Raw genomic sequence first — 57671 nt, 5'->3', positions numbered from 1 at the left:
AGCTTCTTCGCTGGTTTCGCGCAGATCGGTGACAGCACTCAAATAGAAACGAATGTGGCGCTCTTCATTGCCCGGAAGAACAGTATCGACCGGCGAAATGCTGGCCTGCCCCGCAAATGCTGCGGCCAGTGCCTTATTGAAGGTTTCGCGGTCACGTTCATGAACGACCTTTTCAAGCTTCACACGATTATCGACCGCATCACGATCAACAACGGGTGCAAAAATGTCGAGGAAGCGCGCATTGGTGCGCAATGTGTGCCCTTCGGCATCCACAGCGGCAATTGCCATCGGTGCTGAATTGAAGAAGCGCGTGAATCGCACTTCAGCAGAACGCAATGCTGCCGATGAATCATCCCCCTCTGCGCGATCCAGCACGATTGTGCGACTTGTGCCGCGTGTTCCGTCGCGTGCGGCCTGAACCCGGTGATAGAAACGAACAGCGAGGCTCTGGCCGTTGCGCTTGATCAGATCAAGGTCGATGACTGTATTACGGCTGGTGCCCGGTTCTGCCTTGACGGCCTTAATGAGCGCCATTCCGCTGCCTGCAACAATATCGTTGAGTGTAAGCGAACCCGGTGTGAATTGGGTGAGATCGACGCCAAGCCATTCCGCGAGCGTTGCGTTTAAATAGATGATGCGCCCGGCCGGATCAGCAGAGAAAAAACCGGCTGGTGCGTGATCGAGATGATTGATCGCTTCCTGCAGTTCCTGAAAGAAGCGCTCCTGTTCGGCACGCTCATCGGAAATGTCGGCAATCTGCCAGGCGACCAGTTGCCCCTTGAAGTCCTGTCCGCCATCGACTGGACGCGCTTTGATGCGATACCAGACTGGTGCGGCAGAGCCATGGCCATCACGTGAAAGACCGCCGGAAATGCGCACTTCTTCCTGCCCTGAGAGGCCATCGCGGACAGCATTTGTCAGGCGATAGATCGCATCCGAGGCAGCGGGTTCATTCGTGAGGATATTGTCGAGCGAGCGTACGCCGTCGGCAGTGGCTACTCCGGTCATCCCGGCATAGGAATTATTGGCGTAAACGATCTGGCCACGGGAATCCGAAATTACGGTTCCTTCTGGCAGCGTATCCATGAAGGTATGAGCCAGATCCTGCCCGCCATGACGCTGGCTGAACTGGATTAGACCTGTGGCAGCGCCAAATAGATAGAACACGCCAATCATGGACAATATGCCCATCAGGACGATAGCAAAACCGTCACCGAGCTTGTCGCGAAACAGGAAATAGACAAGGGCTGCTACTGTCAGCACAATGCCGATAATCAGGAGCCTTAGAGCTGAGCTTGAGCCACGCTTCGGCATGACGAGCGGTTTCGGATAATTATCGTCCGTCTGTCGCGACATCAGGCCCACTGCCCTTTCATGCTGTTTGGCTGAACTGCATGGACGACAAATCGTCCGTTCGCTGTTACTTCCAGCTCAAGCGCTATCTTATTCATCAAGCAAAACCAATCACGTTCCCTGCATCGTTTTCCAGCTTCATGTCTTGTGCCAGATTTTGACGCATATTGCAGGGTATATACGATTCGCAGAATGCGTTAATTGCCCGACAGCACAAGCTTGCCGACCTCAAAACAGCATCTACTAAGGTGTTTTGCACTGTTTTGGCTGGGGATCATATGTTTCTAGCAAATTGATGGAACATTCCCAAGCAGGGTAAATTGAACTAGTGTTCTATAGACATGAGTTGTCACGTTGATTTGAAGCGCGGGGAATTTGTGGTTTCCGTCAACCGGACATTATTCGTTTTAGTATGAGAGGGTTACCCGCATGAAGGAATGGCTCAGCGGTCTTGTTGGAGAAAGCGCGGCAAATATTGTCGGCTTCATCCTTATTTTTGCGATCATTTTAGGCGGAATTTTCGTTGTTCTGAGTATTATTCGTCGCTTCAGCGGTGGAACTTTTGCCACGAACGGTCGAACAGGACGTCAGCCAAGACTTTCGGTTATGGATGCAGCAGCGGTGGATAGCCGCCGCAAGCTGGTTCTGATCCGCCGTGATGATGTTGAACATCTTCTGCTTATCGGTGGTCCTACTGACGTGGTCGTCGAACAGAATATCGTCATGGAATCGCGGGCCAATTCTCGTGCGCAAAGCGTGCGTATCGAAGCGGAACATATCGAACGTTTTCGTCAGCATGAGGCAAGCATCACTTCCGAGGTGACAGAGCGACCGGCTCTCACCCAGCAAGCGGTGGAAAAAGGCGAAGCCATTCAACTGAATTCCCCGATCGAAACGCCGGTGCAGCGCAAATCAGAACCAGTTCGGGAAACACCATCTCAGCAGGTGAATCCTGAAACGCCACAGTTTCGCGCTCCTCCACGCCCGCCCGTCACGCCAGTTGCTCCTCAGGCACCCAAAACTGTTGAGGCACCCGCCATTCAGGCGCGTCCACAGCCGCCACGCCCAGCTCCCAACTATCCGCCACAACCACGCACGGTACTGCCAGCTGAGCGTCCGGCGGAACAGCCACAGTCACCACGCTTGCATCCTGCCTACCCTCTCAGCCAGGTTTCGCGTGGGGTTCTCAGCTCAACGTCCGGCCTGGGTGCCAGTGCCGCTGCAGCTGCAGCGGCAACTGTTGCAGCCTCTGATCTTGGTGGTGTTACGCCAGAGCGTGAAGTGACGGCGAGTGCAAAGGCAACAGCTCCTGAAATCGGTGACATTTTACAAAGCCCGGCGGTGACGACCTCATCAGCACCAGATTTCACGCCGCCTGCCCTCAAGACAGAGCAAGTTTCTGCTCCTTCAAATCCGGTGCCGGAAGCCCCGGAAGCGGTTGATGATGATCTTGGCGATCTTGGCGGCGCTTTTCACGATGCCATCATGGCTGATCTTGAAACAGAAAGCCCTACTGGTTCTGCCGACAATGAACCTGAAATGCTGGAAGTGGATATTTTCGAAGAAGAGCTTCTGGGGTCGCTCGATATCTCTCCGAATGGTGGCAAGCCGGATGACAGCATCGAGGATGAAATGGAAAAACTTCTCGGTGAACTTACCAAGAATGAGACCCGCAACTTTTAAGTAATCCTCATTGCTTGAAAGTGATGAGCTTGAAAGCAATGGCTAAAATCAAGGGTATCAGTCGAACAGGCTGATACCCTTACTTTTTGACTGATTAGAGCACAAAGAAAAAAGGCTGCGTGAGACGCAGCCTTTAAAGAATTTTCTACTCAACCTGATGAAGATCAATCGTCGCGATAGACCTTTTCGCGGCGCTCATGGCGCTCTTGTGCTTCAATAGAAAGCGTTGCGATTGGTCGTGCATCAAGTCGTTTCAAACTGATTGGATCGCCGGTTTCTTCACAGAAACCATAGGTCCCTTCGTCAATACGGCTTAAAGCTGCATCGATTTTGGAAATCAGTTTGCGCTGCCTGTCACGAGCGCGAAGTTCAATTGCCCGGTCCGTTTCGGAGGATGCCCTATCCGCCAGGTCCGGGTGATTTGCATTTTCCTGCTGCAGCGCTTCGAGAGTTTCGCGCGCTTCGCGCAGAATATCATTCCTCCATGCAACAAGTTTTGCACGAAAGTAAGACTTCTGCCGTTCATTCATGAACGGCTCGTCTTCAGTGGGCCTATAGTCAAGGTCGATCAATTCACTCATTCTGAATCACCCCACATCTAGGAGACGCGAGCGGTTATATAAGTCCATAGCAACAAGGACACAACATCAAACACACACGTCTCACTACTTTTTAATTCATCAAAATTGTGTGATTTTGATGAAAAAATATGCATCTGAATTTTAAAAAGTAATTTATTCGATTTTGTTTTTATAAAAGACTTCAAACTATTAGGTAGTCGCCTGCTTAAGAAACATAATTACAAATGAAGAACAATCGATCCTTCAGATTATGCCCAATTATGTAGCAAAACTATCTGTGAATATTCACACGTCATACCAGAAAGTTGCCCGAAACTGCATGTAGACGGAGCAATCTTGCAGAAAATGTGGCATGAATTGAGCCGCAAGCGCGTCAAAATGCACTCTGGAGCCCTCAATGAGTCGTCTTTTTCTCCTCCGCCATGCCAAAGCAATATGGGCAAAGCCTGCAATGAAAGACTTTGACAGGCCGCTGGACGAAGAAGGTATCTCCTCATTGAACCTGTTGGCTGAAGCTATGAAGACGTCGAAGCTTTTTCCGGACAAGGTTTTGCTTTCTGCTTCATGCCGCACGCGCGAAACTGCGTCCGGTTTGATTGAACGGCTCGGAATAGATGCAGAAATGATCATCGATGAGACGATCTATAGTGGCGGTGCCGGCGAATATATGCAGGCGATAAAGAAAAATGCAGATTCAGACCAATTGATGCTGGTCGGGCACAACCCAAGTATGGAAGACCTTGCATTGGCTCTTTGCGGCGATGGTGAACCCTCAAGCCTTTCAAGGCTCGAAGCTGGCTTCCCGACGGCAGCACTCGCTACAATCAACTTTGATGGGCCGCTATCGGAGATTGCTCGTGGGCAAGGTTTCCTGGATAGTTTTCCTCTGCCTAATTAAGGACTTATCGATTGAATCCAACGCTTCCTTGTTGATACGCCTCACGAGTTCCTATGTATGGCTGTGACAAGATGTAATTCTCACGAGGGAACAATTGGCAAAACTGACCAGTTTCGGCGATGAAGCAAGGATTGCGCTCGATACGCTGACAGATCGAGCAACGGGTTTGATGTCTCCATCGTTGAGACTTGGTGTCACTGGTCTTTCTCGCGCTGGTAAGACGGTTTTCATAACCGCACTGGTGCACAATATGGTGCATGGCGGGCGCCTGCCCCTGTTTGAAGCCTACAAGTCGGGTCGCATTTCACGTTCCATGCTCGAACCGCAGCCAGATGATGCCGTTCCGCGTTTTCAGTATGAAGAACATCTTTCGGCTTTGCTCGACGAACGTATCTGGCCGGATTCGACGCGTGCTATCTCGCAACTTCGTCTCACGATTGAATATGAGACCGCATCCGCGTGGGGTCGCTGGCTTTCGCCGGGGCGACTGTCGGTCGATATTGTCGATTATCCCGGTGAGTGGTTGCTCGACCTCCCCCTGCTCGGAAAGACCTATAGCGAATTCAGTGCGGATTCCTTTGCTCTGGCCAGTGAGCCAACGCATATTGATCTTGCACAGATGTGGCTGCACGACGCGCAAACCGTTTCGCCGTCCGACAATGCAGACGAATTGACCGCTCAACGACTGGCCAGAAGCTTCACGGCTTATCTGCGTGCTGGCAAAGCAGACGAACGTGCTCTGTCAACACTGCCGCCGGGGCGTTTTCTGATGCCAGGTGATCTTGAAGGTTCACCCGCGCTTACTTTTGCTCCCTTACCCGGACTGAAGCCGGAAGATTTCAAAACCGGCAGTCTGGCCGCAATGATGGAGCGTCGCTATGAGGCCTACAAAACGCATGTGATAAAACCGTTCTTCCGTGAACACATCGCCCGGCTTGATCGCCAGATTATCCTGATTGATGCCATGCAAGCCATGAATGCAGGTGGTGCCGTGGTGGCCGACCTTGAACGCGCACTGACCGACATTCTTTCTTGCTTTCGTCCCGGTCGCGCCAATCTACTGACTGGCCTTATCCAGCGTCGCATTGGCCGTATTCTGGTTGCAGCTACCAAAGCTGATCATCTTCACCACGAGAGCCATGACAGGTTGCAGGCGATTGTTCGCCGTCTTGTTGAACGCGCAATAGAACGCGCTGATTTTTCAGGTGCTGATATTGACGTGCTGGCTATGGCGGCTGTTCGAGCCACGCGTGAAGCAACTGTGAAAGAAGGCAAGGACACACTGCCAGTCATCATCGGGACACCGCTTAGAGGCGAACGAATTGATGCAGAAGTGTTCGATGGCGAAACAGAAACTGCTATATTTCCCGGTGATTTACCAAAAAATCCTAATGTAATATTCGAGCCTTCACTTTCGAGCCACGAATCAGCCATTCGCTTCGTGCGTTTCAGACCTCCACGTCTGGAGAAAACAGCCGAAGGTTTAACTCTTTCATTGCCCCATATCAGGCTTGATCGTGCACTCCAGTTTCTAATCGGGGATCGTCTGGCATGAGTGAGCAGCCTCCACGCAAACCCGCAGCGTTTACCGTTAAGAAGCCAACAGAAACAGTTTCGGCATCTGAGGCGAAGCAAGAAGCACCGCGTCGTCCGCGTGCTGTCACAGACCTGGATAAGGTCGTTCCAGAAACTGACGTCTTTGCCTTGAGCGACGAGGAAGCGGCTGAACTGGAAGTTTTGGACCCGTCATTTGAAGCGCCGCCCCGGCGGCGCTGGTCTTTGAGCAAGGTCTTGTTGGGGGCTCTCGGCATATTGGTTTCATTTGCCATTGGCATTTGGACCGAAGACCTCATTCGGGCGCTTTTCACGCGTGCTGACTGGCTTGGCTGGACGGCGCTTGGCGTGGCCTTGATTGCGCTTGCTTCATTCGTTGCAATTATCGTGCGAGAATTATGGGCTTTACGGCGGCTGGCATCGGTGCAGCACTTGCGCAAAGATGCCGCCGATGCGGCGGAGCGTGATGATATGGCAGCGGCACGCAAGGCTGTTGACGCGCTTCGCACAATAGCGGCAGGCCTGCCTGAAACCGCACGTGGACGACAAATGCTCGACGGGCTGGCTGATGATATTATCGATGGCCGCAATCTGATCCGCCTTGCTGAGACTGAAATATTGCGCCCGCTTGATCGTGAAGCGCGTGCATTAATCCTGAATGCTTCAAAGCGAGTTTCCATCGTAACCGCGATCAGCCCGCGCGCGCTTGTCGATATCGGCTATGTGATTTTTGAATCCGCCCGCCTGATCCGGCGGCTATCACAGCTTTACGGTGGACGTCCGGGGACATTGGGTTTTCTCAAACTTGCACGTCGGGTCGTGGCGCATCTTGCCGTGACTGGAACTATTGCCATGGGTGACAGTGTCATTCAGCAGCTCATCGGCCATGGACTGGCATCGCGCCTTTCTGCGAAACTCGGTGAAGGTGTAGTCAATGGATTGATGACTGCCCGCATCGGAATCGCAGCTATGGATGTTGTGCGCCCCTTTCCGTTTAATTCGGAAAAACGTCCCGGCGTTGGTGACTTTATTGGCGATATCGCGCGCATAAGCGGCGAGAAAGGCACGAAACCGACATCTCGCAGCTAGAGCGCATCCCGAAAAGTGTGAAACGGTTTTCGGACAAAGATGCGCGTTAAAATAAATATTTAGAGCGCCGATCTGATCCAATCAGATCGAAACGCGCTCTAGAGTACATTCATATTCTGGTAATAACGTTGACTTTAATGGCTATGACAACGAAGCATTAACCATTCGCAACGAATATGAGATAGACGTATCGGGTGCTCGAATCTGTGATCCTTGCGCCAAAGAAACGCACTGACGCCCGATGGTTGGGCATTCGGTTGCGAAGTCTTTACAGATAAATTATTGGAATGGTGCCTTAGGGTCGAGATTCCGGGACAGAGCTGAATATGAAAAACTACATCGCTGCATGCCTCACGCTACTGCCCGCATCGCTTTTTGCTGCGCCAGCTCTGGCCGCAGATAAGGATGAACAGTTTTTCCAGACAATTGAGGGCCAATGGTCCGGTCCGGGTGAAATTGTCGCCGGGAAATATAAGGGCACCAAGTTTGTTTGCTCGCTGGCAGGCACAACGCCCAACGACGCAGTCGGCATGACACTGGATGGCTCTTGCCGGGTCGGTGTTTTCTCTCAACCAATGAAGGCAACTGTCACGCGCGTTGGTTCCAGCTATGCCGGCAAGTTCAATGACGGTGCAGAGGGCAAGGGGCTGAATGTAACGTCAGGTTCGGTGACTGGAAACAAAGTGGTTCTCGGCCTGAACCGCAAGGAACTTAATGGCGCGATGCTTGCGCGCGTTGCCGATAAAAACACCATGAATGTCACAGTGTCTGTCCGCGTTGACAAGGAACTCGTTCCAGTCATCGGGATGAGCTTGAAGCGCATCGACAACATGGCGGTGGGTAGCATCGCCAAAAATTAAACGCTGAAAGTCAGCGCGTTTATTCAAGCCACCAGCCCGCATCAGTGCGGGCTTTTTCTATTTCAGAGCTGGCGCACGCCATTTCCCACTCAGAAACGCTTTTGCCTGCAATCTTAAGTGTCGGAGCAATGTCATTGAGTGGGACGAGCACGAATGCGCGTTCCTGAATGCGTGGATGTGGAAGCTCAAGCGCCGGTTCATTCATGACGATCGCCTCGCCTGATTTTTCCATCGCAAGAATATCGATGTCGATAATGCGTGGTCCCCAACGCTCTAACCGCACCCGTTTAAGCGAACGTTCCACGTCGAGACATGTCTCAATAAGCTTAAGTGGTTCAAGTGCAGTTTCGATTTCCGCACAGGCATTGTGAAACCAGGCCTGATCCGTTTTACCCCAGGGCGGTGTGCGATAGACATTTGAAACAGCGACGATCTTTGTGTCGCCACGTGCATCAAGCAGCTTTAACGCTTTGGCCATGGATGCGACGGGATCGTCGATATTACCGCCGAGCCCCAGCCATGCACGATAGATAGCAGTGTTGCTCATCAGCGCGGATAAACCACTGTTACTTCGACATGATCCAGAACGCCCGGAACTGGCGCATTCGGCTTACGAATGGTGATTTCAGCGCGTTTGATCTGCGGGAAGCGAGCAACCAGTGCTTTACCGACATCAAGTGCAAGTGTCTCGATGAGATAACGCTGACGGCCGGTGATGATGTCCTGAATGACAGTAAAAGCGATTCCGTAATGAACTGTGCCTTCAATGTCGTCATTGTCCAGCGAGTCGCCGGGATCGACGTCCAGTATCGCATCGACATAGAAACGCTGACCGAGTTTGTGTTCCTCGTCAAAGACGCCGTGGTGCGCGAAGAATGCGCAATTCATGATACGGATTGTGTACACGGCCATGGTTCCTATTTTGAATTTGCTTTGCTTTGCAGGATAGCATCGGCAACTGCAAGTGCGTCCCTATTAAAAGCGACATTGTGAACACGGAAGATGTCGGCTCCCGCCAAACGCATTGCAACTGATGTTGCAGCAGTTCCCACATCGCGCTTCAAAGGATCCACCTGTTCAGTAATCGCACCGATGAAGCGCTTGCGCGAGGTTCCGACGAGTAAAGGATAACCGAACCGCTGCAATTCCTCCATGCGCGCCATCAGCGCAAGGTCTTCGTCCTTGTCTTTGCCAAAACCAAAACCCGGATCAAGAACGATGCGGGAGGTTTCAATACCTGCCCTGCCCGCGATCTCCAGCGATACATCTACAAATGCAAATTGATCGGCAATTACGTCAGGATCGGTGCTTCTATCGCGGCTGGTGTGCATGATGACCAGTCCTGCGCCTGTATCTTTTGCAACTTGCGCGATCTCAGGTTCCCGTTGCAGCCCCCATACGTCGTTGACGATATGCGCACCGGCTTCCACCGCAAGCCGCGCGGTTGAGGCGCGATAGGTATCGATTGAAACGATGCAGCCTAAACGCTGTGTAATCGCTTGAATAACTGGCACAACGCGTGCTGCTTCAGTTTCGGCATCAACGGCAGCACTGCCTGGGCGTGTGGACTCTCCCCCAACATCGATAATTGTTGCCCCATCCGCGAGCATTGTTTCGGCAACGTCGAGGGCTTTATCGAGATCGTTGTGGCGACCGCCATCGGAAAAGGAATCCGGTGTGACGTTGAGAATGCCCATAATGACAGATTTTGCACCCAATTGGAGGTTACGACCGTGGGCAAGTTGCCATTGTTTCATCATTGACGAATATTCCAATTGTCTTTTTTCGAACCGAATGCAGCCAAACAGGCACTATGTCGTTTTATGAAGGTCGTTATAGTTCTCTTGACGATTGCATGCCATGTTGCTCATCAATGAATTTACGAGTTTCTTTCTGGTTTTATGAAGAGGTGCCGGAACATGTCTTTGAAAAAACGGGTTCTGGCTCTGGGGTTGGCGCTTGCTGTTGTTGCACCGCACGCTGAAGCCGCATCCATTTTCCGGACGTTCAGCTATTACAATGTCAACGGAAAGACTGCTGAAGATCTCGACAAGGCATTGTCGCGCAGCGGTCCTTTTCTCAAGAAAACCGGTCAGCATCATCCGGGTGCAGCTGAAATCCGCTTCGACGCTAAAGTCCGTTATGGCCGCGCTGCCGGTGATCGCGCCTGCAAAGTTCAGGACGTTTATGTGAATGTCCATGCAAAGGTCATGTTGCCACGCTGGAAGCAGCGCCGCAAAGCCTCTCCCGAGCTCGCGCTGATCTGGGATACTTTGTATCAGGATATTCGACGCCACGAAGAAAGCCATATTGTGATTGCCCGCAGCCATGCCAGCGAAATGGAGCGAGAGATACGCTCCTTGCGGAGCCGTACCGATTGCGTGACCCTGCGCACTGACATTGATAAAGTGACGGAACGCCTGATGGCTGCGCATGATAAGGCGCAGGAACGGTTCGACCGGGTCGAGACGATCAATTTTGAACGCCGCTTTGAACGCCTGCTGACTTATAAACTCGAAAAAATGGTTCAGTAGAATCTGAATCTTATCTGGCTTGCTGTAGTTCGCGCCTGATGGCCTGGGTCATCAGGGCAGCCTCGTGGAAACCGGAAACTATGAGTTTCAGCTTTCCCGGATAATGGCAAACGTCACCAATAGCGTATATTTTCGGCTGCGATGTGCGAAACGTCTCGGAGCTGACTACAATTGCGTTTCCGAACCGCTCAACAGCAGCCATAGCGCCAGTCGTAGCCAATGGATCGGGACGCACGATTTGACCAGCAGAGATCAAAGCACCAAGCCCTGAAGCAATCACCAGAGCTTTGGCATTGAAGGTGACGGCAGCGGCAGTTGTAAGCTGGACGCCCTGCTCATCAACGGTGATACCTGAGATCAGCTGATTAAATTCAAAGTCAGGACGATAAGGCTCAATCTGCTTAAGCAGACGATCGACCAACTCGTCACTCATAATTTCCGGAAAAGCCGGAATATCGAAGATGGGTTTGTCAGTATAAAGTGCTGTGCACTGTCCGCCTGCGCGGTCCATCGAGTCAAACAACCGGCATTTGAAACCGAACAATCCGAGCTGGAAGACAGAGAAAAGGGCGACAGGCCCGGCACCAATGATTGCGATGTCAGAATGACGTTCGGCTACCATCGACGCTCCTTATATGTCGCCACTCTGCTTTGAAATATTAGTTCTGACGTTCCGGAACCTGGACCACGAGGCCGTCAATCTCATCCGTCACGCGGATCTGGCACGAAAGGCGCGAGTTGGGCTGCGGTTCGTAAGCGAAATCCAGCATGTCCTCTTCCATCGCATCTGGACCGCCGACGATCTCAGTCCAGTCTTCATCGACATAGACATGGCAGGTCGCGCAGGCGCACGCGCCGCCGCATTCAGCATCAATGCCAGGAATGCCGTTGCGGATTGCAGCTTCCATTACGCTCGATCCGTTGTCAGCTTCAACTTCGGTGCGCGAAGCGCCATCAGCGGATACGAATACAATTTTTGTCATTTTAAGTTCCTGCACACGCCTTCCCGGCGCGATTGATATCTCGCAGAGGCAAATACGGCCTTATGCGTGGAGTTTCAACCACCGGAGCATATTCGGCAGATAACTGCGCCAATATGCCATTGCTTCAAAGCCGTTTTGAGCCGTAAATATAAGAATTTGCTGATGTACCCTTGTGGTGCAGGCGCAATAAGCATTATTGTGATGGTGAAACAGCTAGTTTGAACGCAGTGCAGATTTCTGGCCTTATGAATCAAACCATCGGTAGAATAATAATAACAGCTCTCCTTTAACGCGTATTTTTGTTAACGATTTAGCGGAGATGAGCTAAGGTGTTCTATCGCATCGGTTTGATTTCCACAGAATGATCGTTAATGTCAAAACGCCAGAAATCCGGCATTTTTTGCAAGTCCCCTCATTTTTGTTAACCTTGTATTTAAAGTTTTAGACATCAGGCGCGGGTGCCTATTTCCTTAACAAGCCCGAGCCGATACGATAAAAAATGGCGGAATAAGTTTTGTAACGGCTCTATAATGATCCGGCCGTCGCAGTAATGAGTACGAGGTAGGCAAGACTATGGCTTCTAAATCCAAGGCGCAAAAGCTCGACCACGAGGTCGAACAGGCACTTGAACAGGCACTCGATATCGATTTCGGCGACGATTTCGACATTGATATGGACCTGAGTGCGATTGGCGAAGAATTTTCAGTCGATGACCTGGAAGAGCAGATTTCGCGTGCGGCCGAAGAGTTGGTTGCAGAGCAGAACACGAAAGTGGTCGATGCTGCGAAAGTCTCTCCCGTAGACATTACGACGGAAGGAACGGCAAAGGCCGAAACGATTGCTACCGTTTCCGTCATTGCAAGCCCAGCTGCGCCGCCTGTGCCTCCAGTCGTCAATGCTGTGTTCCCATCCGCCTCGCCTGAAGCTGCTAATGTTGCGCCGAAGCCCGCCAACAAAACCAAGCCCGCAGTTCAGGAAGCTGCACCAAAGCCTGCAAACTCATCTCCAGCACAATCGTCAGTATCGGCGCCAGTATCGGCGGTTGTTGCTGCCACGTCTGCTGCCGCCCTCACGCCTGCCAACGATGATTCTCGCAATGGCAGAGCCATTGCTGCTGCGCCTCGCCGTGTAACCGAACGTTCTTCCAAGCTCTATTGGACAACGACAGCTATGAGCGTGCTCTGGGCTGCCGGTGGCATTGCGATCAGCAAGGCAATCAGCCCTGATGTCTTTTCGAACCTTCAGGCGACCAAAGGTTTCTTTACGTCCCCCGCCGGCATTGGCGTAATCGCTGGTACAGTATTGCCGGTGGTCATGTTCTGGGGCTTCGCACATCTCGTCCGTCGTGCCCAGGAAATGCATGTCGCAGCGCGCAGCATGTCGGAAGCTGCTCTCAAGCTCTTGCAGCCTGAAGCCGCCGCTGGTGATCGTGTATCCACACTGAGCCAGGCTGTTCGTCGCGAAGTTGCTGCGATGAACGAAGGCATTGAGCGTACGCTCGCACGCGCTGTTGAGCTTGAGACGCTTGTTCAGTCTGAGGTCAATCAGCTTGAACGCGCTTATAGCGACAACGAAGTCCGTATCCGTTCGCTCGTCAGCGATCTTGGCAATGAGCGCGAAGCCGTGGTCAGCCATGCTGAGCGCGTCCGCTCCTCAATTACCGGCGCTCATGAGCAGCTGAAAGAAGAATTGTCGAGCGCTGCCAATATCATACGCGACAATGTTGTCTCCGCATCTGAACAGCTTAGCTCGCTTCTTGGTGATTCTGGTGAACGCCTCATCGGCAGCATCAATGAAAGCGGTGGCGCAATTGCTGAGGCGATTGAAAAGCGTACCGGCGATATCGCAACGCGCATCACCACTTCTGGTGAAGCATTTGCAAATGAACTCGACACCCGCATTGCCACGCTTGATCAGCAATCGCGTGACATTTCGGAACGCGTGAGCTCTGCGCTTGATGAACGCACCGCTGGGATCGCCACCTTGCTGGGCGGAGCCACGCAGTCAATGGTCAGCGAATTCGATGCGCGTCTGACGCAGCTTGACACAACGCTCAACGAACGTGGTCGTTCGCTCCTCACCGAGTTCGAAACACGCGCCCATGCACTCGACAGCAGCACAGAAAAGCTCAATGCGGCTCTCGAAACCCGTTCGCGCCAGATCAATGAAAATCTCATTGCTCGCACCCGTGAGATTGCAGAAACCTTCTCCGGTGGCCGTACTGCATTCAGCACCATGATCGATGAAACGAAGACGAAGATCAGCGATGATCTGACTTCGATCAGCGAAACCGTGGGTGGCATTCTCAACGAGAAGGCGTCGTCCTTCGCGGGTAAGCTTGCTGAAAGCCGCGATATCCTGGCATCGTCACTTGAAGGTGAAACCGAGCGCGTTTCTGCGGTCATTCGCGGTCATGCCGATACACTTGCTGCACGCACGAGCGATATCGAGAGCGCCATCAACAACAGCGCTTCGGCTCTTAATTCAGCTGCAGAGCAGCATACAGCCATTCTTGCCGACAGAACCAGTGTTCTGCAGGAAGAGATGGCTAACAACGCCTCGCGCCTTGATGCCACCTTTGCTGATCACGCCCGCTCGCTGGACGAACGCGCTGCAGCCTTGCACAGCGTCATTGCCGGAAATCAGACGATTCTTGCTCAGCTGATGGATGAACGTACGACTGCACTGCGCGATAATTTCAATGAAAATCGTGAAGTTCTGGCACGGACCTTCGATGAACGTGTAAGCTCGTTGACAGCGCTTATCGCTGACAATCAGCAGGAACTGGCACGCGTCTTCGATGAACGTTCACAGGCGATCAGCGAAACGATTGGCGCAAGCCGCAATGCATTCGAAGCGACATTCACGGATCACGTTCAGCGTGTAGAGGAACGCACAAGCGGCCTCCGTTCAGTTCTGAACGATCATAACAGCGCCCTTGCCCACATTCTTGATGGACATGAGCAGACCATTGAAGGTCGTACAGCTGCGATCCGTGAGACGCTGACTGACAGCACCGCTTCGCTTAGCCAGACCCTTCAGGATCACGGCGATATTCTTTCGCAGCGTACTGCAAACCTGCACAATGCGATTGAAAACAGCAGCGATGTCATTACCCGCGCATTCGAAGGCCAGACTGGCATTATCGAAGAACGCACACAAACCATGGAAAAGGCGCTCACCATCGGCGTCGACAACGTTCGCCGCGCGCTTGAACAGAGTGCAGGTGTCGTTGCTGGCTCGTTGCGTGAGAAAATCACAGAAGCTGCAAGCGTTCTGTCCGCAGAAGCTGCCAAGGCTGGTGAATCGCTCGACGGTTTCGGCCAGAGCTTCAGTGCTGATCTCACCACCAACCTCGCTGCTACTGAAGAACGCCTCGGTGAACGCGCAAATGCAATCGCATCGCGTCTTGCACAGATCGAAAGCAGCATTGCAGACACTGCAAGCAAGACAAGCGAAACACTCGCCGGTCAGAGCGAAGCATTTGCAGCAAGCGTTGCTGACAACCTGGCTGGCACAGAGGCCCGCCTGAATGAGCGTGCAAGCGCAATTGCTGGTGGACTTGAAGCCATTGAAAGCCGCCTCACCGGCGAACTGTCGGCAATCGAAGCCCGTATCGCTGATACTGCGACGAAAACCAGCGAGACGCTGGCTGGTCATAGCGAAGCATTCTCTGCCAGCGTTGTTGATAATCTCGCTGGTACTGAAGCGCGTCTTGCAGAACGTGCGAGCGCGATTGCTGGTGGTCTTGAAGTTATCGAAAACCGCCTCACCGGTGAACTGTCGGCAATCGAAGCCCGTATCGCTGATACTGCGACGAAAACCAGCGAGACGCTGGCTGGTCACAGTGAAGCCTTCTCGTCGAGCGTTACAGAGAACCTGTCCGGCACGGAAGCCCGTCTTGCTGAACGTGCAGATGCCATCGCAACGCGCCTTGGTGACATTGGTTCACGCATCACGATGGAACTTGGTTCCGTTGAAGCACGCATCGCTCAGGTGACAGACACGACTGCTGTTACGCTTGAAGAGCGTACGCGTGAACTCAATGCAGTTCTCGCGGCCCGCTCACAGGAAATCACGCAGATTCTCAATGATACTGCCGAACCTCTCGTGCAGCGTCTGGCGGATAGCGGTCGCGGACTTGCAGAACAGCTGGAAGAAGCAACCCACGCAGCCACTGATCGCCTGCGCGCTGAAAATGCAGCGCTCGTCAACGCACTGGCCAACCGTACGGCAGAAACCATTGCAGCGGTTCAGCAGGCAAAGACCGGCCTTTCGGAAAATGTCAGCGAATTGATCGATCGCCTCGCCGCTTCAAACGGCGAACTTGGCAAGCTGATCGATGCTGCTGCGCGCAATCTGACGAATATCGATGGTCGTCTTGTCGAAACAACAAGCAGCTTCGTCGAAAATGCCAACCGTGCAGCGCAGATGTTCCAGGCTTCGACTGGCCTGATCGACACCAATATCGGTACGCTGCGCGCATTGTCCGACGGCACGCTGTCGCAGATCGCAGATATTGCCGAGCGCTTTGAAGAGCACGGCAAAGTTCTCTCGACCGCTTCGGACATGATCAGCTCGGCACAGAATGGCCTCGCAGGCACTCTTGAAGATCGTCATCTGGCGCTCGACAAGCTGGCTTCCGGTCTGGTTGAAAAGTCTGAAGGCATCGAAAAACTGATGCAGTCGTTTGAAACCGTGGTTGCTTCGGCATTCCAGCGCGCTGAAGGCCAGACACGTTCTTCGGCAGAGAAGATGCGTGAGAGCGTTGCCGAGATCGTTGAGCAGGCATCGCAGAGGTTCTCCGCCGCGACTGACGATATTCGTCGCACTGCAACGGAAATCCGTAGCGAGCTCGACACCACACGTGGCGAACTCAAGCGCGGCGTTCTTGATATGCCAGCTGAAGCCAAGGAAACGACGAGCGCAATGCGCAAGGCTGTTGGCGAACAGATCAACGCTCTCAAGGAGCTTGCTGAAATCGTTAACAAGTCGGGTCGTCTGGTCGATGTCGGTGAAAGCCGCGCAGATCGTCCGGTTTCGCGCCCGGTCCAGACTCAGCGTGCAGCACCAGTAGTTGCTCCTGCTCCGGTTCAGGCACCTGTGGCAGCACCGCATCCACAGCAGGCCGAAGTTGCCGTTCGTGCTCGTCCGGCAGAAGCTCCGAAGGCTGTGCAGCCTGCTCAGTCAGCTGAAAAGCCACGTGGATGGGTTTCCGATCTTCTGGCTCGCGCATCACGCGAAGATGAAGTTGCTGCACCTTCGCAGGCACAGCCTACCCAGGCTCCACGTTCGCCAAGCCATGTGGTTGAATCGCTCAACTCGCTCTCGGTCGATATCGCTCGCGCAATCGACCATGAAGCATCGGTTGAACTTTGGGATCGCTATCGCCGCGGTGAACGCAATGTCTTCACACGCCGCCTCTACACGCTGAAGGGTCAGCAGACCTTTGACGACATCAAGCGTAAGTACCAGACTGATGGTGAATTCCGCCGTGCGGTAGACCGTTACATGGATGACTTCCAGCGTCTGCTTGAAGATGTCGCCCGCAATGATCGCGACAACATGGTGACCCAGACTTACCTGACATCGGACACCGGCAAGGTTTACACCATGCTTGCTCACGCAAGTGGACGCCTGCGTTAAGCGTAGTCAGATGAACGAACAAACAAGAACGCGGCTTTCGGGCCGCGTTTTTTATTGTCGCTGCTTTAAGCAGTGCATTATTTTGATGAGATCTATGTTGGTTATCCAGTTGCAAGCCAAATGGCATTGCGTTTGTCCTGGACCGTCGAATCGAGCTCTGTCTAATTGGATTAGATCGGTGCTCTAAACCCTTTTATTTGAACCATAATCTTACCGACCCTCATTTCACTCCGGCCGGATTACGCTCTAAGATCGGAGTAATAACCGCGTGGCGGGAGCGCGGCGCTGATACGTGATAAAAAAAAGCAGTCCGGTTCATCCCGAACTGCCTTCAATGATCTGAAATTTCGACACTTACAGCGAAGATATAGTCCAGCTGACAATGTCGCTTGCAGTGCGTTCGAATGCAGCATCGAGAGCTTTTACGTAACCGCTATTGGTCGTGCCTGAAACGGGAACTGTTGAACGGAAGATGCGTGTTGCGCGTACCTCGCCGTTCTTGTCGTTCATAAGCCTGACGGCTATTTCGATGACGGCTGCCCTCTGTGCGCCATAGGTTTGGATACTGAACACCCGAAGATCAGTCAGTATCTGGTAATTGATAGCGAGGCCATCGCCAGGTCGCCCTACACCGCCAAAGACGCCGGTGTTTTCAAAAGCCTGCACGAGACGCGACTGAACGAGGTTCGGCAGTCTGTCGCCCCATTGCGCGCCCTTGAGATACTCAATCGCACCGGGTGCCGTGTTGACGACAATGTTCTCGCTATCCAGCGCTTTCAACGCGCTTGGTGCAGGAACCAGAATCTGAAGGTTCTTGCGGCTCGCGGATGCAGATTTCGACAATTGCGGCGCTGACAGGCTGAAGGTATCGAGCGGCGTTGTCGTTCCGCATCCTGCCAACAAGGTTGCAAGCAGAAGGGGCGCAGTAACATTCCGGATCAAATTGCGAGGGGATTTTGTCACGACAGAACCTGTAATGGACATTAATGACGCGTCCTTCCGTTATACTGCGGAACACTACCGGGGCCACCAAACAGCAAACGCTGAGGGTTGCGTTCGAGGTCAGTCACAGCCTGTTCTACACGCTGCACAGCGCGGCGGCTATCACCAATCAGTGCCTGAACATCGCTCAGGCCCTGTCCCGAAAAACGCTCAAGGTTGCTGGCGATTGGTGTGATACGCTTATCCAGATTGCTCGACAGCTGGCGAATGGATTCAAGTGTCGCCTTGGCCTGTGCTACCACACCGTCTTTATCATCGCTGGAGAGCAGCTGGTCTGCTTTTGCAATAACGCTTTCAACACGTGAGGAGGCAGCATTGAGGCGCGCCATCATTTGTTGTGCATCAGAAACAATCTTGTTGATGTTTGCGGCGTTCGAACCAAGTTCGTCAATCACGTCAGCATTTTTGGCAAGTGCATCTGTGAAGGTCTTGGTGTTGTTGATCGTATCAGTCAAAGGACCACGTGCGTCCTTGGCAAAGCCTTCCAGCTCACCAAGCACGGAGTTTGCCCGGGCAAAGATATCCTGTGCCGTTGCCAGCAGGTTGTTCACGGCAGAAGGGTCAGCATCTATTCGGGCGACCGTATCTTCTTTCGCTGCTTCGGTAAGAAGATTGGGCTCGTCAAGGCGACCACCTTTCAGCTCAACATAGGCCTGACCTGTCAAACCCTGAAAGCCCAGCGTAGCCTCGGTTGAGCGCGTAATCGGGGTGGTTGCGTTTACGCGCGTTTTAACGATCACCATTCCTGGATTGGTTTCGTCGAGATGCAGATAGCGGACATCGCCGACCTTGATACCATTAAACAAGACCTGACTACCAATACCCAGACCTGTAACTGATCCAGGTATGCGCACGTCGAGCTCAACTGAATCCCGCGCTTCACCGAAACGAGCTATCCAGTACACGAAACCGAAAGCCAGCAGGCTGACGATTAGCGTGAAAACTCCTACCAGTACGTAATTGGCCTTCGTTTCCATATCTTATCCAGTCTGCAAGCGGCTGCCGGGCCGCCGTCTGCTCGGCGCTGATGTGTCAATCTGACGTGCGCGCTTTCCTCGAAAATAGGATTTTACCCATGGATCGTCTACAGTCAGCATGTCTTCAATGGAACCACTAACCAAAACTTTTTTGTTCCCCAGAACAGCGATGCGATCACAAATCGCAAAGAGACTGTCGAGGTCGTGCGTCACCATGTAAACAGTGAGCCCCATCGTATCGCGGAGATTGGCAATCAGTTCATCGAAGTCCGCAGCACCGATTGGATCAAGACCCGATGTCGGCTCATCGAGAAAAACAATATCTGGATCGAGTGCCAGCGCACGCGCCAATGCGGCACGCTTGATCATACCGCCTGAAAGCTCAGACGGGAATTTTTCGGCCGTATCCGGCTTTAATCCGACCAGATCAATTTTCAGACGCGCCAGTTCGTCCATGAGCTTTGGCGACAGGTCGAGATATTCGCGCATTGGAACCTGAATATTCTCAAGCACATTGAGGGCAGAAAACAGCGCACCATGCTGAAACAGCACGCCCATGCGCATATCGATTGCCATCTTCTCGATTTCAGTCAGCTTATCGATATTACGCCCTAATATCTCGATCTCGCCCGACTGCTTTTTATTCAGCCCCAGGATGGTCCGCATCAGCACAGACTTACCTGCGCCTGACGGGCCGATGAAGCCAAGAACTTCACCCTTGTAGATATCGAGCGACAGATTATCGAGCACAGGAGCACGCCCGCCGAAACCAACGGTAACATCCCGCACCGAAATGATCGGCACAGGCGCATCGCTGTTCTCTGCGTCCTGCAATTCCTGCTGAATATCGATGTTATTCTCCATATGTATTCTTTAACCGAGCTTGCGATTCGACTGAACCGCTCGGGACCGCGCTAATTCGGATTTGTTCGCGACTGTGTCCGAAAGACCCCATAAAACTTTGGATCCAAGGGGTTAGAAGTCAATGGCTGCATAGAACATGGCAAACATGCCGTCGACGACGATCACAACGAAGATCGCCTTCACCACCGAAGCAGTCACTCGGCGGCCAAGTGATTCTGCACTACCACCGACTTTCATGCCTTCAACCGAAGCAAGAATGCCGATGATCATTGCCATGAAAGGCGCTTTGATGAGGCCAGCAAAATAGGTGTTGAGCGCCACAGCGTCATGCAGACGGCTGATGAAAGCCTCTGGCGAAATATTCGAATAAAACCAAGCGACGGCTGCAGCGCCAATCAAAGCGGACAAGTCTGCGATGATGGTCAGAAGCGGTAGAATCACGACCAGGGCGACAAGCCGCGGAAAAACAAGAACGCCAACCGGATTAAGCCCGATAACGGTAAGCGCATCAGTTTCCTCGCGCATTTTCATCGAGCCAATTTCAGCCGTGATCGCACTGCCCGATCGACCCGCAATCATAATGGCTGTCAAAAGAACACCGAGTTCGCGCAGAACCAGAATGCCGACCAGATCGACAACAAAAATTTCAGCCCCGAAGTAGCGAAGCTGGAACGCGCCTTGCTGCGCAATAATGGCACCTACGATCGTTGACATGAGGATGATGATCGGGATTGCGCCCACACCCATCCGGTCCATCTGCTTGACGATTGCTGGAATTGGGATCCCGGTTCCGCGCCCCGCTTTCAACTGAGCGCCGCGAATAGTAGCGCCCAGAATGTGCATCGCCATCAGGAAGTCTTCGTAGATCGAGGTCACGCCCCGCCCGATAGCATCCAGCATGGATATGATAAAAAATGGCTTCTTTGTCTGCGGTACATCCAAAGTGCGCACGACAGAATTGCCAACCTCTTCCATAAGAGGAAGCCAGGCCGGTTTAACGCCTTCAAGACGAACATCTATCTCTTGAGACAACAGCTTTTGGCGCAGCCGTTCAATCAGCCATGCACCGGCAGTATCAAGTCCTGCCACGTCCGTCGCATCGATTATGACGGCTTGCGAACCACCGACCTTTTCAAGCTCACGCATCTTCTTATCGACAATGCTGACGCTTTGCGAAATCCAACGTCCACTCAAGCTGATGAGACGTGCGCCATCATGCTCGGCCAAATCAATCTTTGGCGCGACATTGGCGGCAGCACTTGCTTTGTCGGCAGCGTCGGTCAACATGGCCTAACCTCTTATACGAGTCGTTACACGACCGAAATACTGCGTCCTAAAAGGCATAGCCATGCACAATAGCTTGAAAATCATTCATGAACGCTATCCCATCGCTGGGAAATTCACAATCTCTCGTGGTTCCAAGACAGAAGCCGTGGTGGTTGTTTGCGAGATTGGCCGGGACGGCCGGTTGGGGCGTGGTGAATGTGTTCCTTATGCCCGTTACGGCGAATCGATAGAAAGCGTGAGTGAACAGGTTGAATCCGTTCGCAACGCTATTGAAAACGGTGCCACACGTCAGGATATCCAGACAATCATGCCAGCAGGTGCCGCACGCAACGCCGTGGATTGTGCGCTATGGGATCTGGAAGCAAAGCTGTCCGGCAAAAGCGTTGCTGATATGCTAGGGACGCCCACGCGAGCAGTTGAGACAGCAATTACGGTGTCGCTCGGCACGCCTGAGGAAATGGCAGTTTCCACAGCAAAAGTCGCACATTACCCGCTGATCAAGGTAAAGATGGGTGGTGAAAACGATATAGAGCGTATCCATGCCGTTGCGAATGCCGCCCCGAACAGCCGTATTATCATCGATGCAAACGAAGGCTGGACGGATGATAACATCGAAGAAAACATGGCAGCGGCGGCCAAAGCTGGCGTGGTTCTGATCGAGCAGCCCCTGCCCGCTGGAAAAGACGACATTCTAAGCCGCATCACCCGTCCGGTGATTATCTGTGCTGATGAGAGCGTACACACATCGGAGGGTCTCGAAGACCTCGCAAAGCGCTACGATGCCGTGAATATCAAGCTGGATAAGGCTGGAGGGCTGACTGAAGGATTGGTCATGCGAGAGAAAGCGATTTCGCTTGGCTTGCAGGTCATGGTCGGTTGCATGGTTGGCACATCGCTGGGGATGGCGCCTGCCGTGCTGCTCGCACAAAAAGCCAATGTGGTTGACCTTGATGGTCCACTGCTTCTGGCACAGGATCGCGTCCCCGGCCTTCATTATGATGGTGCTCTGGTTTATCCGCCTGAAGCGACCGTCTGGGGCTGATTGTCTGCCCTGTTTATTGACTGTGCGACACTCTTTGTTGACGAGAGTACGTTTTCGAGAATGTCTGCACAGGCTTTCCACGTAAAAGGTTTAAGCACTTCGGCTGGGTCAAAGCTTGGCATCTCGAGTGCTTTCAGACATGCCTGGTGCAGATCATCAGAAAGAATGCCAGCCCCGGTGGCACCTATAACGTCGGCAGAACCTGGTACGGGAAATGCCGCAACCGGCAGGCCTGATGAAATGGCCTCGAGCAGAACCAGACCAAATGTATCCGTTCTGCTTGGAAATACGAAAACATCTGCCGACGCATAGACGCGCGCCAGATCTTTTCCCTCTTTCTTGCCAACAAACACAGTCTTCGGAAAACGCGATTTGAGGTCATCCAAAGCTGGACCGTCCCCGACGATCAGCTTCGTTCCGGGCAGGTCAAGTTCCAGAAACGCTGGCAGGTTCTTTTCGGTTGCCACACGGCCCACACATATAAAGACTGGCTGAGGCAATTCTCTCGCCACATCATCACGCGGATGAAACAGTGTGCGGTCAACGCCTCTCGTCCAGAGTTCCAGCCCGGTAAAGCCGCGACCCTGCAAATCGTCCAAAATCGATTGGGTCGGGACCAGTGTGTGCGACGCTGCATTATGGAAACGACGCAGAAACGCATAGGTCCACTTTGGCGGAATGGGAAAACGATCCTGAAGATATTCAGGAAACCGGGTATGGAAGCTTGTCGTAAAGCTCCACCCCATCTTGATGCAGGCACGTCGCGCCATAAAGCCGAGCGGGCCTTCTGTTGCGATGTGCACATAATCAGGGTTTAACCGCGCCAGCTTTCGCCGAAAGGCGGACGGTGCTGTCAACGCCAGACGAATTTCCGGATAGGTTGGGCATGGAACCGAACGGTAATCCTGTGGCGAGATGACAATAACCTCATAACCGCGTTCGGTCATCAGTTCACAGCATTTCGCCAGCGTTCTTACAACGCCATTCACTTGGGGATGCCAGGCGTCGGTGACGATGACCAGTTTCTTCATCGGCTTCCGTTCACTGCTTTGCGTGCTGCTCGCGGAAGTCTGATTATTCTGCCACTGGAATTGCCTTCCTGCACGACAGGAAGCGATGGCCGCTGACTAAGGCGCTCTGTCCACTCCAGCAACTCCATACGACCATCGAAATGCTCAACAACTGCTGTGCAGCTTTCGACCCAATCGCCCGTATTGATATATTCAACACCATTCATCTTCTCGATGGTTGCGTGATGAATATGACCGCAGATCACACCATCAACACCGATGCGCTGTGCTTCTTCCGAAACAACGTCTTCGAAATTGCCAATGAAATTGACTGCTTTTTTAACGCGAAACTTGGCCCAGGCCGAGAATGACCAATATCGCAATCCGAACATGGCACGGACACGGCTCATCACTGTGTTGATCCAGATTGCCGTATCGTAAGCCCAATCACCGAGATAAGCGATGAAGCGTGCATTGCGCACCACCACGTCAAACTGATCACCGTGGATAACAAGAAACTTACGACCGTCTGCAGTTTCATGGATGGCGCGGTTCATGACTTCAATGCCACCAAAATGCGTGCCTTGAAAGTTTCGCAGGAACTCGTCGTGATTGCCGGCAATATAGATGATAGTTGCGCCTTTGCGGCTTTTGCGCAGAAGCTTCTGAACGACGTCGTTGTGTTCTTGCGGCCAATGCCAGTTGCGTCGCAGACGCCAGCCATCAACGATGTCGCCAACCAGATAAATAGTCTCAGCCTCATGGCAGCGCAGAAAATCCAGCAAAAGTTCGGCTTGAGCTGCTTTAGAGCCGAGGTGCACATCCGAGATAAACAAAGTGCGGAATTGCTTTGGCTCGATCTGTTCTTCGCTCATTTGGTTGTCCTTCTGTTGGCAACCTTGGGAAAACCCGGATTTGAGCGCAGAAAACCCGATTCATGTCACAAACATATGACGACGAAAAAAGAGGCGCGAAACCGGAGGTTCCGCGCCTTTTGGGAAGGTAGAAAGAAACTACGAGCCATCCATATCAATCAGTGACGTTAGCTATTTCCCACCTTTATTTTAACTTACCAGTTCCAGCTTTGGACCGATGTAATTCGACTTCGGTCGAATGAGTTTGTTTTCCTTTATCTGCTCACGGCAATGCGCGGCCCAGCCCATTGCCCGTCCCATAGCAAATACGCAGGTAAAGGCCCCACGCGGGAAATCCAACTGTTCGAGAAGAAGGGCCGTGTAGAATTCGACATTGGTTGTAAGCGAACGATCTGGCTTATGGCTTGCCAATGCAGAAATTGCAGCGGCCTCAACAGCTTCGGCCAACAACAACCGGCTTTCGTCTTTACTCTTATTCTCCAGAACGCGCAAAAGAGCGGCTTTAATAGCGTCGGCACGCGGATCACGGACCTGATAAACGCGATGGCCAAACCCCATCAGCCGTTCGCCTCTGGCTATCGCATCTTCCAGCCATTGCTTAGCGTTTTCCGCATTGCCAATAGCGTCCAGCATATCGAGGACAGGAGCCGGAGCGCCGCCATGCAGTGGCCCTTTCAATGCGCCAATGGCGGCCAGAATTGAAGATGTCATTCCGGCTTGGGTCGACGCTACGACGCGTGCAGCAAAGGTGGACGCATTCAAGCCATGGTCCGAAACTGAGACGAGATAACTATCCAAAGCTTGAACATCGTATTCTTCAGGCATCCGAACATTCGCCATACGCAGAATATCAACGCTATGCGGAAGCGATGGATCAGGCGAAACCATCTGCCTGCCGCGCTTTGCACGCATGATAGCTGGCGTAAAAACCGCAGGCGCAGCCACCATATATAAAGCCGCCGTGAGATCATCACCATCCGGGATTCTCGCTATAAGCGCCCGAACCGCTTCTATTGGCTGTAAATCCAGAAGCTCGTCATCAATTGCGTCCGTATGATGAAAGATTTGAACGCGTGCTTCGCCTAATGCACGCTGAAGTTCAGCCCCCTTGGGAAAATCATCAAAAAAGCCATCCCACAATAATTCGATGCAATCCTCAACACGAGTGTGAGGAACAAGACTATCGAGAGACCGTCCACGAATTATAAGTTTTCCCAAAAGACCATCGACATCTGACAAAATAGTGTCAGCTGCGACCACATCTTCAAGACCGGCGCTCATGGCATATATCCTTAGCCTGTTTACTGAATTTCACTAAGTATAATCCTCAAAAAATTGAGCGAAATAGTTCAATTTAGTTAGCTATTAAAGTATAGCCTTATATAAGAATTCTGATATTAACACTGGCAACCGTGCCTCTTTGGATGTTTAGACACCAGGAATGTTTATCGCAAATAATGCCCGCTACCGTATGGAGGGCGCAAAAACACTCGGAACAGGTGGACATTTCCGCGCGTCAACCAAAATCCGGTTGATTGGTAGGAGCGCTTGGTGGCATGTCTACCGCCATAAAAGAAGCAGTTTCATTTGTAATACCCTGCGACTGCGGAATAACTGCTTCTCGAAATCGAGCCTATAGTGATTTGATAGTTTGAGATAAGAACGATAATGGCTCAAAAGACGCAAATTTGCGTCACTGCGCGGTTCCCTCTCCCGGCTGCGCGTATGAACCGGAAAGCGATGCGATAATGACCAACAAAAAGACCCCCTCCACTTCCACGCGTTCAGATTTTGACGAAGCGGCACTGTTTTTCCACCGCTATCCAAAGCCCGGTAAGCTGGAAATTCAGGCCACCAAGCCGCTCGGCAATCAGCGCGATCTAGCGCTTGCCTACTCGCCTGGCGTCGCGGCCCCTTGCCTGGCAATCCATGAAGATCCTGCCGCTGCTGCCGAATATACGGCGCGCGGCAATCTGGTAGCAGTCGTTTCCAACGGTACGGCCGTTCTCGGTCTCGGCAATATCGGCGCGCTCGCATCCAAGCCCGTAATGGAGGGCAAGGCCGTCCTCTTCAAGAAATTTGCTGATATCGATGTTTTCGATATCGAAATCGACGCTCACGAAATCGGGCGAATTGTGGACGTGGTTTCTGCTCTGGAGCCGACCTTTGGCGGCATCAATCTCGAAGACATCAAGGCACCTGAGTGCTTCGAAGTTGAAGAGCAGCTCCGCGCCAAAATGAATATCCCGGTTTTCCATGACGATCAGCACGGAACGGCGATCATCGTCGCTGCGGCAGTGCTTAATGGTCTGGAACTTGCCGGCAAAAAGATCGAAGACGCGAAGATAGTAACGTCAGGTGCCGGTGCAGCAGCACTCGCCTGTCTTAATCTCCTCGTCAATCTCGGTGCCAAGCGCGAAAATATCTGGGTCTGTGATCTCGAAGGTGTGGTCTATGAAGGCCGTAACACCCTTATGGATCGCTGGAAGGAAATTTACGCGCAGAAGACTGACGCGCGCGTACTCGCCGATGTCATTGGCGGCGCCGACGTCTTCCTTGGACTGTCAGCAGCAGGCGTCCTCAAGCCTGAACTGCTCAAGCAGATGGCAGACAAGCCGCTTATCATGGCGCTTGCAAACCCAAATCCGGAAATCATGCCGGAAGCCGCTCGTGAAGCACGTGCTGATGCCATGATTTGTACCGGACGGTCGGATTATCCGAACCAGGTCAACAATGTTCTCTGCTTCCCATATATTTTCCGTGGCGCGCTTGATGTCGGTGCGACGGCGATCAACGAAGAAATGAAGCTTGCAGCGGTTCGTGCCATTGCAGCACTTGCACGCGAAGAACCTTCAGACGTAGCCGCCCGCGCCTATTCAGGCGACACTCCGACATTCGGACCGGACCACATTATCCCGTCGCCTTTTGATCAGCGTTTGATCCTGCGCATTGCTCCTGCGGTCGCTAAGGCTGCGATGGAAAGCGGTGTTGCGACGCGTCCAATCGACGATTGGGAAGCCTATATGGACAGGCTGAACCGCTTTGTTTTCCGCTCCGGCCTCATTATGAAACCGGTCTTCGCTGCAGCGCGCGCGCAGAGCAAACCAATGCGCGTAATTTATGCTGATGGTGAAGACGAGCGCGTATTGCGTGCCGCACAGGTGGTGATCGAAGAACGCATCGCGCTGCCAATCCTGGTTGGTCGTCCGCATGTTATCGAAACACGTCTTCAGCGCTACGGTTTGAAGATTCGTCCGGGCAAGGATTTTGATCTCATCAATCCGGAGGATGATCCACGCTACCGCGACTATGTTGATCTGTATTTGTCCTACACCGGTCGTCAGGGCGTGACGCCTGAGGCAGCACGCACAATCGTTCGTACCAATTCAACCGCTATTGCAGCGCTTGCTGTCATGCGTGATGAAGCTGAAGCTATGATCTGCGGTCTGGAAGGACGTTTTGAACGCCATATGCGCGTTGTGAAACAAATCATCGGCAAGCTGCCCGGCATCAGTGATTATTCAGCACTTAGCCTGCTTATTTCGCAGCGCGGCGCTCTATTTCTCACTGACACTTATGTCAGCGTTGAACCAGAAGCTGAAGAAATTGCGGAAATGGCAATTTTGGCGGCAAAAGAAATCAGCCGCTTTGGCATCGAGCCTAAAGCAGCCCTCGTTTCGCATTCGAACTTTGGTTCGAAAGAGTCGGCAAGCGCCGAGAAAATGCGCCGGGCGGCAGCAATCCTTGCTGAGAAGGCACCAGAACTGGAATCGGACGGCGAAATGCATGGTGATTCAGCGCTGTCACAAGCTCTGCGTGATCGTGTGTTCCCGAATTCCCGTCTCAAGGGCGAAGCCAATCTTCTGGTTTTCCCTAATCTCGATGCGGCGAATATTACGCTGAACGTCGTCAAGACTGTTACCGATGCACTGCATGTCGGGCCCATCTTGCTTGGTGCGGCGCGCCCTGCCCATATCCTTACACCATCGGTTACATCGCGCGGTGTGGTTAACATGACTGCACTTGCGGTTGTTGAAGCACTTCAGCGCTCCGGCGAAGTAAAAAGACAGAGCTAAATAAGCTATTGCTTTAATATAAATAATACGCTTTAATAAAAAACGCCAAGTATGATTAATCATACTTGGCGTTTATCCTTTTTTAATCGCAATACACGACAATCGACACATACGAACAACAGAACGGGCTTGTTCTATGATGATTGCTTATAAGAATTTTTTTCGTGTATCTTCTTGGGCGGCGCTGATGGCGACCGCAGTGTTGGTTGCTGGCTGCACGACAACACAACCAATACAGCAATGTACTCCAAAAGAAAAAGCACGTTTAACGAGTAATCTCGCTTCTGCAAAATTAAAGCTTGATCGCAATAAAGCAGAACTTTCGCGAACTCGCACCGAGATGGCTAAACTGAGCTGTATTGGAATTTCTGCAAGTAAATCTTCTGGTTGCTCGCGTCTTAAGGCAAGAGCGGACAAGCTTCAATCAGAGATCAGGACACTAGAGAGCCAGCTTTCTGAGCTAAATGCTACAATTGCAGGTAGGTCTCATGCTGGCAGATTTGTGCAGGCATGTTCCGCAAACTGGATGCCAGCTCGGAAGATGCAAAAGGCTGCACCAAAGAAATCATCTGCGAGCAAGGCATCGAAACAAGGTCAAGCCAAAGTCGCGAACGCAGTGAGCGAGCCGGTTGAAGATTTCGTTGTGCCGGCATATGAGGCGCCCGAAACGGGTTATGCGCCCACGGCTCTACCAAAGGTGCAACCAACCGCTTATGTCGCTCCGGCAGCAACTACGCCGCCGACGGAGCGAACTTATACGGAAAGTTCGAAAGTCAGAGTAGTCGGCTCTTCGTTCTATCCGGACCAATCAAAACCAGTAGGTCCGCAAGCTCCGGACCATGCGCCTGCCCCGTAAGCGCTAAGCGCAAGGGCATGAACAGTGTCTTACCCTTGCGTCCCGTTGCTGCTTTGACAGCATCGGTCCAGATCTTCCAAGTCTGTTTGTCCCAAGGCTCAGTCGGCAGCATCGTGGATGATTCACGTACGAAGGCACGATCCTCTTCGGATAGCTCAGGATTTTCAGGTAAATCAGCATTGATGATCTGCCACCAATGAGCAGCATCATTAAATCGTTCAAGATTGCCGCGTACAGTCAACCAGAACTGCTCTGCACTCGCACCATGAATGCCCAGCGCTTCGAGACGACTTGCTGCCTTCTCATAAGGCATCTCGTGCAATAGCGCCCGATTGAGCGTATCAAGCTCAGCCGGATCGAATTTTGCCGATGACTTAGAAATGGAAGCAAGGTCAAAGCGGTCTGCAAGCGCATCCATATCTGTAGCAGCAGAAACCGACTCGGAAGTACCGATAAGCACGGCGAGAGACGCAACAGACATTGGCTCATATCCACTGTCGCGCAGCGAGCCGATCGATAGTGCACCGGAGCGCTTGGAAAGGCCCTCGCCCGAAACCGTTGTCAGAAGATTATGATGCCCAAACACAGGCGATTTAGCGCCGAGTGCGTTGAAGATCGCAATCTGGACACCTGTATTGGTGACGTGATCATCACCACGAATGATATGCGTGACGCCCAGATCAATATCGTCAACAACCGATGGCAGCGTATAGAGATAAGTACCGTCTTCACGAACAAGAACAGGGTCTGACATCGATGCAAGATCGACCGTCTGTGGACCGCGAACCAGATCGTCCCAATGGACTTCTGTGCGCGTTGTTACGAACGGGTCGCTCTCGAAATTAGGCAGAAGAAAACGCCAGTGCGGTTTATGTCCTTCTGCTTCAAAAGATGCCTTTTCTTCATCAGCGAGCTTCAGCGCTTCCCGACCATAAACAGGTGGAAGACGGCGAGCCAATCGCAGCCGGCGACGGCGTTCCAATTCATCTGCTGTTTCATAGCAGGCATAAAGCAATCCCGCCTGCTTCAGCTTCTCGACAGCCTTCGCATAAACGTCAAAACGCTTTGACTGGTATTCAATGCGGTCAGGCTTCACGCCGAGCCATTCGAGGTCAACCGCAATAGCGTCAGCATATTCCTGCTTGGAACGTTCGACGTCGGTATCGTCGTAACGCAGAATAAAACTGCCGTTATTCTTTTTGGCATAAAGCCAGTTCGAGAGTGCGGTACGCGTGTTACCAATATGAATATAGCCCGTCGGAGACGGTGCAAAACGAACGGTTACGGTCATTATAAAATCTTTCAGCGGTCGCGGAAGCGGTTCGTTATTGGATAACGACGATCACGTCCGAAATTCTTCTTGGTAATTTTTACACCTGGCGCAGATTGCCGACGCTTGTATTCGGCCAGATTGAGCAGATGTTCGATGCGTTGCACCGTTTCAAGCGCATGACCGCGTGCGACAATCTCTGCGTTACTCATTTCATTTTCAACGAGGCATTCGAGAATGTCGTCCAGCACCGGATAAGGCGGCAGACTGTCCTGATCGGTCTGATTTTCGCGCAATTCTGCGGATGGTGCCTTCGAAATGATGTTCTGCGGGATCACTTCGCCAGCAGGACCAAAGCTTCCAACCGGAACATGGCTGTTCCGCCACTCAGACAGCGCATAGACCTGCATCTTATAGACGTCCTTGATGGGGTTGAAGCCGCCATTCATGTCGCCATAAAGCGTTGCATAGCCGACAGACATTTCCGACTTGTTGCCCGTGGTCACAACCATTGAGCCAAACTTGTTGGAGATAGCCATAAGAATAGTGCCGCGCGCGCGGCTTTGCAGGTTTTCTTCGGTTACGCCGCTTTCCGTACCTTCAAACAAAGGCTTGAGTGCAGACAAAAAGCCTTCGACAGGTTCCGCAATCGGCACAATGTCGTAACGCACGCCGAGCGCCTTGGCGCAATCAGCCGCATCTTTCAGCGACTCATCCGACGTATAGCGATATGGCAGCATCACGCAGCGCACGCGATCCTTGCCCAATGCATCGACGCCCAGCGCAGCGCAAATTGCCGAGTCAATACCGCCCGACAGGCCTAGAACGACGTCTTTAAAGCCATTTTTGTTCACATAATCGCGCAGGCCCAACATACAGGCTGCGTAATCAGCTTCGAGACCTTCGGGCAGTTTTGCTTTTTCAGTATCTTCACATCGCCATCCGTCGCCATCCCGCTTCCAGACGGTCAGTGCGATTTGCTCTGCAAATTGCGGCATCTGCAGGCAAAGGCTCTTGTCTGCATTGAACGCAAACGAACCACCATCGAAGACCAGCTCGTCCTGTCCACCCATCTGGTTGGCATAGAGGACAGGCAATTCAGTTTCGATAACCTGCTTCAGCACAACCTGATAACGGCGCTCGATCTTGGCGCGATGATAAGGCGAGCCATTAGGCACCAGCAGGAATTCTGCGCCACTTTCGGCCAGCGTTTCCGCCACACCCAGATCACCCCAGATATCCTCGCAGATCGGAATACCGATGCGTACACCGCGGAAGTTCACAGGTCCGGGCATTGGACCGGGCTGGAAAACGCGCTTTTCATCAAACTCGCCGTAGTTCGGCAAGTCGACCTTGAACCGTTCGGCAATGATTTCGCCACCGTCGAGAACGGCGATTGAATTGTGCAAACCGCTATCGCGCTGCAATGGCGTACCGATAATAACGCCGGGGCCGCCATCGACTGTGTCTCTGGCAAGTTCTTTCACTGCCTTTTCACAGGCTGCGACAAAGGCTGTCTTCAGAACCAGATCCTCAGGCGGATAGCCTGCAATGAACAGTTCGGTAAACATTAGAAGGTCGGCATTTAATTCGGCAGCTTCTGCGCGTGCTGCACGTGCCTTGGCAAGATTTCCGGCAATGTCGCCCATAACAGGGTTGAGCTGTGCAACGGCAATACGAAGCATATCGAGATTCTCGCTAGCGCTGATCATGCCCAAGCTTTAACGCGCTTGTGCAATTAATTGCAACGGATGGTGTTGAAGAACAGTCGTTCTTTGTCAGATCATATAGGTCGTGAAGAGGATATAAATCCATATTGCAGCGACAAAAATGATAGAGATCAGCACAGCAAGCGAACCGCAATCCTTGGCGATCTGAATTTCTTTATGAAAATCGCGAGAAACCGCGTCGCAGGTCGCTTCAATGCCGGTGTTGAGCACTTCAACCAGAATGAGAAACAGGATCGCCCCTGTCATCATCAGGAATGTAAGCCAGCTCGGCGCAATGAAAAAAGCAACAGGAAGTGACAACAGAAACAGCACCAGCTCCTGCTGAACTGCCTTTTCGTGTTTGGCCAGATGCCTGAGAGCACGCATGGAGTTGAGAAACGCCAGCAAAATTCGCTTCATCGATGCCCCCTAAGAGTTTTCGTGAAAATCAATAAGCGAGTTCAGCTTAAATGCAACAGGGCGGAGAATGAATTCTCCGCCCTGTTCAATTGAAGTGGCTTTACCCAATCAGGCGTTAACGGCCTGCTTTTCCGAACCCAAATCACGTTCCTTCTTGAGAAGCTCTGCCAGAAGGAAGGCCAGCTCAAGCGCCTGATCTGCATTCAGGCGTGGGTCGCAATGCGTGTGGTAACGGTCGTGCAGGTCTTCCGCCGAAATTGCGCGAGCGCCACCTGTGCATTCGGTGACGTTCTTGCCAGTCATTTCGACATGGATACCGCCCGGATGTGAGCCTTCGGCGCGATGGATTGCGAAGAAGGATTCTACTTCCTTGAGGATACGGTCGAACGGACGCGTCTTGTAACCGCCTGCGGTAATCGTGTTGCCGTGCATCGGATCGCAAGACCAAACAACCTTGCGGCCTTCACGTTCAACAGCGCGGATGAGCTGAGGCAGATGATCGCCAACCTTGTCGTAGCCGAAACGGGCAATAAGCGTCAGGCGCCCTGCTTCGTTTTCAGGGTTGAGAAGGTCGATCAGACGGATGAGATCATCCGGCTGCAAAGATGGACCACATTTCAGACCGAGCGGATTCTTGATGCCACGGCAATATTCGATATGCGCGTGATCAGCCTGGCGTGTGCGATCGCCAATCCAGATCATGTGACCTGAAGTGCCGTACCAGTCGCCCGACGTCGAATCGACGCGTGTGAGCGCTTCTTCATAGCCAAGCAGCAATGCTTCATGGCTGGTGTAGAAATCGGTTTCACGGAGCGAATGATTGCTATCGGACGTGATGCCGATAGCACGCATGAAATTCATCGTCTCGGAGATGCGCTGAGCGAGAGCTGCATAACGCTCTGCCTGCGGGCTCTTGCCAACAAAGCCGAGCATCCACTGATGCACATTCTCCAGGTTAGCGTAGCCACCCTGCGCGAATGCACGCAGCAGGTTCAGCGTCGCAGCAGACTGGCGGTAAGCCATGTCCTGACGCTGCGGATCAGGGATACGCGAAGCTTCATCGAAATCGATGCCGTTGATGATGTCGCCACGGTATGATGGCAGCTCTACACCATTGAGCGTTTCCATGTCGGAAGAACGCGGCTTGGCGAACTGACCAGCAATACGGCCAACCTTAACAACAGGCTTGGAGGCACCAAACGTCAGAACAACGGCCATCTGCAAAAAGACGCGGAAAAAGTCGCGGATATTATCCGCGCCATGTTCTGCGAAACTCTCCGCACAATCGCCGCCCTGAAGCAGAAATGCCTTGCCTTCGGCAACATCCGCGAGCTGGTTCTTCAGCTTGCGGGCTTCACCTGCAAATACGAGCGGTGGATAGGTACGAAGGCGAGCTTCAACATCGGTCAGAGCCTGTGCGTCTGGATAAAACGGCACTTGCTTGATCGGTTTGTCTCTCCAGGAATTCGGGGTCCAGTTCTTCGTCATTTCACACCTGTTTAATTATCCGCGCGATTTCTCTCGGATTGCTTCCTCCTTAACACGAAAGCCGGAATCCACTTCATCAGACAAATCAATGCCTGAACACGGATACCGGCATACGTGACCGCGTTGATATAATGCAGACGCTCGCTTTATACCAGTGAGAATCGTTAACAGGATAAAAGCCCCGAAAGATTAGCTTTCGATCTTTTCTCCGTTCACGACGCGGTAGGTCGGCTTGTACATTGTCACCAGCTCTTCTGCCGCTGTTGGATGGACCGCCATGGTGCGATCAAAGTCACCCTTGGTTGCACCCGCCTTCAGCGAAATGCCGAGCAACTGTGCCATTTCACCTGCATCCGGACCCATTATATGCGCGCCAATAACCCTGCGGCTCTTGGCGTCAACAATGAGTTTCATCAGCATTTTCTCGTTTCGGCCCGAAAGCGTGTTCTTCATTGGGCGGAACAAGGCGCGATAGACTTCCAACTCAGGATATTTCTTCGCAGCTTCATCTTCCGGCAAACCGACTGTGCCGATTTCAGGCTGCGAGAAGACCGCTGTCGCAATCAGTTCGTGATCGGGTTTTGTCGGATTGTTCTTGAAGGCGGTTTCAAGGAAACACATAGCCTCATGGATGGCTACAGGCGTCAATTGAACACGGTTGATGACATCACCAACAGCCCAGATGTTGGAGACGCTGGTGCGTGAATAATCATCAACTTCAATTGCGCCGAGCACATCGGTTTTGACCCCGGCCTTCTCCAACCCAAGGCCTTGCGTATTCGGCTTGCGACCAATGGCCAGCATAGCCTGGCCGGCATGCAGCGTTTCGCCATTGGTCAGCGAAACTTTCAGCTCGCCATCAGCCTGCTTTTCGACTTTCTCGAAAACCGCACCGCAAATAATTCTGATACCCTTTGCTTCCATCGTTTCATGAAGCAGGCGTCGAATATCTGGATCAAAGCGGGAGAGGATTTCTTTACCTCGATATACAATCGTGGTTTCAACTCCGAGGCCATGGAAAATATTGGCAAATTCGACAGCGATATAGCCACCACCTGCAATCACGATTGCTTTCGGCAGTTCTTCGAGATGAAAGGCTTCGTTGGAGCTGATGCAATATTCGTTGCCTGGCAAGGCTTCATGTGCGCTTGGATGTCCGCCTGTCGCGATCAAAATCTGATCAGCAGTTACGCGGCGTCCGTCCGCCTTGAGTTCAATTGTGTGCTCATCGATCAGTTCAGCGCGGCTTGCGAATATCTCAACTTTCGAATTTTCGAGACCTTTGCGATACAGGCCTTCAAGGCGGGTGATCTCTTTGTCCTTGGCTTCGATCAGCTTCTTCCAGTCAAAGCTGCTTTTGCCAACTTCCCAGCCATAACCGGCAGCATCTTCAAAATGCTCGGGAAACTGTGAAGCATAGACAAAAAGCTTCTTGGGAACGCAGCCGCGAATGACGCAGGTGCCGCCCATACGATATTCTTCGGCCAATCCGACCTTTTTGCCCATGGCGCCAGCAAGACGCCCAGCTCGCACGCCACCGGAGCCACCGCCGATAACAAAAAGGTCATAATCGTAGCCGACCATGGTGTTCTCCGTTCAAAATCTGGAGCGCGTTTCAATCAGATTGCATCAGATTGGCGCTCTAATCCTTTGTTTAAACGCGCATCCTTCCCGAAAACCGCTTAACATTTTTCCGGATGCGCTCTCATGTTGAAACCTATGTAAGCAAAGGAAAAAGCCCGGCCAAGTAGCCGGGCTTTTAAAATCTGCGTTACAATAGCAAATTACTGCTGAGCTGGCTGTTCAGGAGCTGGGGCAGCGGTTGCGCCAGCCTGGGCTGCGAGAACTTCTGCAACAGATGTTGCGAGATCGCGTGCAATGCCATTCTGCCAGATATTAGCGGCCTTAACGACTTCACGCGTCACGATTGGGCCTTCTGCAAGAAGCTTCTTGCCAGCGTCCGACGTGTAAAAAGCAGCGATTGCCTTGAGTTCGTCTTCGCTGAAAGCATTTGCGTAAGCGCGGGCAGATTCGGTTTCGAGGTCTGCACGGCGGGCTGCAAGAGCCAGAGCCTTGTCATCAACCGTCTTGGTGATGAGTGCTTCAAGGTTTGGATCTTTCTGGATGAGCTCACCCTTGAGGGCGCGCGCAGCACTCGGCAAGATCTCGTCGAACTGCTCAGTGGCATTGATCGAGGAGATTGCTGCACGTGCAGCTTCCAGATGAGATGCTGAAATCTCCTGAGCAGAGGCCGCATGAACGCCTGACATCAGGACGAGTGCGGAAAACGGTGCAATCAGACGGCGGAAGCCAGTTGCCGGGATCATATGGTCAGTACTCCGTTCAAACAATTCTTGTCGGCGTTTCAAAGCCGGTTCATGGTTCGGATGCCGTCAGCGCCTGCGATAACCGCGGCATTTGCCAGTCCGATGAAAAGTCCATGCTCAACAACACCCGGTATGGCGAAGAGAGCGTCAGATAGAATCTTTGGATCGGGAATGCGGCCAAAAGATGCATCCACGATATAATGTCCACCATCCGTTACAAACGGCGAGCCATCTTTTAACCGCAGGACCAGTGGACCTGCAAGGCCGCATTGCGATGCAGCCATTTCAATAGCGCGTAAAGTTGCGCCAAGGCCAAAGCGATTGACTTCAATTGGCAAAGGAAAACGGCCAAGTGTTTCAACCACTTTCGATCCGTCCGCGATAACAATCACTGAGTCGGAAGCAGCTGCAACGATCTTTTCGCGCAACAAGGCACCACCGCCCCCCTTGATGAGGGTCAGGTTCACATCCAACTCGTCCGCACCGTCAACGGTGAGATCGAGATGTGGAGTTTCTTCGAGGGTTGTCAGAGGAACGCCGAGTTCAGCGCAAAGAGCAGCGGTACGTTCGGAAGTCGGCACGCCGATGATGTTGAAACCGCCACTTACTTTTTCAGCGAGCAACCGTACGAATTCTTCGGCGGTAGAACCGGTCCCAATTCCCAGACGCATTCCGTCCTTGACGTGCGTCAATGCCTCTGCTGCAGCGGCGATCTTCAGCTTGCGTGCTTCATCCATGCCTGAATTCCTGATTTCCTAGTGGATTGAATTTGACGTTTGAATCCCGACCGAGTGAGATGCTGTTTCAAACGTCAAATTCGAAAAATCCACTAGTTTAATACGGTTCCTAGTGGTCCTTTTGATTCCGATATTTGCTCGACGCTTGTTACAAAGGGATACAAATATCGGAATCAGACCACTAGCGGATTCTCATCCGGCTCCGAGAACGCCTCTAGCATGTGCGTGCAGCGCAACAAAGCTCTCAATACAAAATATCGCGATTTTTGCGATAGGCCCTCGTTTCGGCACGAAGTTTAGCCTATTTGAAATAGCGATTAGAAATGCGCTCGCAAGTCTCATTCCTGAAGGAAGTCATATGTCCGCTGCAAATTCCAAGCCTATCATCGTTTTCGACCTCGACGGTACACTGGTCGAAACGGCACCGGACCTTCTGGATAGCTTAAATCATTGTCTCGCAATTTCAGGTCTGCAAACTGCTGACAAGGATTCCCTGCGCCGTTTTGTCGGACAAGGTGGTCGCGTCATGATCGAACGTGCCTTTGCTGCACAACAGAAGCAGATTGACGATGTGAAACTCGATCATCTAGTTGAAGAATTTCGCGAGCATTATGCAGCCCACATGCCGGGGCATTCGACGTTCTATCCCGGCGTTCTGGAAGCAATGGACCGCTTCTCCGCGAACGGATATACGCTCGCCGTATGCACAAACAAGTTTGAAGCCCTTTCCGTCAAGCTGCTCACTTCAATGGGCGAAGCGCATCGCTTTGCCGCTATCTGCGGCGCGGACACATTTGCTTTCCGTAAGCCCGATCCGCGTCATCTGACGGAAACAATTGCCAAAGCCGGTGGAAATCGTGACCGCGCAGTGATGGTTGGAGACAGCCGCACCGATATCGACACGGCCAAGGCCGCAGGTATTCCTGTCGTTGCGGTCGATTTCGGTTATACTGATTTGCCAGTGCAGCACTATGAGCCAAGCCGTGTCATCTCTCACTATGATGAATTTACGCTGGAAATGGCGGAACAGCTTTTGGAAGCAGTCGCAGACAAAGTCTGAGATAAGGCGATATGATTATGAAGCGATTTCTTATGTTTACTGCCGTTTTCTCAATGGCATTGTCAGCAAGCGCTTTTGCAAATGATCCGTCACCTACTGGTCTTCCCGGCGTAGAACCACAGAAGCCGATCGTTTCGGCTCCTCCACCTGCGCCGGAGCCTAACTCTCAGCCTGCTGGAACATGGAAAAACTTCCGTGTGGGCAATACCGACGTTTCGATCTCCGGCAGCATCACGGTCGATGTCGGCACTGGAGGCAGCCGCAGTTCAGGGCGTTAACCCAGACCACACCGCAGGCAACTGGTTTGGCAAGTCTTCCGCGATAAGTCCATGGCCAAAACGTCGAGCGGCATCAGCATGAACCCACACGGCAGCGCTTGCCGCTTCAAAGGCGGACATTCCCTGTGAAAGCAATCCGCAAACAATACCCGATAGTACGTCGCCCGATCCGGCAGTTGCCAGAAAAGGCGTTCCATTTGCGTTGATAACGGCTTGCCCATCAGGTGCTGCAATCACCGTATCTGGACCTTTGTAGATCACCACTGCATTCGCGCGTTTCGCTGCTTTACGTGCCTTATCGGTCTTGGACAGATTGTTCTCAGCCGAAATGTCAGGGAAAAGACGGCGAAATTCGCCTTCATGTGGTGTGAGAACGAGAGCATTGTGCGAGTTACGCTTCGCGTTAAAGAGTTGCTCAGGCTTGCTTTCAAATGCCGTGATGCCATCGGCATCCAGCACCAGTCCTTTTAGGCTTTCTGCGCGCCCATCAGCGGCTGTCAACAGCATCAAGGCATGATCGCGCGCAAATGATGGGCTGCCATAGCCCGGCCCCAGCACACAAGCAGCGACTTTTCGGTCGATCAAAAATGCTTCTATATCTTTGATGCTGCGTGTTTCTCGCACCATAATGCTCGTCAAATGCGCCGCATTGATTGACAGCGCATCCGGTGGAGAAAGCAGCGTTACCGCCCCTGCACCACTTCGCGCCGCTGCCATTGCTGACAGGCGGGCAGCGCCAGTCGAATGTGCAGGTCCAGAGAATACAGCGGCATGGCCACGGCTATATTTATGTGCGTTGGTTGAAAGCGAAGGTAAGCTATCTCGCCAAAGCTCGGGCGCATTTTCAAAAGTACTGGGTTTTATCTTATTGAGCACATTGTCAGAAATACCGATGTCTGCGACATGCAGCACGCCGCAATGAGTTCGGCCAGGCTGCAACAGGTGTCCGGGTTTCTTCCGGAAAAACGTTACGGTCGCCCGTGCATGCATTCCCGTTCCAAGAATCTGTCCACTTTCACCAGAAACCCCGCTCGGCAAATCTACCGCGAGCACAGGAATATCCGACGCATTAACCGCTTCTATCACACGAGCCTCTGCCCCTCCCACGGGACGCGCCAACCCGGCACCATAGATTGCATCAATAACACCGATAAAGTCTGAAGGTATCAAAGCGCTTATGCGCCGCACTTCGCCTTTATAAAAGAGAAGCGCCCGCATGGCGTCGCTTCCCTGACGCGGTTGCGCTGTTCCGAAACAGACGACATCACGTCCAGCTTCGTGGAGGAATTGCGCGGCAACATAGCCATCACCGCCATTGTTTCCCGGCCCGCATAGAATTGCCACCGGCCCTTCGCCGACAAACATGCGCTGAGCGACATCCGCCACAGCGTGACCTGCAGCAAGCATAAGAGAAAAGCCGTCGCGTTGTCCGGCATCAATTGTCAGGCTATCAGCTCGTGCCATTTCTTCCGGTGTCAGCAGTTCGAACATGGCACACTCTTTCCCTCTGATAATGCGGATGATTAATTACGCGGCAGTCGTCCCGACACGAGATTGACTAACTTCTTTGCATTTTGTCTAATTTTTAATCACAGCTAACGAGATCGAAACCCTATTAAAAATCTTTCACACAGACCGTCTTGTCGAGATAACAATAATAATGCCACTCTAGGGCAAAGAAAGTTGCACTTCTGAGATTATTGAAATTACGCTAACCTCGACAATAGCGCTCTTTTCAACAGGAGCCATACGGTAATTGCGGGAAATTTTGCTTGAAAGAGCAACGAACTTAAAAAATCTGGTCAGCACTTACCGAGTTGGCACAGTTCGTGCTTCTATATCAGCGAAACGGGCACGATGCCCATTTCCGAACAAGAGCGGAGACCATTCTCTGATGAAAAAGATCGAAGCCATCATTAAGCCTTTCAAGCTCGATGAAGTGAAGGAAGCCCTTCAGGAAGTTGGTTTGCAGGGAATTACTGTAATTGAAGCCAAGGGCTTCGGCCGACAGAAAGGCCACACTGAGCTTTACCGCGGTGCGGAATATGTTGTCGATTTTCTTCCCAAGGTGAAAGTCGAAGTCATCGTCGCCGACGAAACCGTCGATGGCGCCATTGAAGCTATTCGCAAGGCAGCCCAGACGGGTCGTATTGGCGACGGTAAGATTTTCGTCTCCAATATCGAAGAAGTTATCCGTATTCGTACCGGTGAATCCGGCGTGGATGCTATCTGATAAAACCAGCCTACCCGACCCCAGTCTACCGACCATCGTCGTGCAAACAGGATACTAAAATGACGACTGCCAATGACATTCTGAAACAGATCAAAGACAACGACATCAAGTTTGTTGACCTCCGCTTCACTGACCCAAAGGGTAAGCTGCAGCACGTCACGATGGATATCGGCCTCGTGGACGAAGAAATGTTCGTTGACGGCGTTATGTTCGACGGCTCTTCGATTGCTGGCTGGAAGGCCATCAATGAATCCGACATGGTCCTCATGCCAGATCCGGAAACGGCTCATATTGACCCATTCTTCGCTCAGTCCACGCTGGTTATTCTCTGCGACATTCTTGATCCGATTTCGGGTGAAGCTTATGGCCGCGACCCACGCACGACTGCGAAGAAGGCTGAAGCCTACATGAAGTCGCTCGGCATCGGCGACACTGTTTACGTCGGCCCGGAAGCCGAATTCTTCGTCTTTGATGACGTGAAGTACAAGGTTGATCCGTTCAACACTGGCTTCAAGCTCGACTCGACTGAACTGCCATCGAACGACGACACCGATTACGAAACCGGCAACCTCGGCCACCGTCCGCGCGTCAAGGGTGGTTACTTCCCAGTTCCGCCAATCGACAGTGCACAGGATATGCGTTCGGAAATGCTCACCGTTCTGACGGAAATGGGCGTGACCGTTGAAAAGCATCACCACGAAGTGGCTTCGGCTCAGCACGAACTTGGCGTCAAGTTCGACACGCTCGTTCGCAACGCCGACAAGATGCAGATCTACAAGTATGTTGTGCATCAGGTTGCCAATGCCTACGGCAAGACCGCAACCTTCATGCCGAAGCCAGTTTTTGGCGACAATGGCTCGGGTATGCACGTTCACTTCTCGATCTGGAAAGAAGGCAAGCCAACCTTCGCTGGTAACGAATATGCCGGCCTGTCGGAAAACTGCCTGTTCTTCATCGGCGGCGTCATCAAGCACGCCAAGGCTGTGAACGCATTCACCAACCCGTCGACCAATTCCTATAAGCGTCTGGTCCCAGGTTATGAAGCTCCGGTTCTGCTGGCCTATTCGGCTCGTAACCGTTCCGCTTCCTGCCGTATTCCATTCGGCTCGTCGCCGAAGTCAAAGCGTCTTGAAGTCCGCTTCCCGGATCCAGCAGCGAACCCATATCTCTGCTTCGCAGCCCTGCTGATGGCTGGTCTTGACGGTATCAAGAACAAGATCCACCCAGGTCAGGCTATGGACAAGGATCTGTACGATCTGCCTGCCAAGGAACTCAAGAAGATCCCAACTGTTTGCGGTTCGCTTCGTGAAGCTCTGCAGTCGCTCGACAAGGATCGCGAGTTCCTCAAGGCTGGTGGCGTATTCGAAGACGATCAGATCGATAGCTTCATCGAACTCAAGATGGCTGAAGTGATGCGTTATGAAACAACGCCTCACCCAATCGAGTTCGACATGTACTACTCGGTTTAACCAATATTGCGGGTCGACAATCAATAGATTGGAGACCCGCCCTGGTTATCTCAGTTACCGAGGGGAACGACGTGCTGAAGCACGCGAAAGAAAATCCGGCGAAAGCCGGGTTTTCTATTATTATCAATATATTATGTTTATTAATTGAATAAAGACCAGAGCACATCCCGAAAAGTGGGAACCGGTTTTCGGAACAAGATGTGCGCAAAACAAATATTTAGAGCGCTTGCAGAACCTGTGCGGCAACCATCATTTCGCCTTTACGCGTCTTTCGGCGGGCTTGCGCTTCGGCGTCTTCCCCCCAATGCTCAATGGTCCAGTCTTCATCGAGATGCGCGCGCGACCAACCGTCTTCGACGGATATCTCGCCCTTGGCAATTGCCAGCGCGATAAGTGCCGAACCAGTCAGCGTCGTCATGGTGTGGAGTGATGCCAGCGCTATCGGATTTTTGAATTCTGTAAGATGAATGCCAAAGGCAGCAATCGCTTCACGGGATTGTTCGACATGCATCACACCTTCAGCCAGTGCGAAGCGCGCGCCAAGACCTTCGGCCCAATCAATCAGCGGGTCCCATTGTTCAGTCTGCCGGGCAACCAGTTCCTTGGGACTTGCCGCACGATAGCAGATCATGTCTGTACCAGCGAAACGCAGGATGTCTTCGAAAACCGCCTGTGGGTCTTGCGCGATGCCATCGATGGCTGTGTTTACCAGACGTGTGGCCGGCATCTTGGAAGGATCAATGACCTTTTCCTGCGCACGGAACTCTTCTGCAATGATTTCGGCAGCTGATGCAGTTGGCAAAAGCAGAACAGCACGTGCCGGCGTTTTGACCGGGCGACCATCCAGATGCACGGTGAAACCGCCTTCGACTTCCGCCACTTCTGCTTTTTCGTAAAAGCGTTTCGGCAATGGCGTCCGCATGAGTTCCTGCGAGCGCGCCACCGGGTCTTTTTGCGAAATTGGCATTTCAGATTGAGGATCGCTCAGAGTATCGCGCATAATATTGTCCAGTTGTTTAGAGCATTTCCTGTTTTTCTTGAAACATTGGAAATGCTCTATCTCTTTTTTCGCATTATCCGACGCAAAACCGCTTCGCACTTTTGCTGGAAATGCTCTAGTGTCAGGAAGCCAAAGCATCCATTTCATGCAGGATCGCATGGAGTTCTTCAGGCCGATTCAAGACATGATGCGCGCCTGCTTCCACAAGTAAGCTCGGTCCATGATACCCCCAGGAAACCCCTGCGGCACGCGCACCTGCTGAACGAGCCATTTGCATATCGTAAATCGCATCGCCGATCACGATTGTTCGATCCGGTTTTATCCCCATTTCGACACAGGATTCAAGCACCATGGCCGGATGCGGTTTGGACGGACAATCATCAGCAGTACGAACGACCATGAAATGGTGTCCGATACCGTGTCGTTCAAAGATAGACCGAACGCCGCGCTGCGACTTGCCGGTGACAATCCCCAGCAGAAGATCGTCGCGACTGCCAAGCTCGGTAAGAAGCGGCAGAATACCATCATAAAGCGGCTCAGAGAAATCCGGCGTCTGACGCAGGCGCACGAAGTTTTCCTTATAGCGCTGTGTAAGCCAGTTAACCTGCTCATCAACTTCACGACCCAGTAATTGCGCAATGGCCAAAGGAAGCGAAAGACCAATGATCGAATGCGTCTGAGCAAGTTCTGGTGGCTCCAGCCCTGCGTCGGCAAAGCTTGCAGCCATACAATGGTGAATCGTGTCACCGCTATCAACAAGCGTGCCGTCACAATCAAAGAGAACGAGTTTCATCGGGCGGCTCCCGTTTTTGCTGGTCGGTTGATGATAATGAGGCCCAGCCCGATGAGAGCAAGCGCCACAAAGATTTTCCAACCCAGATGTTCATTGAGCAGAACGCCGCTCAACAGCACGCCGAAAGCGGGGGTGAGGAATGCGAAATTAGACAGTTTGGACGCGGGATAGCGACGTACCATCCAGAACCACAGTGGGTAAGTCACAGCTACCACGAACATCGACTGAAACAGAAATGACAGAACCGAGAGCATATCGGGATCACGGATCAATGGACCGCTCAATGGTATGAATGGCAATGGCACGAGTGCTGCCACGGCAAGCTGATAAAGCAACGTCTTCTCAGGCGCCGCACTTGCAAGCTTCGACCGCTTAATGACGAGCGTGGTCATTCCCCAAAGCATACCGGAAATCAGCGCGAGCAGATCGCCGTAGACCGCATTGGGACCGGGACGGCTGATATGGTCTGAAAAGACCACGAAAACTCCCAGAAACGCCACGCACATGCCGATGAAGGCGCGCACGGACATGCGCTCCCCCAAAAGAAAATGACTGCCGATCGCTACCCAGAACGGCATAACGTTCATCATCAGTGTGACGCGACCGACGCTAGTCAGCTCCATCGCGAGAAAGATCAGGACGAATTCGACACCGAATAGAAGACCAGCCAGAATGCCAGGCTTTAACGTGCCGTCGCGCCCGAAAAGCGGAATACGCTTCCAGTAACACCAGATAAAAACGCAGAAGCCACCCAATGCCGCACGGCCTGCTGCCATGAGCATGGGGTTAAAACCGCGATTGCCGATCTTGATGGCAACCTGATTAAGCCCCCACGTGAACATGATGAACATGACGAGGGCGATTGCCAGCCCGTCGAATGACACCCGGCCCGGAACTGTTCCTCCCGCCGATCCTCCCCCAGCACCCGACATTTTTATTCTTCCGCGTTTGCCTCATCGAAGCCTAGCAAATTCCACGACTGCACCATGTGCGGTGGCAATGGGGCCGTGACGTCAATGATACCGCCTGAGGGATTAGGAATACGAATGCGGCGCGCATGCAGATGCAGCTTTTTCTGAATACCGCCCGGAAATTCCCAGTTTTGATCTGCCTCAAAATATTTAGGATCGCCGATGATCGGATGGCCAATATGCGCCGCATGCACACGAAGCTGATGGGTGCGGCCTGTATAGGGCTCCATCTCCAGCCAGGTCAGATTGTTACCAATCTTTTCGATGATCCGATAATAGGAAACTGCGTGATCGGAATCCGGTTCGCCATGCTGGCAAACGCGCATCTTGTCGCCATCCGGCGTCTGCTCTTTGACCAGCCATGTCGAAATCTTGTCTTCACGCTTGCGCGGAACGCCCTTCACCAAAGCCCAGTAGGTCTTTTTGGTTTCTCGTTCGCGGAACGCAGCGGTCAGCGCCTGTGCGGCGCCGCGCGTGCGTGCCACAACCAGAACGCCCGATGTATCACGGTCAATACGATGCACAAGGCGAGGCTTTTCACCTCTTTTATTGCGCCATGCTTCGAGCATGCCGTCAACATGGCGAACCAGACCTGAACCACCCTGCACTGCCAGACCAGCAGGCTTATTGAAAACAAAGACCTTGGGGTCTTCGTAGATCAGCATCTGTTTGAGAACATCGCCATCATCCTGACTGCGGATGGTGCGAGCCGTTACCGGGCCAGCTGCCTTCTCATCAACACCAAGCGGCGGAATGCGTACCGACTGACCTGCCTGCAAACGCGTGTCTGATTTGGCGCGACCGCCGTCGACGCGGACCTGACCGGAACGCAGCAATTTCTGCAGGTGTCCGAACCCCAGTCCGGGGAAATGGACCTTGAACCAGCGATCAAGACGCATACCCGTCTCGTCTGCAGCCACACTCTTCTGTTCAACGCCTGCCATGGAAAACCCGATCAATACTTTTTGGGCACGAGCCTGCGTGCCTGTCTTTTTTGTGCGTCTTATATCCGAGAGCCCGTTTCGTCTTTCGAGATGCGCTTTAAATCAGTCAATAGACGCGCCAAGGGCGGATTGCTAGGCTAAATTGGGGAAAACAACAATCTGCCGCTGTTTTGCTAAAGCGTGAACCATCCACAAAGAATAGGAATGCGGCTATGAATCTTCACGCTCGGTTACATGCATTTTTAATTTATGGTCAATCTTAACACGCATTCGCCACTTCTTGCCTTCATTTCATATTGATAGAACAACAGGACTGCACCATTTAGTTCTGTGAAATAGAACGAGCGGGAGTGCGAAGGTGTCATTGCTCAAAATCTACTGGCGTGCCATGGAATATCTTGCGGCTGAAAAGGCTGCAACGATAACTATGTGTATTGCAAGCGTATTGGTTGCCCTTGTCATGCTGGCCGAACCGATCCTTTTCGGTCGGGTTATCCAGGCTATCTCGGACAAGGGAGATATCGTTACGCAGCTCGCCATGTGGGCTGCACTTGGTGCGTTTAATATCATTGCCGCAGTCTTCGTTGCGCGTGGGGCTGACCGCCTCGCCCATCGTCGCCGTCTTGGTGTAATGATCGACTCTTATGAGCGCATCATTACCATGCCGCTTTCCTGGCATCAGAAGCGCGGTACTTCGAACGCGCTGCACACACTGATCCGTGCCACCGACTCCCTTTTCACGCTCTGGCTTGAATTCATGCGACAACACCTGACCACAGTCGTGGCACTGGTTGCGCTTATTCCGGTCGCTATGAGCATGGATATGCGTATGTCCATGGTGCTAATCGTGCTCGGCATCATCTATGTGATGATTGGCCAGCTCGTCATGCGCAAGACCAAAGACGGTCAGACCGCTGTTGAAAAGCATCACCACAAGCTGTTCGAGCATGTGAGCGATACGATCAGCAACGTGTCTGTTGTGCAGAGCTATAATCGCATTGCTTCTGAAACGCAGGCGCTGCGTGATTATGCCAAGAACCTTGAAAACGTTCAGTTCCCTGTTCTTAACTGGTGGGCGCTTGCCAGCGGCCTTAATCGCATGGCTTCGACCTTCTCGATGGTTATCGTGCTGCTGCTCGGTGCGTATTTCGTGACCAAGGGCCAGATGCGCGTCGGTGACGTGATTGCCTTTATCGGCTTCGCACAGCTTATGATCGGTCGTCTTGACCAGATCAGCGCGTTCATCAACCAGACTGTAACAGCACGCGCCAAGCTTGAAGAATTCTTCGAGATGGAAGATGCGACTGCTGACCGTCAGGAACCACAGGGCGCAACCGATCTTGAAAACGTCAAGGGCGACATTGTTTTTGACAACGTAACCTTTGAGTTCCCGAATTCGGGTCAGGGCGTCTATGACGTGTCATTCGAAGTGAAGCCTGGCCAGACTGTGGCTATTGTCGGCCCAACAGGCGCTGGCAAGACAACGCTGATCAACATTCTTCAACGCGTGTTCGACCCTGCTGCCGGTCGTATTCTGATCGATGGCACCGATACACGGACTATCAGCCGTCGATCGTTGCGCCACGCGATCGCAACCGTCTTCCAGGATGCGGGTTTGTTTAACCGTTCGGTCGAAGAGAATATCCGCGTCGGCAATGAAAACGCGACCAACGAAATGGTCCATGCCGCCGCAAAAGCCGCCGCTGCACACGACTTCATTCTCGCCAAGGGCAATGGTTACGACACGGTCGTCGGTGAGCGTGGTTCGCAGCTTTCGGGTGGTGAACGTCAGCGTCTGGCAATTGCACGCGCTATCCTCAAGGATTCACCGATCCTCGTGCTCGATGAGGCGACCAGTGCGCTCGACGTAGAGACCGAAGAAAAGGTCAAGCAGGCTGTCGATGATCTGAGCCAGAACCGAACGACCTTCATCATTGCGCACCGTCTGTCGACTGTACGCTCTGCCGATATTGTTCTGTTCATGGACAAGGGCCATCTGGTCGAGCGTGGCAGCTTCGATGAACTGGCTGCTCGTGGTGGCCGCTTCTCCGACCTGCTTCGCGCAGGTGGATTGCAGCTTGAAGACAAGTCTGAGAAGGCTAAGGACGAAAGCAGCAATGTCATGCCGTTCCCCGTCAAGGGTTCAGCTGCCTGATCAACAACTACAGCTCAAAAAGAAAAGCCCGCTGCGAATACCGCAGCGGGCTTTTTTCAGATGGAAACTTCAAAGCGCAACCCGTCATAGCCGGGCTCTACGTGATCAGGTGTTTCACGCATGACTGTTTCGTAATCGAGCGGTATGTGCATGTGGGTTAGTATCGCGCGCTTCGGTCCGAAAAACTCGATCCACTCCAGCGCCTGTTCCAGTGAAAAGTGACTTGGATGCGGCCGATATTGCAGAGCATCGATAATCAGCACATCTGCCCGGCGGATATATTTCAGGCTTTCATCGGGGAAAGCGCTGACATCTGTGCAGTAAGCGACATTGCCGATAAGGAAACCAAGCGATTCAATATCACCATGAACCTGATTAAATGGCTCAAAGTGGATGGGCCCGCCAGCACCGGTGATCGAGAATGCCGTTTCAGCCATGATATCATGCATCGACAGGATCGGCGGATAGCTCGATCCCGCTGGTGTCTCGAAACAATAACCGAAAGCTTCAAACAGGCGGTTGCGTGTCAGCCGGTTGGCATAAACATCCATTAGCCGTCGGTTTTCAACGACATAGGTTCTCAGATCATCGATACCGTGAATATGATCGGCATGAGGATGCGTGTAAACGGCAGCATCAAGCGAGCGCACATCGGCATCGATCATTTGAGCGCGGAAATCCGGGCCTGTGTCGATCACAACAACTGTGCTCTTTCCCTCTGCGTCGAAACGTTCGACAAGCAGCGAAGCACGACCGCGTTTGTTCTTCGGGTTTTTCGGATCGCAATTGCCCCAATCGCCATTGATGCGCGGCGTTCCCGGGGATGAACCGCATCCCAAAATCGTAAAACGCAGGCAATTGCGAGGAGAACCCACGATGACTATCCCTCAACCGGCTTTGGCATTTTGGAGAAAAGTCGGAAGACATTTTCGCTGGTAATGTCAGCGATTTCATCTTTACTCACACCAATTGTCTCTGCAAGCACAGCTGCCGTATGCTGCACGAAGGACGGCTCATTGCGCTGACCACGGTGCGGCATGGGCGCGAGATAGGGTGCATCAGTCTCAACCAGCAAACGGTCACGCGGAACAATCTGAGCTACTTCGCGAATATCAGCCGAGTTCTTGAAGGTCAGAATGCCTGAGAACGACACATAACCACCAAGCTCAACGCCTTTTTCAGCCAATGCTTTGCCTGATGAGAAGCAATGCAGGATGAAAGGGAATGCACCTTTCGCCGTCTCAGTTTCCAGAATATCGGCCATATCCTGATCCGCACTGCGTGCATGGATCACAAGCGGCAACTGCGTGCGACGTGCAGCCTCGATATGCACGAGAAAGCCCTGACGCTGGGCTTCCTGTGGCGCATAATCATAATGATAATCAAGCCCCGCCTCGCCTATGGCGATAACTTTCGGATGCTCTGCCAGCCGCACCAGATCGTCGGCGGTCACATCGAGTTCTTCATGCGCATTGTTCGGATGGGTGCCAACCGAACAATAGACGCTTTCGTATTTCTCGGTGAGTGCGAGGATCGTATCGAACTTGCGCACACGCGTTGAAATCGTGACCATGCGATTGATGCCGGCATCAAGCGCGCGTTGTACAACAGCGTCGCGCTCTGGCTCGAAATCCGCAAAGTCGAGATGGCAGTGACTATCGACAAGCATAATAGGCTCAGTTCTGTTCTTCTGGTTCCACATAGCGCGGGAAAACCGGCTGCGGCGCTGGCAGTTCTGCACCACCGACAAGCGGATGCGCGCTCACATCAGAGAACTGACGCTGATCTGCCGGAATTGCCAGAGTATCGAGCAACTTTTCTGCCGACTGCGGAATAAAAGGCTGCACCATGATACCGACGCGACGGATCACTTCTGCCGTCACATAAAGCACAGTACCCATGCGTTCCAGATCGGTCTTGCGCAGTGCCCAAGGTTCTTGCCCTGCAAAGTAGCGGTTTGCTTCCGCAACAACCGCAAAAATGCCGCCGAGCGCGATGTGCAATGCCTGATCGCCGACCGCCTTACGCGCGGTTTCCAATGCTGCATCAGCCTGATCGAGAATGGCCTTGTCGGCATCAGAGAATGCACCCGGAACCGGAACTTTGCCTTCGCAGTTCTTTGCAATCATCGACAGCGAACGCTGTGCGAGGTTGCCAAGATCGTTAGCAAGATCGGCATTGGTGCGGTTGACGATTGCATCGTGGCTGTAGCTGCCATCCTGACCAAACGGCACTTCACGCATAAGGAAGTAACGCAGCTGGTCAAGACCGTAGCGCTCGACCAGTTCAAACGGATCGATGACATTGCCGAGCGACTTCGACATTTTTTCACCGCGATTGAACAGGAAGCCATGTGCAAATACGCGCTTTGGCAGCGGAACGCCCGCCGACATCAGGAATGCTGGCCAGTAGACCGCGTGGAAACGCGAAATATCCTTGCCGATGATATGCGCATCCGCCGGCCAGTAAGCCCACTTGTCGCTCGTCGTGTCCGGATAGCCGAGTGCAGTGATATAGTTGGTCAGCGCATCGACCCAGACATACATGACGTGCTTTTCATCGCCGGGAACAGGAATGCCCCAGTCGAATGTCGTGCGCGAAATCGACAGATCCTTCAGGCCAGACTTTACGAAGCTCACAATCTCATTGCGACGCTCGGCAGGCATGATGAAGCCGGGATTGTTTTCATAGAGTTCAAGTAGCTTGTCCTGATAATTGGACAGACGGAAGAAATAGCTTTCTTCTTCAACCCATTCAACAGGTGTGCCCTGTGGACCGTAGCGAACATTGTCGCCACGCACTTCAGTTTCTTCCTCGCCGTAATAGGCTTCATCGCGCACCGAATACCAGCCCGCATAACCGCCCTTATAAATATCGCCATTGGCCGACATTGCCTGCCAGATTGCCTGACTGGCCTTATAATGGCGCTCTTCCGAGGTGCGGATATAATCATCGTGCGAGCTGTTCAGAAACTCGCCCATGCGCTGGAAAGCAGCTGTGTTGCGATCTGCGAGTTCACGCGGCGTGATGCCTTCCTTGCGTGCGCTCTGCAACATCTTGATGCCGTGTTCGTCCGAGCCGGTCAGGAAGTGAACATCCTTGCCATCCAGACGCTGGAAACGCGCCATGGCATCAGTCGCAATTAATTCATAAGCATGACCGATATGCGGCTTGCCATTTGGGTAAGCGATTGCGGTGGTGATATAGAATTTTTCGCGGCTCATCAGAAATCCGGCTTCTTCAAGTGTGATGTTTAAAAAACGTTAGCGGTGACATAACGCAAGTGAAGCACCATGTCACGTAAGCGGAGGCATGCCAGATCGAAAAGCGCGATGCGTTTTTTCTAAAAGGATCATAACAGCCTGTTTCCGGTCGAGATTATAGGTCTCGGCGTTCGAAATTTCGCGCGTCAATTCACTCCAGTAGCGCGACCATTGATCGGCTTCCCGCAACCGGCCCGAATCTGCATAGCGTCGAGCCTCGTCCGCGATCCGGCTCATAAGATAATCGCGGAACAGTTCATATTGGACTTCGGCCTCCCGGCCGTTCAGGACGCCTGAGAGTGCTTGAGCCTTTGGAAGATCAAAAGTCTGTCCTTGCAAGATTGCATCGACAGTATCCGATATCTCCAGACCGCCATGGGCTACCAGAAGCAACGCCTTGCGAACACTGCCTTCGGAGCGTGCCAGAAGTGATTGAGTGATGTTATCCGCATCAAGCCCGACACTCGATCCAATATGTGCAAGCGCATCGGTCAGCGCATCATCTTCGAGCGGCTTAAACTGGATGCTCTGGCAGCGCGAACGGATGGTTGGCAGAAGCCGTCCCGACGAATGCGAAATAAGAATAAACATCGCGCGTGCCGGTGGCTCTTCCAGAGTTTTGAGAAGCGCATTGGCTGCGTTGCGGTTCATGTCGTCGGCTGGATCGACAATGACAATACGCCATGCGCCATCCGATGCGGTGCGGGTCAAGAAATGGGTGACGCGGCGAATTTCCTCGACAGGAATGCCGGTTTTGAACTTGCCGGTTTTCTGATCGAAAGGCCGGTTAATATGCAGCACGGCGGGATGCATACCACCCGCGATCTGTCGCCAGAGCGGCTTGCTGAAATCAGGCACGCCGATAGTTTCAGGGGCAAGCGCCTGATCTGCATGGCCCAGCATATGGCCTGCCAGATGAAAGGCCAATGTTGCCTTGCCGATACCCTGCTCTCCCTCAAAAAGCAGTGCATGATGCATACGGCCTTCACGATAGGCTTGCGCAAGGAAGGCTGCTATTTCGCCATGGCCAGCGAGATAATCGCTGGCAGAAGGCTCAGCCACACCTTCAATAGAATCATGCGCTTTTGGGACATCAAGCTCTTCGATCACAGAAGTCCCTTTTTCTTCAAAATCTCGTCTGCAATGCCAATAATATCTGCTGATATCACATCCTGAGATCGATCAGCATCGACCACCTTGCAGCGATCGGGCTCGTCTTTCGCGATTGCAAGAAACGCCTGACGACGCGCTTCATGCACGGCAATCGCTTCTTTCTCGAAACGATCGGCCACATCAGCGCCGCGACGCTTGACTGCGCGTGAAAGACCTTTTTCCGCAGGAATATCAAGAATGATTGTCAGGTCGGGCATTGCGCCGTCGATAGCAATACGCTCGATGGCTGCCATATAAGTAGCATCCAGATTTCCGGTCACGCCCTGATAGGCACGGCTTGAATCGATAAAACGGTCGCAAAGCACAACGCGACCCTCGGATAATGCGGGTCGGATTAGCTGATCCACGTGATCGGCACGAGCCGCAGCGAAGAGCAGTGCCTCCATGGCAGGACCGTAGCTTTCAGCATTGCCGCTTAGAATCACATGTCGCACAGCTTCAGCACCTGCGGAACCACCGGGTTCGCGCGTGATCAGCGGATCAAAGCCAAGAGTGCGCAGATGCTCTGCCAGCAAGGCGATCTGGGTCGATTTACCCGCGCCTTCCCCACCCTCGAATGTAATGAACAATCCGGTCACACTGACTTCCGCAAAATTGAGTTCATGCCTGTTTAGGCTTTCAAACTGTTTAACGGCGTTTGCGAGCTAGGTCGAGAGTTTACAAATATTTCCTCAGCCAGCCCGTGGAGAGTTCAAGTGCTGCCCCCATTGCTCGCTGTGAGAGACTGCCAACAGGCACCGCTTGCGCCGTGTAAAGCGGTATTTGCTGAACCACATTGCCGTTCAGTTCAAATTGCAGCATCCCGACTTGTGTATCGGCCTCGATAGGCGCGTTTAACGGCCCCACGTAGAAAATACGTGCTTTGAGCTTGTCGCGCCCTTCCTTGGGAAGCAGCAACTCGACACCATCTTTGACTTTCAGCGGGACGCCGGATGCTGATCCACCAAAGACCTGCGCAGCGCTGACCTTTTCATTAGCCGCATAAATACTGACAGTATCGAATGAAGTCATACCCCATTGAATGAGATTTTTCGCTTCTTCCTCACGCTCCCTGATACTGGTCAAACCGCTCATTGCAAGAAACAGTCTGCGACCATTCTGCTCAGCCGAGCCTACCAGAGCATAGCCAGACGCTTCGGTGTAGCCTGTTCCCAAACCATCAGCGCCAATGCCGAGCCGCAAAAGCGGGTTGCGATTGCGCTGCATGATATTGTTCCAGGTAAATGCCGGTTGGGCGTAATAGGTGTAACGTTCGGGATGAGCGCTGTGAATATGACGTGCGAGCTTTATGAGGTCGGATAGCGTTACCGTTTGTCCTGCCGCGGGCAATCCGGTTGAGTTCACAAAGTTTGAGCCGGTGAGTCCCAGCTCTTTTGCACGCTCGTTCATCTTTTGCGCAAAGGCCGCTTCACTGCCTGACAGCCCCTCTGCGAGAATGATTGCACCATCGTTGGCAGCCTGTACAATCATACCTTGCAACAAATCAGCTACTGTCAGAGTCGATTTTATCCGGGCAAACATCGTTGAAGTGCCTGAAGGCGCACCGCCGGTGCGCCACGCATATTCAGAAACGGGATAGCTGGTTTCGAGCGTTATCTGGCCTTTTGCGAGCTCTTCAAAGACAACTTCGGCTGCCATCAGTTTGGCAAGCGATGCGGGCGGCACCTTCATGTCCGGATTTTTTGACAGAAGAATGGTGCCACTCTTATCGTCCAGCAACAGTACTTGGGGTGCCTTGGTAGCGAATGCAGCCTGCACAGTCTCTGCATAGCCCGGCGCAGTCATTGAAAGCGCGACGGAAACTGCTGCTACAAGCTTTACGCTGTTTGAAAAACGCCCCATGCCTCACCCGTCCGCTTAGAGCGATTCCAGTTAAGACTGAATCGTTGGAACCGCTCTATCTATTTGTTTTTAAGCATTTTCCTATGCAAAACCGCTTCACGCTTTTGGCTCAAATGCTTTAAACTTCCGACGAGCCTACGCAGCTTTTCCGGCCAAAATTAGTCAGGGCGAACGACAAAAGCGTCGGTCGCACCAGCATTCCATGCGGCACGAAGCAAATCGTCATTGTTGCCTTTTTCAGCAAAAGCCGTCAGCTCGTAAATATCGCCCTGCTCTGTCGGTATTTTTGTGCGAGTCACACGCGCAGAGCGCGGCAGAGATTTTTCAAGCTTCGCCACATCTTCCAGCGAATTGAACACACCGATCTCGACATATTCACGCTGTTCTTCCGCATTTCTGCGCTTCCATGCGTTCGAAACCGCGCTTGCAGTCAGGATGCTGCCATAAGTGCGTTCTTCTGCAAAGGCGGACACTGCCAAGCGGTCGGACGCATAACCAAGCCCGCCAATATGAGCCGCAGTGGCGACACCGAAGCTGCCCGCTGGTCGCTGTGAAGGAACCGGAACATTTGCAGGCAGCAAAGGTATCTCGCCATCAACATAAGCCGGATTGACCTCAAACGGCGATGACTGTGGAACCGGCATTGCCGCAATCCCGGCTGGTGTCGGCGTTGGCGCGTTCATAGCCATCATCACACCCGTGGCTGGCTGCCCAATTGGATCACCATTGCCCGGACGGTAGGATGCCATAAGATACTCGTCGTCCTGGCCATCAAGTGGCGCGCGTCCGACATATTCGACCTTCACATCAGCAGTGCCATGATGCTGATAATCCAGCAACTCAGCAGCCTTTTGCGATAGATCGATAACGCGATCACGCTCGAATGGCCCGCGATCATTCACACGAACGATAATGGAACTGCCATTGTACGTGTTGGTGACACGCGCGTAACTCGGCAGCGGCATCGTTGGATGCGCCGCCGTCAGATGCGTCATGTCATAGATTTCGCCATTGGCGGTCAGACGCCCATGGAAAGCGCTGCCATACCAGGAGGCGCGCCCCGTTGAGGCGTAATTCTTGTTTTCCTTCGGGTAATACCAGCGGCCTTTGACCTGATAAGGCTTTCCGACCTGATTACGTCCACCACCACGCGGCAGAGGTTTGCCTTGAAGGTTGGTTACGCGCGGGCTGGCTTTGACGCCATATTTGGATTCCGCGAAATATTCTTTGGGGTGCTTTTTCTTCGATTTCGGCTGCGGAGCGCTTGCACAACCCGCCAAAGCCACGGCCAGCGCCATAAATGTCAACATCGCAGTCGATCCGCGCTTTTCACGCATCATCGATAGCTCTGCACTTTTAGCACGGTTTCGCCACCCGTTTGAACTCATACGCCACACGCCCGCAATACACTAACTATGACCGTAAGGCCGATCGTATCTTTTAGAAATAAGTGATGTCACTGAATTATTGACGGATCATTAAAGTTTTTGCGAATCCCCTGAAATGAGTCGAGCCGAAGCCGTTGCAAACATAATCACTATGGGAACCAATTTTCTGCCAGATCGTTGAAATTACAACATGAAGGAGAGACAATATGTTCCGTGCACTAATTCTTTGGCTTCTCGGCGTACCATTCATCGTTGTTCTGTTTATCTGGTACTTTTTCTTCTGATGATGGAACGATTAGACGTCTCAGCCGTTTCATCTACGGCTCTTATGACCTCCGAGCCAGTCACCTAACGTCATGAATTAGGCCCGCTCTTTATCGAGCGGGCCATTTTTTATGTTTTAATCAGAATGAGGATGGCCTGTAAGCATTGACCACTTCGCGATGCAGGCGAAAGTGGGCTGGCGTCCAGGTTGATAGCTCACCGTCAGTGTTCACCGGCCTCGGTTTTTTGGTGCGAATGATAACTTCTGTTGTCGGAAATGCGCGCACATCATCCCATTTCGACTGCGTCCCTTGACGCAGGCTGGGCAGCAGGCGCAACAATTTCCACCAATGATCGACTTCGAGGCTGTAAAAGTCGAGCTTGCCATCATCTATGGCTGCATCTTTTTCGACAGCCATGCCTCCGCCGTAAAACTTGCCATTTCCGACCGAAACTTGAAGCGTCTTTATCTGTTCCGTAATCCCGTCATGTTCGAGATAGGCTGTGAACAACTCCGAACGCATCAGAATACGGCCCGCCGCAATGGCGTAACCTAGTTTACCCCACTTCTTCTTGGCTTCTGCGCTGAGTTTCTGTGCGAGTTCCGCACTAAAACCGATACTGGCCACATTGAAATAGAGGTGGCCGTTCACTTCACCTAGATCGATGGGATGCTGTTTATATGTGAGCAGCTGCCGCGTCGCTTCTGTAGGATCGGCGGGAATGCCAATTGTACGAGCAAAGTCATTCGCGGTGCCAAGCGGCAGGATAGCCAGCGGCACCTTCGTTTCAACGAGGCCCGGTGCGGCTGCATTCAATGTACCGTCGCCGCCCCCGACAATAGCTAAATCCACTTCTCTATTGGCGCGAATAACATCAGAAATGGTTTCATCGCCCTTCGCCGTCTTCTCAATAAGAGAGATGCCACCGCGCTCGAGTATGCCGCGCATGTCGGCATTAAACCCTTTGCCGTTGCGGGCTTTTGGATTGACGATCAGCAATGCTCGGCGCTTGGAAGATGTGGCCATAGGTACCTGTTGGACATTCCGATTTGAAATATTGAGTACCGCAAATGGCGACAGATTTACGGATATCAATGGGAACGGCAATGAAATCTTCTTACGTCCATTAATGATTGGACCGGATGACAATAAAATTGCGGTGAGCATGCTGATACTTTTAACAACACTGGCGCGCTACCGTGTCTCTTGCTAGGATGGATCAATACCGGGCGGGTATGATGTAATGGTAGCCTGCTAGCTTCCCAAGCTGAATGCGCGGGTTCGATTCCCGCTACCCGCTCCATTTATATTCAGGCTGTTACGGACGGAAAACACTATGGCGCGACTGAAATTGGCTCTCAGCACCCTCTCCCTGCTTCTCGTCACGACCAGTTCACAAGCAGCACTTGCCCCAAACTATCAACGCGCGAAAGAACTTACCGCTGTCATTGAAGCGGCTGCAACCGCGCTTCCGCAACATCCGATAAGCAAAGTGATCTATCAAAAAGAGGACCAGTATCAGATCATTGCCGGGCCGTGTTCTCTCAGAGCTACTATTGTCTCCAAGCCCATGAAAAATGGAGTGGTCGGGCCGCGTCAGTTTGAGGTGAAACTCGGGCAATCGCGCTGTCGCTAGTGGATTGAATTTGACGCTTGAATCCCGACTGACATAAATGCTGTTTCAAACGTCAAATTTGAAAAATCGACTAGATAGG

At 52.6% G+C, this 57671-nt stretch carries 50 protein-coding genes and 1 tRNA gene (1 of these 51 cut by a window edge); 17 read left to right on the top strand and 34 right to left on the bottom strand.

The features are described from left to right. A protein-coding gene (gene cckA / locus C9380_RS06240) for a cell cycle histidine kinase CckA (protein ID WP_128093220.1) crosses the window boundary here: on the bottom strand, window positions 1-1356 show its 5' portion. 1215 nt of this gene lie to the left of the window's left edge; the window shows 1356 of its 2571 coding nt (coding positions 1-1356); the start codon lies at window positions 1354-1356; its stop codon lies off the left edge, out of view. Window positions 1357-1782: 426 nt separating this feature from the next. Here cckA and C9380_RS06235 point away from each other — a divergent pair, with 426 nt between their 5' ends. Continuing rightward, a complete protein-coding gene (locus C9380_RS06235; RefSeq protein ID WP_128093219.1) occupies window positions 1783-3036 on the top strand; it encodes a flagellar biosynthetic protein FliO in 1254 nt (417 codons plus the stop codon). A gap of 164 nt (window positions 3037-3200) precedes the next feature. On the opposite strand, the gene dksA is transcribed toward C9380_RS06235, so the two are convergent. Continuing rightward, on the bottom strand, window positions 3201-3617 hold the full coding sequence (gene dksA / locus C9380_RS06230; RefSeq protein ID WP_024898699.1) for an RNA polymerase-binding protein DksA: 417 nt from the start codon (window positions 3615-3617) through the stop codon (window positions 3201-3203). A gap of 397 nt (window positions 3618-4014) precedes the next feature. Here dksA and C9380_RS06225 point away from each other — a divergent pair, with 397 nt between their 5' ends. The 4 genes from C9380_RS06225 to C9380_RS06210 all read left to right on the top strand — a co-directional run bounded on the left by C9380_RS06225 (window position 4015) and on the right by C9380_RS06210 (window position 8018). After that, window positions 4015-4515 carry a SixA phosphatase family protein gene (locus C9380_RS06225; RefSeq protein WP_128093218.1) on the top strand — a complete coding sequence of 167 codons (501 nt, stop codon included), beginning with the start codon at window positions 4015-4017 and terminating at the stop codon, window positions 4513-4515. A gap of 94 nt (window positions 4516-4609) precedes the next feature. Further along, window positions 4610-6070 carry a YcjX family GTP-binding protein gene (locus tag C9380_RS06220; RefSeq protein WP_128093217.1) on the top strand — a complete coding sequence of 487 codons (1461 nt, stop codon included), beginning with the start codon at window positions 4610-4612 and terminating at the stop codon, window positions 6068-6070. After that, complete coding sequence (locus C9380_RS06215; RefSeq protein ID WP_128093216.1) at window positions 6067-7158, top strand: YcjF family protein; 1092 nt, start codon at window positions 6067-6069, stop codon at window positions 7156-7158. Before C9380_RS06220 ends, C9380_RS06215 begins: the two co-directional genes overlap by 4 nt. 326 nt (window positions 7159-7484) lie before the next feature. After that, window positions 7485-8018: a hypothetical protein gene (locus tag C9380_RS06210; protein ID WP_128093215.1), complete on the top strand. Its 534-nt coding sequence runs from the start codon at window positions 7485-7487 to the stop codon at window positions 8016-8018. Between the two features lie 19 nt (window positions 8019-8037). Here the strand turns inward: C9380_RS06210 and folK are convergent, their stop codons facing one another. Genes folK through folP form a run of 3 tightly spaced genes read right to left on the bottom strand, consistent with a single transcriptional unit; the run spans window position 8038 to window position 9778 of the window. Beyond that, window positions 8038-8565: a 2-amino-4-hydroxy-6-hydroxymethyldihydropteridine diphosphokinase gene (folK, locus tag C9380_RS06205; protein ID WP_128093214.1), complete on the bottom strand. Its 528-nt coding sequence runs from the start codon at window positions 8563-8565 to the stop codon at window positions 8038-8040. Further along, window positions 8565-8924, bottom strand: a complete 360-nt coding sequence (gene folB, locus C9380_RS06200) for a dihydroneopterin aldolase (RefSeq protein WP_024898705.1) — start codon at window positions 8922-8924, stop codon at window positions 8565-8567. Before folB ends, folK begins: the two co-directional genes overlap by 1 nt. Before the next feature lie 11 nt (window positions 8925-8935). Then, window positions 8936-9778, bottom strand: a complete 843-nt coding sequence (gene folP / locus C9380_RS06195) for a dihydropteroate synthase (protein ID WP_100559000.1) — start codon at window positions 9776-9778, stop codon at window positions 8936-8938. Between the two features lie 159 nt (window positions 9779-9937). Here folP and C9380_RS06190 point away from each other — a divergent pair, with 159 nt between their 5' ends. Continuing rightward, complete coding sequence (locus C9380_RS06190; RefSeq protein ID WP_100559002.1) at window positions 9938-10552, top strand: DUF922 domain-containing Zn-dependent protease; 615 nt, start codon at window positions 9938-9940, stop codon at window positions 10550-10552. A 10-nt stretch (window positions 10553-10562) separates the two neighbouring features. Here C9380_RS06190 and C9380_RS06185 read toward each other — a convergent pair whose 3' ends face one another. Beyond that, window positions 10563-11174 (bottom strand): NAD(P)/FAD-dependent oxidoreductase, encoded by a 612-nt coding sequence (locus C9380_RS06185; RefSeq protein ID WP_128093213.1) that lies wholly within the window; start codon window positions 11172-11174, stop codon window positions 10563-10565. 37 nt (window positions 11175-11211) lie between these two features. Beyond that, window positions 11212-11535: a 2Fe-2S iron-sulfur cluster-binding protein gene (locus C9380_RS06180; RefSeq protein WP_024898709.1), complete on the bottom strand. Its 324-nt coding sequence runs from the start codon at window positions 11533-11535 to the stop codon at window positions 11212-11214. Between the two features lie 573 nt (window positions 11536-12108). Here C9380_RS06180 and C9380_RS06175 point away from each other — a divergent pair. Continuing rightward, window positions 12109-17181, top strand: coding sequence for an apolipoprotein A-IV repeat region-like domain-containing protein (locus tag C9380_RS06175; protein ID WP_128093212.1), 5073 nt, complete (start codon window positions 12109-12111; stop codon window positions 17179-17181). Between the two features lie 354 nt (window positions 17182-17535). Here C9380_RS06175 and C9380_RS06170 read toward each other — a convergent pair whose 3' ends face one another. From C9380_RS06170 to C9380_RS06155, 4 genes are all read right to left on the bottom strand, one after another. Next, window positions 17536-18165, bottom strand: a complete 630-nt coding sequence (locus C9380_RS06170; protein ID WP_024898711.1) for an ABC-type transport auxiliary lipoprotein family protein — start codon at window positions 18163-18165, stop codon at window positions 17536-17538. Beyond that, complete coding sequence (locus C9380_RS06165; protein ID WP_024898712.1) at window positions 18165-19160, bottom strand: MlaD family protein; 996 nt, start codon at window positions 19158-19160, stop codon at window positions 18165-18167. Before C9380_RS06165 ends, C9380_RS06170 begins: the two co-directional genes overlap by 1 nt. Window positions 19161-19163: 3 nt before the next feature. Then, a complete protein-coding gene (locus C9380_RS06160; RefSeq protein ID WP_036567651.1) occupies window positions 19164-20024 on the bottom strand; it encodes an ABC transporter ATP-binding protein in 861 nt (286 codons plus the stop codon). 111 nt (window positions 20025-20135) lie between these two features. Further along, window positions 20136-21311, bottom strand: coding sequence for an ABC transporter permease (locus C9380_RS06155; protein WP_024898714.1), 1176 nt, complete (start codon window positions 21309-21311; stop codon window positions 20136-20138). 61 nt (window positions 21312-21372) lie between these two features. Here C9380_RS06155 and dgcA point away from each other — a divergent pair, with 61 nt between their 5' ends. After that, complete coding sequence (dgcA, locus tag C9380_RS06150; protein WP_024898715.1) at window positions 21373-22353, top strand: N-acetyl-D-Glu racemase DgcA; 981 nt, start codon at window positions 21373-21375, stop codon at window positions 22351-22353. On the opposite strand, the gene C9380_RS06145 is transcribed toward dgcA, so the two are convergent. The 3 genes from C9380_RS06145 to C9380_RS06135 form a co-directional block, all read right to left on the bottom strand. Further along, window positions 22323-23384, bottom strand: coding sequence for a glycosyltransferase family 4 protein (locus tag C9380_RS06145; protein ID WP_111787665.1), 1062 nt, complete (start codon window positions 23382-23384; stop codon window positions 22323-22325). The two genes, dgcA and C9380_RS06145, sit on opposite strands and share 31 nt — an antisense overlap. Continuing rightward, complete coding sequence (locus C9380_RS06140; RefSeq protein ID WP_105705941.1) at window positions 23381-24238, bottom strand: UDP-2,3-diacylglucosamine diphosphatase; 858 nt, start codon at window positions 24236-24238, stop codon at window positions 23381-23383. The genes C9380_RS06145 and C9380_RS06140 overlap by 4 nt, the downstream gene beginning before the upstream one ends. 189 nt (window positions 24239-24427) lie before the next feature. Next, the gene (locus tag C9380_RS06135; protein WP_111787664.1) at window positions 24428-25519 is read right to left on the bottom strand and encodes a citrate synthase/methylcitrate synthase; all 1092 of its coding nucleotides are present in this window, start codon (window positions 25517-25519) and stop codon (window positions 24428-24430) included. 467 nt (window positions 25520-25986) lie between these two features. Here C9380_RS06135 and C9380_RS06130 point away from each other — a divergent pair, with 467 nt between their 5' ends. Together C9380_RS06130 and C9380_RS06125 are read left to right on the top strand one after the other, a co-directional pair. Then, window positions 25987-28314, top strand: a complete 2328-nt coding sequence (locus C9380_RS06130; protein ID WP_024898719.1) for an NADP-dependent malic enzyme — start codon at window positions 25987-25989, stop codon at window positions 28312-28314. Between the two features lie 136 nt (window positions 28315-28450). After that, on the top strand, window positions 28451-29170 hold the full coding sequence (locus C9380_RS06125) for a hypothetical protein (RefSeq protein ID WP_128093211.1): 720 nt from the start codon (window positions 28451-28453) through the stop codon (window positions 29168-29170). On the opposite strand, the gene gltX is transcribed toward C9380_RS06125, so the two are convergent. From gltX to rpiA, 7 genes are all read right to left on the bottom strand, one after another. Beyond that, complete coding sequence (gltX, locus tag C9380_RS06120; RefSeq protein ID WP_128093210.1) at window positions 29088-30461, bottom strand: glutamate--tRNA ligase; 1374 nt, start codon at window positions 30459-30461, stop codon at window positions 29088-29090. The genes C9380_RS06125 and gltX overlap by 83 nt on opposite strands. Window positions 30462-30472: 11 nt before the next feature. Further along, a complete protein-coding gene (locus C9380_RS06115) occupies window positions 30473-32152 on the bottom strand; it encodes an NAD+ synthase (protein WP_128093209.1) in 1680 nt (559 codons plus the stop codon). Window positions 32153-32218: 66 nt separating this feature from the next. Further along, window positions 32219-32569, bottom strand: a complete 351-nt coding sequence (locus C9380_RS06110; RefSeq protein ID WP_024898722.1) for a diacylglycerol kinase — start codon at window positions 32567-32569, stop codon at window positions 32219-32221. A gap of 108 nt (window positions 32570-32677) precedes the next feature. Beyond that, a complete protein-coding gene (locus C9380_RS06105) occupies window positions 32678-34057 on the bottom strand; it encodes a class II 3-deoxy-7-phosphoheptulonate synthase (RefSeq protein WP_024898723.1) in 1380 nt (459 codons plus the stop codon). A gap of 189 nt (window positions 34058-34246) precedes the next feature. Beyond that, window positions 34247-35641, bottom strand: a complete 1395-nt coding sequence (gor, locus tag C9380_RS06100; RefSeq protein ID WP_128093208.1) for a glutathione-disulfide reductase — start codon at window positions 35639-35641, stop codon at window positions 34247-34249. Between the two features lie 200 nt (window positions 35642-35841). Further along, window positions 35842-36384 (bottom strand): DUF2059 domain-containing protein, encoded by a 543-nt coding sequence (locus C9380_RS06095; RefSeq protein ID WP_024898725.1) that lies wholly within the window; start codon window positions 36382-36384, stop codon window positions 35842-35844. A 38-nt stretch (window positions 36385-36422) separates the two neighbouring features. Then, complete coding sequence (gene rpiA / locus C9380_RS06090) at window positions 36423-37121, bottom strand: ribose-5-phosphate isomerase RpiA (RefSeq protein ID WP_105705953.1); 699 nt, start codon at window positions 37119-37121, stop codon at window positions 36423-36425. Window positions 37122-37479: 358 nt separating this feature from the next. On the opposite strand from rpiA, the gene C9380_RS06085 reads away from it, so the two are divergent. Continuing rightward, a complete protein-coding gene (locus tag C9380_RS06085) occupies window positions 37480-38181 on the top strand; it encodes an HAD family hydrolase (RefSeq protein WP_105705955.1) in 702 nt (233 codons plus the stop codon). 11 nt (window positions 38182-38192) lie between these two features. Further along, window positions 38193-38459 carry a hypothetical protein gene (locus C9380_RS06080; RefSeq protein WP_105705957.1) on the top strand — a complete coding sequence of 89 codons (267 nt, stop codon included), beginning with the start codon at window positions 38193-38195 and terminating at the stop codon, window positions 38457-38459. Here the strand turns inward: C9380_RS06080 and C9380_RS06075 are convergent. Beyond that, entirely contained in the window at window positions 38448-39950 is a 1503-nt protein-coding gene (locus C9380_RS06075) for an NAD(P)H-hydrate dehydratase (RefSeq protein WP_100559024.1), read from the bottom strand. The genes C9380_RS06080 and C9380_RS06075 overlap by 12 nt on opposite strands. A gap of 403 nt (window positions 39951-40353) precedes the next feature. Between C9380_RS06075 and C9380_RS06070 the strand changes: the two genes are divergently transcribed. Both C9380_RS06070 and glnA read left to right on the top strand, forming a co-directional pair. Further along, entirely contained in the window at window positions 40354-40692 is a 339-nt protein-coding gene (locus C9380_RS06070; RefSeq protein ID WP_007874909.1) for a P-II family nitrogen regulator, read from the top strand. Between the two features lie 59 nt (window positions 40693-40751). Beyond that, window positions 40752-42161, top strand: coding sequence for a type I glutamate--ammonia ligase (gene glnA, locus C9380_RS06065; protein ID WP_024898730.1), 1410 nt, complete (start codon window positions 40752-40754; stop codon window positions 42159-42161). A gap of 217 nt (window positions 42162-42378) precedes the next feature. Here the strand turns inward: glnA and C9380_RS06060 are convergent, their stop codons facing one another. The 4 genes from C9380_RS06060 to C9380_RS06045 form a co-directional block, all read right to left on the bottom strand. Next, the gene (locus C9380_RS06060) at window positions 42379-43161 is read right to left on the bottom strand and encodes an ATP12 family chaperone protein (protein WP_105705959.1); all 783 of its coding nucleotides are present in this window, start codon (window positions 43159-43161) and stop codon (window positions 42379-42381) included. 121 nt (window positions 43162-43282) lie between these two features. Beyond that, complete coding sequence (locus C9380_RS06055) at window positions 43283-43954, bottom strand: HAD-IA family hydrolase (RefSeq protein WP_100559028.1); 672 nt, start codon at window positions 43952-43954, stop codon at window positions 43283-43285. Next, the gene (locus C9380_RS06050; protein WP_128093207.1) at window positions 43951-44886 is read right to left on the bottom strand and encodes a DMT family transporter; all 936 of its coding nucleotides are present in this window, start codon (window positions 44884-44886) and stop codon (window positions 43951-43953) included. Before C9380_RS06050 ends, C9380_RS06055 begins: the two co-directional genes overlap by 4 nt. 2 nt (window positions 44887-44888) lie before the next feature. After that, a complete protein-coding gene (locus C9380_RS06045; RefSeq protein WP_024898734.1) occupies window positions 44889-45869 on the bottom strand; it encodes an RluA family pseudouridine synthase in 981 nt (326 codons plus the stop codon). 358 nt (window positions 45870-46227) lie between these two features. On the opposite strand from C9380_RS06045, the gene C9380_RS06040 reads away from it, so the two are divergent. Further along, on the top strand, window positions 46228-48024 hold the full coding sequence (locus C9380_RS06040; RefSeq protein WP_100559032.1) for a glucan ABC transporter ATP-binding protein/ permease: 1797 nt from the start codon (window positions 46228-46230) through the stop codon (window positions 48022-48024). A 56-nt stretch (window positions 48025-48080) separates the two neighbouring features. Here C9380_RS06040 and C9380_RS06035 read toward each other — a convergent pair whose 3' ends face one another. The 8 genes from C9380_RS06035 to C9380_RS06000 form a co-directional block, all read right to left on the bottom strand. Continuing rightward, complete coding sequence (locus tag C9380_RS06035) at window positions 48081-48899, bottom strand: MBL fold metallo-hydrolase (RefSeq protein WP_128093206.1); 819 nt, start codon at window positions 48897-48899, stop codon at window positions 48081-48083. A 5-nt stretch (window positions 48900-48904) separates the two neighbouring features. Further along, window positions 48905-49693: a TatD family hydrolase gene (locus C9380_RS06030; RefSeq protein ID WP_128093205.1), complete on the bottom strand. Its 789-nt coding sequence runs from the start codon at window positions 49691-49693 to the stop codon at window positions 48905-48907. 7 nt (window positions 49694-49700) lie between these two features. Beyond that, window positions 49701-51248 (bottom strand): methionine--tRNA ligase, encoded by a 1548-nt coding sequence (metG, locus tag C9380_RS06025; RefSeq protein WP_128093204.1) that lies wholly within the window; start codon window positions 51246-51248, stop codon window positions 49701-49703. 72 nt (window positions 51249-51320) lie between these two features. After that, window positions 51321-52397 (bottom strand): DNA polymerase III subunit delta', encoded by a 1077-nt coding sequence (locus C9380_RS06020; RefSeq protein ID WP_128093203.1) that lies wholly within the window; start codon window positions 52395-52397, stop codon window positions 51321-51323. After that, the gene (tmk, locus tag C9380_RS06015) at window positions 52394-53038 is read right to left on the bottom strand and encodes a dTMP kinase (RefSeq protein ID WP_128093202.1); all 645 of its coding nucleotides are present in this window, start codon (window positions 53036-53038) and stop codon (window positions 52394-52396) included. The genes C9380_RS06020 and tmk overlap by 4 nt, the downstream gene beginning before the upstream one ends. A gap of 79 nt (window positions 53039-53117) precedes the next feature. Continuing rightward, on the bottom strand, window positions 53118-54245 hold the full coding sequence (locus C9380_RS06010) for a D-alanyl-D-alanine carboxypeptidase family protein (RefSeq protein ID WP_247877561.1): 1128 nt from the start codon (window positions 54243-54245) through the stop codon (window positions 53118-53120). Window positions 54246-54460: 215 nt separating this feature from the next. Beyond that, window positions 54461-55642 (bottom strand): septal ring lytic transglycosylase RlpA family protein, encoded by a 1182-nt coding sequence (locus C9380_RS06005; RefSeq protein ID WP_210249741.1) that lies wholly within the window; start codon window positions 55640-55642, stop codon window positions 54461-54463. A 452-nt stretch (window positions 55643-56094) separates the two neighbouring features. Then, entirely contained in the window at window positions 56095-56982 is an 888-nt protein-coding gene (locus C9380_RS06000) for a lipid kinase (protein ID WP_100559044.1), read from the bottom strand. A 203-nt stretch (window positions 56983-57185) separates the two neighbouring features. Between C9380_RS06000 and C9380_RS05995 the strand changes: the two genes are divergently transcribed. After that, window positions 57186-57259 (top strand) — tRNA-Gly (locus C9380_RS05995). Between the two features lie 33 nt (window positions 57260-57292). Beyond that, window positions 57293-57592, top strand: a complete 300-nt coding sequence (locus C9380_RS05990; RefSeq protein WP_128093199.1) for a hypothetical protein — start codon at window positions 57293-57295, stop codon at window positions 57590-57592. The last annotated feature ends 79 nt before the right edge of the window (window positions 57593-57671 follow it).

The organism is Brucella pituitosa (assembly GCF_003049685.1).
GTDB classification, from domain to species: domain Bacteria; phylum Pseudomonadota; class Alphaproteobacteria; order Rhizobiales; family Rhizobiaceae; genus Brucella; species Brucella pituitosa.
The sequence above is the reverse complement of the archived record's forward strand: the minus strand, read 5'-3'. Positions and strand labels throughout refer to the sequence as shown.

Excerpts from the sequence above, each read along its gene's own strand:
- C9380_RS06055 (WP_100559028.1), bottom strand. The coding sequence starts at position 43,954 with ATGAAACTCGTTCTCTTTGATTGTGACGGCACGCTTGTTGATAGCGGT.
- C9380_RS06175 (WP_128093212.1), top strand. The coding sequence starts at position 12,109 with ATGGCTTCTAAATCCAAGGCGCAAAAGCTCGACCACGAGGTCGAACAG.
- folK (WP_128093214.1), bottom strand. The coding sequence starts at position 8,565 with ATGAGCAACACTGCTATCTATCGTGCATGGCTGGGGCTCGGCGGTAAT.
- C9380_RS06075 (WP_100559024.1), bottom strand. The coding sequence starts at position 39,950 with ATGTTCGAACTGCTGACACCGGAAGAAATGGCACGAGCTGATAGCCTG.
- C9380_RS06115 (WP_128093209.1), bottom strand. The coding sequence starts at position 32,152 with ATGATCAGCGCTAGCGAGAATCTCGATATGCTTCGTATTGCCGTTGCA.
- folP (WP_100559000.1), bottom strand. The coding sequence starts at position 9,778 with ATGATGAAACAATGGCAACTTGCCCACGGTCGTAACCTCCAATTGGGT.
- C9380_RS06135 (WP_111787664.1), bottom strand. The coding sequence starts at position 25,519 with ATGAGCGCCGGTCTTGAAGATGTGGTCGCAGCTGACACTATTTTGTCA.
- C9380_RS05990 (WP_128093199.1), top strand. The coding sequence starts at position 57,293 with ATGGCGCGACTGAAATTGGCTCTCAGCACCCTCTCCCTGCTTCTCGTC.
- C9380_RS06130 (WP_024898719.1), top strand. The coding sequence starts at position 25,987 with ATGACCAACAAAAAGACCCCCTCCACTTCCACGCGTTCAGATTTTGAC.
- C9380_RS06085 (WP_105705955.1), top strand. The coding sequence starts at position 37,480 with ATGTCCGCTGCAAATTCCAAGCCTATCATCGTTTTCGACCTCGACGGT.
- C9380_RS06030 (WP_128093205.1), bottom strand. The coding sequence starts at position 49,693 with ATGCTTGTCGATAGTCACTGCCATCTCGACTTTGCGGATTTCGAGCCA.
- C9380_RS06235 (WP_128093219.1), top strand. The coding sequence starts at position 1,783 with ATGAAGGAATGGCTCAGCGGTCTTGTTGGAGAAAGCGCGGCAAATATT.
- C9380_RS06080 (WP_105705957.1), top strand. The coding sequence starts at position 38,193 with ATGATTATGAAGCGATTTCTTATGTTTACTGCCGTTTTCTCAATGGCA.
- C9380_RS06185 (WP_128093213.1), bottom strand. The coding sequence starts at position 11,174 with ATGGTAGCCGAACGTCATTCTGACATCGCAATCATTGGTGCCGGGCCT.
- gltX (WP_128093210.1), bottom strand. The coding sequence starts at position 30,461 with ATGACCGTAACCGTTCGTTTTGCACCGTCTCCGACGGGCTATATTCAT.
- C9380_RS06160 (WP_036567651.1), bottom strand. The coding sequence starts at position 20,024 with ATGGAGAATAACATCGATATTCAGCAGGAATTGCAGGACGCAGAGAAC.
- C9380_RS06110 (WP_024898722.1), bottom strand. The coding sequence starts at position 32,569 with ATGAAGCGAATTTTGCTGGCGTTTCTCAACTCCATGCGTGCTCTCAGG.
- C9380_RS06050 (WP_128093207.1), bottom strand. The coding sequence starts at position 44,886 with ATGTCGGGTGCTGGGGGAGGATCGGCGGGAGGAACAGTTCCGGGCCGG.
- C9380_RS06045 (WP_024898734.1), bottom strand. The coding sequence starts at position 45,869 with ATGGCAGGCGTTGAACAGAAGAGTGTGGCTGCAGACGAGACGGGTATG.
- C9380_RS06005 (WP_210249741.1), bottom strand. The coding sequence starts at position 55,642 with ATGATGCGTGAAAAGCGCGGATCGACTGCGATGTTGACATTTATGGCG.
- dgcA (WP_024898715.1), top strand. The coding sequence starts at position 21,373 with ATGCACAATAGCTTGAAAATCATTCATGAACGCTATCCCATCGCTGGG.
- C9380_RS06145 (WP_111787665.1), bottom strand. The coding sequence starts at position 23,384 with ATGAAGAAACTGGTCATCGTCACCGACGCCTGGCATCCCCAAGTGAAT.
- C9380_RS06165 (WP_024898712.1), bottom strand. The coding sequence starts at position 19,160 with ATGGAAACGAAGGCCAATTACGTACTGGTAGGAGTTTTCACGCTAATC.
- glnA (WP_024898730.1), top strand. The coding sequence starts at position 40,752 with ATGACGACTGCCAATGACATTCTGAAACAGATCAAAGACAACGACATC.
- metG (WP_128093204.1), bottom strand. The coding sequence starts at position 51,248 with ATGAGCCGCGAAAAATTCTATATCACCACCGCAATCGCTTACCCAAAT.
- C9380_RS06010 (WP_247877561.1), bottom strand. The coding sequence starts at position 54,245 with ATGACTGCGCCGGGCTATGCAGAGACTGTGCAGGCTGCATTCGCTACC.
- C9380_RS06170 (WP_024898711.1), bottom strand. The coding sequence starts at position 18,165 with ATGTCCATTACAGGTTCTGTCGTGACAAAATCCCCTCGCAATTTGATC.
- dksA (WP_024898699.1), bottom strand. The coding sequence starts at position 3,617 with ATGAGTGAATTGATCGACCTTGACTATAGGCCCACTGAAGACGAGCCG.
- C9380_RS06095 (WP_024898725.1), bottom strand. The coding sequence starts at position 36,384 with ATGATCCCGGCAACTGGCTTCCGCCGTCTGATTGCACCGTTTTCCGCA.
- C9380_RS06190 (WP_100559002.1), top strand. The coding sequence starts at position 9,938 with ATGTCTTTGAAAAAACGGGTTCTGGCTCTGGGGTTGGCGCTTGCTGTT.
- C9380_RS06070 (WP_007874909.1), top strand. The coding sequence starts at position 40,354 with ATGAAAAAGATCGAAGCCATCATTAAGCCTTTCAAGCTCGATGAAGTG.
- C9380_RS06210 (WP_128093215.1), top strand. The coding sequence starts at position 7,485 with ATGAAAAACTACATCGCTGCATGCCTCACGCTACTGCCCGCATCGCTT.
- C9380_RS06105 (WP_024898723.1), bottom strand. The coding sequence starts at position 34,057 with ATGACGAAGAACTGGACCCCGAATTCCTGGAGAGACAAACCGATCAAG.
- C9380_RS06180 (WP_024898709.1), bottom strand. The coding sequence starts at position 11,535 with ATGACAAAAATTGTATTCGTATCCGCTGATGGCGCTTCGCGCACCGAA.
- gor (WP_128093208.1), bottom strand. The coding sequence starts at position 35,641 with ATGGTCGGCTACGATTATGACCTTTTTGTTATCGGCGGTGGCTCCGGT.
- C9380_RS06140 (WP_105705941.1), bottom strand. The coding sequence starts at position 24,238 with ATGAGCGAAGAACAGATCGAGCCAAAGCAATTCCGCACTTTGTTTATC.
- C9380_RS06060 (WP_105705959.1), bottom strand. The coding sequence starts at position 43,161 with ATGCGCGATACTCTGAGCGATCCTCAATCTGAAATGCCAATTTCGCAA.
- C9380_RS06125 (WP_128093211.1), top strand. The coding sequence starts at position 28,451 with ATGATGATTGCTTATAAGAATTTTTTTCGTGTATCTTCTTGGGCGGCG.
- rpiA (WP_105705953.1), bottom strand. The coding sequence starts at position 37,121 with ATGGATGAAGCACGCAAGCTGAAGATCGCCGCTGCAGCAGAGGCATTG.
- C9380_RS06155 (WP_024898714.1), bottom strand. The coding sequence starts at position 21,311 with ATGTTGACCGACGCTGCCGACAAAGCAAGTGCTGCCGCCAATGTCGCG.
- C9380_RS06000 (WP_100559044.1), bottom strand. The coding sequence starts at position 56,982 with ATGGCCACATCTTCCAAGCGCCGAGCATTGCTGATCGTCAATCCAAAA.
- C9380_RS06215 (WP_128093216.1), top strand. The coding sequence starts at position 6,067 with ATGAGTGAGCAGCCTCCACGCAAACCCGCAGCGTTTACCGTTAAGAAG.
- C9380_RS06225 (WP_128093218.1), top strand. The coding sequence starts at position 4,015 with ATGAGTCGTCTTTTTCTCCTCCGCCATGCCAAAGCAATATGGGCAAAG.